At 68.4% G+C, this 57671-nt stretch carries 47 protein-coding genes (2 of these 47 cut by a window edge); 23 read left to right on the top strand and 24 right to left on the bottom strand.

Going from position 1 to position 57671, the window contains the following annotated elements; all coding sequences use genetic code 11:
• The 4 genes from rsfS to BKH28_RS12250 all read right to left on the bottom strand — a co-directional run.
• Positions 1–391, bottom strand: the 5' portion of a protein-coding gene (gene rsfS / locus BKH28_RS12265; protein WP_075419061.1) for a ribosome silencing factor. The gene continues 29 nt to the left of window position 1, outside the view; the window shows 391 of its 420 coding nt (coding positions 1–391); it begins with the start codon at positions 389–391; the stop codon falls past the left edge of the window.
• Between the two features lie 66 nt (positions 392–457).
• Complete coding sequence (locus BKH28_RS12260) at positions 458–2149, bottom strand: hypothetical protein (RefSeq protein WP_075419060.1); 1692 nt, start codon at positions 2147–2149, stop codon at positions 458–460.
• Complete coding sequence (gene nadD / locus BKH28_RS12255; RefSeq protein WP_009405885.1) at positions 2139–2822, bottom strand: nicotinate-nucleotide adenylyltransferase; 684 nt, start codon at positions 2820–2822, stop codon at positions 2139–2141. Before nadD ends, BKH28_RS12260 begins: the two co-directional genes overlap by 11 nt.
• Positions 2823–3000: 178 nt before the next feature.
• Entirely contained in the window at positions 3001–4092 is a 1092-nt protein-coding gene (locus BKH28_RS12250) for an ROK family protein (protein WP_075419059.1), read from the bottom strand.
• A 279-nt stretch (positions 4093–4371) separates the two neighbouring features.
• Here BKH28_RS12250 and BKH28_RS12240 point away from each other — a divergent pair, with 279 nt between their 5' ends.
• The 10 genes from BKH28_RS12240 (at position 4372) to BKH28_RS12195 (ending at position 16727) form a co-directional block, all read left to right on the top strand.
• The gene (locus BKH28_RS12240) at positions 4372–5148 is read left to right on the top strand and encodes a DeoR/GlpR family DNA-binding transcription regulator (protein ID WP_075419058.1); all 777 of its coding nucleotides are present in this window, start codon (positions 4372–4374) and stop codon (positions 5146–5148) included.
• Between the two features lie 115 nt (positions 5149–5263).
• Positions 5264–6556, top strand: coding sequence for a glycosyltransferase family protein (locus BKH28_RS12235; protein WP_075419057.1), 1293 nt, complete (start codon positions 5264–5266; stop codon positions 6554–6556).
• Complete coding sequence (locus BKH28_RS12230) at positions 6553–7839, top strand: glycosyltransferase (protein WP_075419056.1); 1287 nt, start codon at positions 6553–6555, stop codon at positions 7837–7839. Before BKH28_RS12235 ends, BKH28_RS12230 begins: the two co-directional genes overlap by 4 nt.
• Positions 7839–9008 carry a glycosyltransferase family 4 protein gene (locus BKH28_RS12225; RefSeq protein WP_075419055.1) on the top strand — a complete coding sequence of 390 codons (1170 nt, stop codon included), beginning with the start codon at positions 7839–7841 and terminating at the stop codon, positions 9006–9008. The genes BKH28_RS12230 and BKH28_RS12225 overlap by 1 nt, the downstream gene beginning before the upstream one ends.
• A 50-nt stretch (positions 9009–9058) precedes the next feature.
• Positions 9059–10834, top strand: a complete 1776-nt coding sequence (locus BKH28_RS12220; RefSeq protein ID WP_075419071.1) for an ABC transporter ATP-binding protein — start codon at positions 9059–9061, stop codon at positions 10832–10834.
• Complete coding sequence (locus BKH28_RS12215; protein ID WP_075419054.1) at positions 10831–12051, top strand: aminoglycoside phosphotransferase family protein; 1221 nt, start codon at positions 10831–10833, stop codon at positions 12049–12051. The genes BKH28_RS12220 and BKH28_RS12215 overlap by 4 nt, the downstream gene beginning before the upstream one ends.
• 32 nt (positions 12052–12083) lie before the next feature.
• Entirely contained in the window at positions 12084–13145 is a 1062-nt protein-coding gene (locus BKH28_RS12210; RefSeq protein WP_075419053.1) for a phosphotransferase, read from the top strand.
• On the top strand, positions 13142–14467 hold the full coding sequence (locus BKH28_RS12205; protein WP_075419052.1) for a UDP-glucose dehydrogenase family protein: 1326 nt from the start codon (positions 13142–13144) through the stop codon (positions 14465–14467). Before BKH28_RS12210 ends, BKH28_RS12205 begins: the two co-directional genes overlap by 4 nt.
• Before the next feature lie 74 nt (positions 14468–14541).
• Positions 14542–16071 carry a sensor histidine kinase gene (locus BKH28_RS12200; protein WP_075419051.1) on the top strand — a complete coding sequence of 510 codons (1530 nt, stop codon included), beginning with the start codon at positions 14542–14544 and terminating at the stop codon, positions 16069–16071.
• A complete protein-coding gene (locus BKH28_RS12195) occupies positions 16068–16727 on the top strand; it encodes a response regulator transcription factor (RefSeq protein ID WP_075419050.1) in 660 nt (219 codons plus the stop codon). Before BKH28_RS12200 ends, BKH28_RS12195 begins: the two co-directional genes overlap by 4 nt.
• Positions 16728–16796: 69 nt before the next feature.
• Here the strand turns inward: BKH28_RS12195 and BKH28_RS12190 are convergent, their stop codons facing one another.
• From BKH28_RS12190 to BKH28_RS12160, 7 genes are all read right to left on the bottom strand, one after another.
• A complete protein-coding gene (locus BKH28_RS12190) occupies positions 16797–17300 on the bottom strand; it encodes a ubiquitin carboxyl-hydrolase (RefSeq protein ID WP_075419049.1) in 504 nt (167 codons plus the stop codon).
• Between the two features lie 179 nt (positions 17301–17479).
• Positions 17480–18775, bottom strand: a complete 1296-nt coding sequence (locus tag BKH28_RS12185; protein WP_075419048.1) for a glutamate-5-semialdehyde dehydrogenase — start codon at positions 18773–18775, stop codon at positions 17480–17482.
• A gap of 34 nt (positions 18776–18809) precedes the next feature.
• Entirely contained in the window at positions 18810–19904 is a 1095-nt protein-coding gene (proB, locus tag BKH28_RS12180; protein ID WP_075419070.1) for a glutamate 5-kinase, read from the bottom strand.
• 88 nt (positions 19905–19992) lie between these two features.
• Positions 19993–21600 (bottom strand): GTPase ObgE, encoded by a 1608-nt coding sequence (gene obgE / locus BKH28_RS12175; RefSeq protein ID WP_075419047.1) that lies wholly within the window; start codon positions 21598–21600, stop codon positions 19993–19995.
• A gap of 85 nt (positions 21601–21685) precedes the next feature.
• Positions 21686–21943 (bottom strand): 50S ribosomal protein L27, encoded by a 258-nt coding sequence (gene rpmA, locus BKH28_RS12170; protein ID WP_003785909.1) that lies wholly within the window; start codon positions 21941–21943, stop codon positions 21686–21688.
• A 69-nt stretch (positions 21944–22012) separates the two neighbouring features.
• Entirely contained in the window at positions 22013–22333 is a 321-nt protein-coding gene (gene rplU, locus BKH28_RS12165; protein WP_004565174.1) for a 50S ribosomal protein L21, read from the bottom strand.
• A 176-nt stretch (positions 22334–22509) separates the two neighbouring features.
• Positions 22510–25755, bottom strand: coding sequence for an Rne/Rng family ribonuclease (locus BKH28_RS12160; RefSeq protein ID WP_075419046.1), 3246 nt, complete (start codon positions 25753–25755; stop codon positions 22510–22512).
• A gap of 621 nt (positions 25756–26376) precedes the next feature.
• On the opposite strand from BKH28_RS12160, the gene BKH28_RS12155 reads away from it, so the two are divergent.
• The 5 genes from BKH28_RS12155 (at position 26377) to BKH28_RS12135 (ending at position 34911) form a co-directional block, all read left to right on the top strand.
• A complete protein-coding gene (locus BKH28_RS12155; protein WP_075419045.1) occupies positions 26377–27939 on the top strand; it encodes a cytochrome ubiquinol oxidase subunit I in 1563 nt (520 codons plus the stop codon).
• Positions 27940–27960: 21 nt separating this feature from the next.
• Positions 27961–29094 (top strand): cytochrome d ubiquinol oxidase subunit II, encoded by a 1134-nt coding sequence (gene cydB, locus BKH28_RS12150; RefSeq protein WP_075419044.1) that lies wholly within the window; start codon positions 27961–27963, stop codon positions 29092–29094.
• A 65-nt stretch (positions 29095–29159) separates the two neighbouring features.
• Positions 29160–30920: a thiol reductant ABC exporter subunit CydD gene (gene cydD / locus BKH28_RS12145; protein ID WP_178388884.1), complete on the top strand. Its 1761-nt coding sequence runs from the start codon at positions 29160–29162 to the stop codon at positions 30918–30920.
• Positions 30917–32812, top strand: coding sequence for a thiol reductant ABC exporter subunit CydC (cydC, locus tag BKH28_RS12140; protein ID WP_075419043.1), 1896 nt, complete (start codon positions 30917–30919; stop codon positions 32810–32812). The genes cydD and cydC overlap by 4 nt, the downstream gene beginning before the upstream one ends.
• 5 nt (positions 32813–32817) lie before the next feature.
• On the top strand, positions 32818–34911 hold the full coding sequence (locus BKH28_RS12135; protein ID WP_075419042.1) for a GAF domain-containing sensor histidine kinase: 2094 nt from the start codon (positions 32818–32820) through the stop codon (positions 34909–34911).
• A 36-nt stretch (positions 34912–34947) separates the two neighbouring features.
• On the opposite strand, the gene BKH28_RS12130 is transcribed toward BKH28_RS12135, so the two are convergent.
• From BKH28_RS12130 to coaD, 6 genes are all read right to left on the bottom strand, one after another.
• Positions 34948–35607, bottom strand: a complete 660-nt coding sequence (locus BKH28_RS12130) for a response regulator (protein WP_075419041.1) — start codon at positions 35605–35607, stop codon at positions 34948–34950.
• 92 nt (positions 35608–35699) lie between these two features.
• Entirely contained in the window at positions 35700–36737 is a 1038-nt protein-coding gene (mutM, locus tag BKH28_RS12125; RefSeq protein ID WP_075419040.1) for a bifunctional DNA-formamidopyrimidine glycosylase/DNA-(apurinic or apyrimidinic site) lyase, read from the bottom strand.
• Entirely contained in the window at positions 36737–37531 is a 795-nt protein-coding gene (gene rnc / locus BKH28_RS12120; RefSeq protein WP_075419039.1) for a ribonuclease III, read from the bottom strand. Before rnc ends, mutM begins: the two co-directional genes overlap by 1 nt.
• Positions 37531–38121, bottom strand: a complete 591-nt coding sequence (locus tag BKH28_RS12115) for a YceD family protein (protein WP_075419038.1) — start codon at positions 38119–38121, stop codon at positions 37531–37533. The genes rnc and BKH28_RS12115 overlap by 1 nt, the downstream gene beginning before the upstream one ends.
• A 167-nt stretch (positions 38122–38288) precedes the next feature.
• Entirely contained in the window at positions 38289–38840 is a 552-nt protein-coding gene (locus tag BKH28_RS12110; RefSeq protein ID WP_075419037.1) for an ATPase, read from the bottom strand.
• On the bottom strand, positions 38837–39424 hold the full coding sequence (gene coaD, locus BKH28_RS12105) for a pantetheine-phosphate adenylyltransferase (protein ID WP_075419036.1): 588 nt from the start codon (positions 39422–39424) through the stop codon (positions 38837–38839). The genes BKH28_RS12110 and coaD overlap by 4 nt, the downstream gene beginning before the upstream one ends.
• Positions 39425–39557: 133 nt before the next feature.
• Here coaD and BKH28_RS12100 point away from each other — a divergent pair, with 133 nt between their 5' ends.
• The 5 genes from BKH28_RS12100 (at position 39558) to BKH28_RS12080 (ending at position 45269) form a co-directional block, all read left to right on the top strand.
• Positions 39558–40556, top strand: a complete 999-nt coding sequence (locus BKH28_RS12100; protein WP_075419035.1) for a LacI family DNA-binding transcriptional regulator — start codon at positions 39558–39560, stop codon at positions 40554–40556.
• A gap of 387 nt (positions 40557–40943) precedes the next feature.
• The gene (locus tag BKH28_RS12095) at positions 40944–42194 is read left to right on the top strand and encodes an ABC transporter substrate-binding protein (protein ID WP_075419034.1); all 1251 of its coding nucleotides are present in this window, start codon (positions 40944–40946) and stop codon (positions 42192–42194) included.
• A gap of 86 nt (positions 42195–42280) precedes the next feature.
• Positions 42281–43111 carry a carbohydrate ABC transporter permease gene (locus tag BKH28_RS12090; protein WP_003781585.1) on the top strand — a complete coding sequence of 277 codons (831 nt, stop codon included), beginning with the start codon at positions 42281–42283 and terminating at the stop codon, positions 43109–43111.
• Entirely contained in the window at positions 43101–43937 is an 837-nt protein-coding gene (locus tag BKH28_RS12085; protein ID WP_075419033.1) for a carbohydrate ABC transporter permease, read from the top strand. The genes BKH28_RS12090 and BKH28_RS12085 overlap by 11 nt, the downstream gene beginning before the upstream one ends.
• Positions 43938–45269, top strand: coding sequence for an alpha-L-fucosidase (locus BKH28_RS12080; protein ID WP_075419032.1), 1332 nt, complete (start codon positions 43938–43940; stop codon positions 45267–45269).
• Between the two features lie 59 nt (positions 45270–45328).
• Here the strand turns inward: BKH28_RS12080 and fucP are convergent, their stop codons facing one another.
• The 4 genes from fucP to BKH28_RS12060 form a co-directional block, all read right to left on the bottom strand.
• Positions 45329–46657, bottom strand: coding sequence for an L-fucose:H+ symporter permease (gene fucP, locus BKH28_RS12075; RefSeq protein ID WP_075419031.1), 1329 nt, complete (start codon positions 46655–46657; stop codon positions 45329–45331).
• Positions 46657–47085 (bottom strand): RbsD/FucU family protein, encoded by a 429-nt coding sequence (locus tag BKH28_RS12070; protein WP_003781586.1) that lies wholly within the window; start codon positions 47083–47085, stop codon positions 46657–46659. Before BKH28_RS12070 ends, fucP begins: the two co-directional genes overlap by 1 nt.
• Positions 47086–47150: 65 nt before the next feature.
• On the bottom strand, positions 47151–48620 hold the full coding sequence (locus BKH28_RS12065) for a rhamnulokinase (RefSeq protein WP_075419030.1): 1470 nt from the start codon (positions 48618–48620) through the stop codon (positions 47151–47153).
• A 12-nt stretch (positions 48621–48632) separates the two neighbouring features.
• Positions 48633–50408, bottom strand: a complete 1776-nt coding sequence (locus BKH28_RS12060) for an L-fucose isomerase (protein ID WP_075419029.1) — start codon at positions 50406–50408, stop codon at positions 48633–48635.
• A 208-nt stretch (positions 50409–50616) separates the two neighbouring features.
• On the opposite strand from BKH28_RS12060, the gene BKH28_RS12055 reads away from it, so the two are divergent.
• Both BKH28_RS12055 and rsmD read left to right on the top strand, forming a co-directional pair.
• A complete protein-coding gene (locus BKH28_RS12055) occupies positions 50617–51285 on the top strand; it encodes a class II aldolase/adducin family protein (RefSeq protein WP_075419028.1) in 669 nt (222 codons plus the stop codon).
• Positions 51286–51335: 50 nt separating this feature from the next.
• A complete protein-coding gene (gene rsmD / locus BKH28_RS12050) occupies positions 51336–51896 on the top strand; it encodes a 16S rRNA (guanine(966)-N(2))-methyltransferase RsmD (protein WP_075419027.1) in 561 nt (186 codons plus the stop codon).
• Between the two features lie 34 nt (positions 51897–51930).
• On the opposite strand, the gene BKH28_RS12045 is transcribed toward rsmD, so the two are convergent.
• Both BKH28_RS12045 and BKH28_RS12040 read right to left on the bottom strand, forming a co-directional pair.
• On the bottom strand, positions 51931–54189 hold the full coding sequence (locus tag BKH28_RS12045; RefSeq protein ID WP_075419026.1) for an ATP-dependent DNA helicase RecG: 2259 nt from the start codon (positions 54187–54189) through the stop codon (positions 51931–51933).
• 171 nt (positions 54190–54360) lie between these two features.
• Complete coding sequence (locus BKH28_RS12040) at positions 54361–56322, bottom strand: DAK2 domain-containing protein (RefSeq protein ID WP_075419025.1); 1962 nt, start codon at positions 56320–56322, stop codon at positions 54361–54363.
• 517 nt (positions 56323–56839) lie between these two features.
• Here BKH28_RS12040 and rpmB point away from each other — a divergent pair.
• The gene (gene rpmB, locus BKH28_RS12035; RefSeq protein WP_003785965.1) at positions 56840–57031 is read left to right on the top strand and encodes a 50S ribosomal protein L28; all 192 of its coding nucleotides are present in this window, start codon (positions 56840–56842) and stop codon (positions 57029–57031) included.
• Between the two features lie 99 nt (positions 57032–57130).
• Here rpmB and BKH28_RS12030 read toward each other — a convergent pair whose 3' ends face one another.
• Positions 57131–57671 carry the final stretch of a thiamine-phosphate kinase gene (locus BKH28_RS12030; RefSeq protein ID WP_075419024.1) on the bottom strand. The gene runs 569 nt beyond the window's last position, so the window shows 541 of its 1110 coding nt (coding positions 570–1110); the start codon falls outside the window, past its right edge; its stop codon occupies positions 57131–57133.

The following is a 57671-nucleotide window of genomic DNA, read 5'->3' as shown; positions in this document are numbered from 1 at the left end:
CCGTATCACCATCTCGCCTGTTCTCATGCGTCAGGTCCACCGGCAGCTCGATAGCGGGGCAGTCCTTCCACAGTCGTTCGAGCGAGTAGAACTCCCGGTCCTCGTTCTGCAGGACATGGACGACGACGTCGCCGTAGTCCACCAGGACCCAGTGGGCGTCGGCGAAGCCCTCCCGGGTACGGCGCTTGGCGCCGGCATGGTGCATGGCCTCATCGACCGCATCGACGATGGCGTGGACGTGGCGGTCGTTCGCCCCGGAGGCCAGCAGGAAGACATCGGTCAGCCCCAGCCGCTCGGAGACGTCGATGGCGGCGAGGTGCTCGGCCTTCTTATCAGCCGCCGCGCGAGCGGCAGCGATCGCCAGACCAGTGGCGTGTTCAGTGGCGGACACGGATCTCCTTCAGGACGGTCAGTCAGACATCATGCGGCAGCGGCGACTGTACCGTGCACACCCCCGTCAGACGAGCTGACGGATCCACTCCCCCGCACCGATGGTGGCGGCCATCGCGCTCGTGCCGCCGCCGATCTTGCCGCCGCTGATCAGTACCGCCAGGACGACAGCGATGATGATCAGCAGGAGAACGATGATGAGTGCGGCCATGAGGATCTTCCCGATGCGAGAGGAGGAGCTGGGCTGCTCCATCGGCAAGACGTGATCCGGGGTGGGAACCCGCCCGGTCACCTCATTGACGGGAGCCAGGTAGGGCTCCTCGGGCGCCTCAGCAGCCGGTACCGCCACGGAGTCCCACTCGGAGGCCCCGAGCGGACCATTGCCGTTCTCGGCCTCATCGCTGTAGAAGGCGTAGGGACTGACGGCCTCACCGGAGACAACGGAGGTCTCAGCCGTCCCGGCCACGATCGCCTCCTGGAAGTCGTCCGCCTGCGAGGGCTGATGCAGTGACCTCCACTGCGGAGCCCCGGGCGCACCGAACTCGGAGTCCTGCTCCGCCAAAGACGAAGGCGCCGACGTCGGCACCACCATGGTCTGCGCCTCGAGGTCGACCTCGACCGCAGCGTCGTCCTGCACCATCGGCTCCTCAATGGAGGGGACACCGTAGACGTCCTGCGCATCGGCGGCGTCCTGGGCGGATGGCGAGCTGTCCACGGGCTGGACCGAGCTGAGCTCTCCCGTGGAGGCGTTAACGGTGCGCACCCCCTGCGCGGCGGCCGGAATGCGCACGATGGGGCGGCGCACCGAGCCGGCGGAGGATGCTGATCCAGCACTCAGTCCGCTGCGGGCGGACTCAGTGGTCCGCGGGGCCCCGGCCTGCTCGTAGGCGGCGAAGTCAGCAGCGCCGGACACGGTTGTGGAGACGGCAGGAACAGCGGAGGCGGCGCTCACGGCGTTGGCCGACGAGGAGGAGGACTGCGAGGATGCCTCCCCGTCGCCCTGGACTGTCGGTTCAAAACCCTCACGGTAGTCGTAGGGGCTGGTGGAGGGCTCCTCGGTTTCGGCGTCGTCGATCACCTCAACGGCGTTCTGAGGCTCATTGGCCTCCGGGCTCTCCGGCTCGTCCGTCTCGGAGACGGAGCCTCCCTCAAGGCGGTCCTTGAGCGAGAAACGGGTGGGCACCGGTGCCGGCTCGGAGCTGGCGTTCGCAGCCCAGTGAGCGTCGTAGTCGAGGGTGGCCACCGGCAGGTCGACGGCCTCCATCAGTCCCGTCTCGATCTCGGAGATCGCCACGGCCTCGGCCGCCGACAGCGAACGCCAGCTCGGAGCGGAGGCGGCCGGCCCCTCGGGGACGGACAGGTTCAGGGGCGGGTTCTGCCCTCCCTGCTCGAGATAGTCGACCCCGTCCGCGGCGGGAAGCTCGGTCGACTCCCCCAAGCCGAGCTGGGCATCCTCACCCGACGCGGCGGAGGCACGGGAGGTGACCGACGCAGGATCGGCAAGAGGGTCCTGGAGCGCCTGGGCCTGCTCAGGGGTGATCTCGCCCGCCTCGACGGCGGCCCTGAGCGCCTTGGCCTCCTCACGCAGACGCCTCATCTCACGTCGAGTCAGGAGCGGCTGCTGACCGGTCAGGATCGCCTCGCGCTCCGCGGCGCGCTCCGCCTGTCGGATCGCACGACGACTACCGCGTGGAGCGTGCTCATCCTGCGTCGGCTCCTCGGACGTGGGGGCATTGACGCCGGTCTGCTCAGTGCTCACCGTCGTTCTCCTTCCTCAGGGACTGCTCGCGGGCCACTCTCGCCGTCATCGACGTCGCCGACGCCGGCCGCAAGGCCATACGATAAAGCCCGTACTTGCGTATGTACTGCACGACACCGTCAGGAACCAGGTACCACACCGGAGACCCTTCCCCGACCCGCTGACGGCAGTCCGTCGACGAGATCGCCATGGCCGGCACCTCCACCAGCGAAATCCGGTCACGGGGAACCCCGGAGTCACTGAGAACGTGCCCGGGACGCGTGACCCCCACCAGATGAGCCAGATCGAAGATCTCCTCGCTGTCCTTCCAGGTGAGGATCTGCGCCAGCGCATCCGCCCCAGTGATGAAGTACAGTTCCGCGCCCGGGTACTCGGCCGCGATGTCATGAAGGGTGTCGATCGTGTAGGTCGTACCGCCCCGGTCGATATCGACCCGGGAGACTGTGAACCTCGGATTGGAGGCCGTGGCGATCACCGTCATGAGGTAACGGTGCTCGGCCGGGGAGACCTTGCGCTCCTTCTTGAAGGGCTGGGCCCAGGTGGGCACGAAGATAACCTCGTCGAGAGCGAAGACGTTCTGAACCTCGCTGGCCGCAACCAGGTGCCCATGGTGGATCGGATCAAAGGTTCCACCCATGATGCCGATGCGAAGCGGACGAGCAGACAGGGTCACGCGCTGCGCCTCGCTTCTCTCCTGGGGGACACGTTTGGTTCTCCTCAACCGGCTTGGACAACTGCAGTTGGCGAACATACTGCCATGGCCTGCCCCCATTGTGGGTCTCCGCAACGCCATAAGCGAGTTGTCAGCCAACGGCGCAGAGACACAAGACAGTATTCAGGTGACCGTCAGATTACTTCCAGTTAGCCAGTGCGCGTCCTGCCGCCCCCAATACCGGGGCCGACACCCCGAGCCGGGCCGTCACCAGTCGCGGCGCCGGCAGCTCACCCACGAGGTCAGCCACCCGGCGTCGCAGAGGCTCAAGGAATACGGCCTCATCAGCCCGCACGAGCTCCGAGTTGACGACGACGTCGAGCGGGCCGAGCAGACCGACGCTGTGAGCGACGAGCTCTGCCAGAGAGTCCAGACCGGTGTCCCAGACGCGGCGCGCCTCCCGATCCCCCGAAGCCATCGCACTGAGGAGGGACTCCAGACCTGAGGCGCACTGAGCGGATGACCCACCGGAAGCGTCATCGCGGCCGCTCGACGCCTCCGCGGCGGCGCTGGAGCCGGAGTCAAGGGAACCAGCGGAATCATCGAGCATGCCGGCGGAGTGTCGCCTCGCCATCGCGCACACGGAGGCGACGTCCTCCAGGCGGGCCCTCTCCCCGCTCCAGTCCGGATCGGGAACCAGGATCCGACCGACCTGACCGGCCCAGCCCTCACCGAGCACCGGGACACCACCCAGCAGGACGGCGGAGGAGATCCGCTCGCCGACCGCCAGGTAGAGGCAGTCGCTCCCGGCCACGCCCCACCGGCTCTCAGCCCAGGCGCCGCAACCAGCGTCCTGATAGAGCGCCACCTCAAGGCCTCCGGAGAATCCGGACGGCCCACCACTCCGAGACGACAGCGACTGCCTCACAAGACTCGCCAACGGGACGTCCTGCAGACCAAGGGGCTCGCTGCGGCGGACATACCCCTCACCCTCGTCGACGACACCAGGCACACAGATCCCGACAACGAGGGCCGGAGCCCCGGAGGCCTCACCGCCGAGGTCGTCGGCAGCGCCCGCGCACAAGGATTGGATCGCGCTCCCGATCTCCTGAGCCAACCGGTGAGCGTCAGAGCGACACTCCTTGGGCACAGGCCGCTCCAGGGAGGAGACGGCACTCCCCCGACCATCAGCAACAACCGCGGTGATGCCATCGGCACCGACGTCGACCCCGATGGCGACGACACCCTCCTCACGGTGGAGGCGCTCGGCAAGGTCAGCGGGACATCCCATGTTTTCTCTGTTCTCGGGGGCGGGGCGGCGAGCCCGCAGGACCACCGCCCCACGCAACGGCGTGATTGATGTCGACGACAGTAGCAAGGTTTGTATCGCTATGTGTCGCTCTCAGGAGGCAGGTGCGGGCATTACTGAACTATGCTGACGCCAGTACGCCACTACCTGCCGCACGGTCACTAGGATAAGACAAATAGTTGATGCGCAAATCACGTACATGCTCCCCCGCCCGCCCCCTCTTCGTCCCGCACCACCCCCTTGAGCCCCAGGAGGATCGAGATGTCTCGGCATGATCGCCATTCGGCCATCCTCGACATCGTCATGGACGAGGGCAGCGTCCATATCGATGACATCATCACGCGGCTGGGAGTCTCGGCGGCAACCGCACGGCGCGACCTCGACCATCTGGCTGACCAGCAGCTGGTCAGCCGCACCCGTGGTGGCGCCATCGCCAACCCCACCTCCACCGAGCCGCCTCTGCGCTATCGCACCTCCAAGATGGCCGATGAGAAGACCCGTATCGCCAAGGCGGCGGCCGCACTGGTGCACCCGGGTGACTCCGTCGGTCTCAACGGCGGCACCACGACCACCGAGGTGGCTCGCGAGATCGCACTCCTGCCGGACCTGACCGATCCCGACGTGCCGGTCACCCTGGTCACCAATGCCGTCAACATCGCCAACGAGATGGCCGTGCGCCAGTGCGTGCGCGTCGTCGTCACCGGCGGGATCGCGCGCGCCCGCTCCTTCGAGCTCACCGGCCCTCTGGCCGACCTCATCCTGCCCTCGATCAGCCTGGGTACGCTCTTCCTGGGAGTCGAGGGCCTCGATGAGAGAGGCGCCTACGCCCAGCACGACGGCGAGGCCGCCGTCAACGCCGCCCTGGTGGAGTCTGCCCAGCACGTCGTCATCGTGTGCGACAGCTCCAAGCTCGGCAGGACGGCCTTCGCCCTCATCTGCCCCACCGCCAAGATCGACACGGTCATCACCGACGACAGCGCCCCGGCCGACCAGGTTGAGGCCCTGCGTCAAGCCGGAGTCCAGGTGCAGCTGGTCTAGCCTCCGACAAACCTGAGAGCTTTCTCATCCGTCCTTAATCGTCATCTTCTCCTGACCGGTCAGGATCGTTTCAGAACGATCCAGAACCGACACCAAGACAAGAGAAGAGACGATCATGACGACCGTTCCCCTACGTGTGGCCCTCTACAGCCACGACGCCAAGGGGTTGGGCCACTTCCGCCGCAACCTCGCTCTGGCCCATCACCTGGCCCGGGCACTGCCGGGGCTCACCGGTCGTGACGTCACCGGCCTGGTCGTCACCGGCCTGACCCCGGGGCAGGAGTACCGCCTCCCTGACGGATTCGACTGGCTGGTACTGCCGGGGGTCAAGAAGTCCGGGGGCACCTACCTGCCCCAGCGCCTGCGCATCACCCGTGAGGACCTGAGCCTGGTCCGGAGCGCCCTGCTGTCCGGCGCCCTGAGCACCTTCGCCCCGGACCTGTTCATCATCGACCGGCATCCCTACGGGGTGTACCAGGAGCTGCGCGAGCCCCTGGCACACCTGCGCCGAGCCCACCCCGCCGCACGCGTGGTGCTCGGTCTGCGCGAGGTCCTGGACACCCCCGCAACCGTGCAGCGCGAGTGGGATGCGCTCGGCGACACCGGCACGCTGCGCCGGCTCATCGACGAGGTCTGGGTCTATGGGGACGCCGCGGTCCACGACCTGAGCGCTACCGGCGAGGCCCCGGCAGCGTTGGAGGAGCGGATGCGCTACACCGGTTACCTCGCCCACGGTCGCGACATCGCTGAGGCCAGGGACGGCTCCGAGGCGTCAGCCGCACTGGCCGGTAACGCCCTCGATCCGGAGCCCTTCATCCTGACGACCGCCGGTGGCGGCTCCGACGGCATCAACCTGCTGCGTGCCGCCGCGGAGGCACGCGTCCCTGACGGCTACCGGCATGTCGTGGTCACCGGCCCCCAGCTCGATGCCGCCCTGTTCCACCAGGTTGCTCAGGCGGCCGGCCCCCGCACCGTCGTGCGCCGGTCCTGGCCGGGGATGAGTCGCCATATCCAGCAGGCCGCGGCGGTCGTCTCGATGGCCGGGTACAACACGGTCAGCGAGATCCTCGCCTCCGACACCCCGGCTCTCCTCGTCCCGCGCGAGACGCCTCGCCTTGAGCAGTTCATCCGGGCCACCGCCCTGAAGGAGGCGGGCGCCGTCGATCTCCTGAGAGTCACGGATCTGAGTGCCGCGGCACTGGAGAACCGGCTCACGGTGCTGCTGCGTGATCAGAACACCGCCCGTCACCAGCTGATGGGGCGACGTCGTCTGCGCCTGGACGGCCTGACCACCGTCCCTCTGCTCGCCGCCGAGCTCGTCGGCGACCGAAACGACGGCCCCACCACCCGCCTCAGTCATCTCGCCAGCCACGCCACCAGCCTCACCAGGATGGAGATCCCCGCATGAATCCCACACTCGACACCCACCAGGGCGGTCCCCGTATCGGATACGTCCTCAAGGTCTACCCCCGCTTCTCGGAGACCTTCATCGTCACTGAGATCCTGGCTCGCGAGGCCCAGGGCGAGGATCTGAGCATCTATGCGCTGCGCCCCACCACAGACTCACGCTTCCACCCCGAGATCGCCCGGGTCGCCGCCCGGGTCAGCTGGGTGGGCCGCCCGCAGCGGGCCATCGACCTGTGGACCCAGCTCGCCAACGGCCTGACCCGCCAGGACGACCGCGAGCGCTTCGCCGCCATCATGCCGGTGCTGGCCGAGCTCCCCGGCGACGAGGTGGCTCAGGGCGTGGAGCTGGCGCGCCAGGCGCGCAGGGACTCCATCACCCACCTGCACGCGCACTTCGCGTCCCTGGCCGGGCGGGTCACATGGATCGCCTCGGCTCTGACCGGCATCCCCTACACCGTGACCACCCACGCCAAGGACATCTTCCACGAGTCGGTGGACCCGGTCTGGCTGCGCCGGATCTGCGCCGACGCGCAGCGGGTCATCGCCATCAGCCGTTACAACGAGGAGTACCTGGGAACAGTGCTGGCGGGAACCGGGGCCACGGTGTCGCTGCGCTACAACGCCCTCGAACTGGATCGCTTCTCCTACCGCGCCCCGGAGCCGGCGTCCGCCAAGAGGGCCGAACCGCTGCGGGTGTGCGCCGTGGGGCGTCTGGTGCCCAAGAAGGGGTTCGCCGACCTGATCGAGGCGGTCAGGATCCTGGTGAGCTCCGGAGTCGACGTCGAGGTGGAGCTGGCCGGCGACGGCGACGAGCGTGCGCGTCTGTCCGAGCAGATCGACCGCCTGGGTCTGGCCGACAGGATCCGTCTGCTGGGTCCGCTCACGCAGGCGGAGGTGCGCGACCTGCTGGCGCGCTCGGACGTCTTCGCGGCACCCTGCATCGAGGCGGCCGACGGCAACATCGACGGTCTGCCCACGGTGATCCTGGAGGCGATGGCCTGCGGGACGCCGGTCGTGGCCACAGCGGTGTCAGGACTGCCGGAGGTGGTTCGCGACGGCGTCACCGGTCTCCTTCTGCCCCCGGGTGACCCGGCCTCGCTGGCCGTGGCCCTGCGCAGGATCGCGCTGGGCGAGGTGGATACCGTCTCGCTGTCCCGTGGGGCGCGGGCACTGATCGAGGAGCACTTCGACTCCCGTGCCCAGGCCGAGGTCCTGGCCTCCTGGCAGTCGGGCCCCGTCCCCGCTCCCAGCATGTGCCCGGCCGACCAGGAAGGAGCCGCCTGATGCGGATCGCCTACATCTGCTGTGACCCGGGCATCCCGGTGTTCGGGACCAAGGGCGCCTCGGTGCATATCCAGGAGGTCGTTCGCGAGCTGCGGGCCGCCGGCCACGAGGTGGTGCTCTACGCCCTGCGCTCGGGCGAGCACGTGCCCACCGACCTGGCCAACCTCGAGCTGCACCTGGAGGCCGTGGCCGACGTCGAGCCCGCCGAGCGGGAGCAGGCGCAGGTGCACGCCGCGGAGAGGATCGCCTCTCGGGTGATCGCCGACGGCGCCGACCTGGTCTACGAGCGCTACTCCCTGTTCTCCACGGCGCTGGCCGACATCACGGCGGCGACCGGAGTGCCGGGGATCCTGGAGGTCAATGCTCCGCTGATCGACGAGCAGCGTCGTCACCGCTCGCTGGTGGACGCCTCCGGCGCCGAGCAGGCACTGCGCCGTCAGGTCGGGGCCGCTCGGGTCACGGTGTGCGTCTCGGACCCGGTGGCCGACTGGGTTCGTCGTCGCACCGCGGATGTGCCGGATGCGGACGCCGTCGCCGGCAGGATCCACACGGTTCCCAACGGTGTGAGTGTGCGCCGCATCCAGCCTCAGCCGGCGGAACCCGACCGGGTGGTCGTCACCTTCGTGGGGACGCTCAAGCCCTGGCACGGGGTGGCCGACCTCATCACGGCGGCGGCCCTGGCGCGTCAGCACTGGAGCCTGCGGATCATCGGGGACGGCCCTGAGATGGAAACGCTCCGGGCTCAGGCCGAGCGCCTGGGGGTGGAGGCGGACTTCCGTGGGGCGGTCGCGCCTGAGGAGATCCCCGCCCATATGGCGGGTTCGGCGATCGGGGTGGCCCCTTATCCGGATCTGGGAGGTCGCGAGCAGCAGTACTTCTCCCCCATGAAGGTCCTGGAGTACCTGGCCGCGGGGCTGGCGGTCGTGGCCTCCGACGTCGGGCAGATCCCCCAGCTGCTTAAGGAGGGCTCGCAGCTTCACGGAGTGCTCGTGGCGCCCTCGGACCCCACAGCGCTGGCCGCGGCCCTGGATGATCTGGCAGCCTCGCCCCAGCGGCGAGCCCGGATGGGGCGCAGCGGGCGTCTCCTGGCCGAGGAGCGTCACTCCTGGAAGCGGGTCGTCAGCCGGATCCTGGAACTCGCCGGCGTCGCTCAGGGGGGTGGGCGGTGATGGACTCGCTTCCGCGCCGCCACGGACGCAGTCGGATGCGCCACTCCCCCATGCGGCAGACCCTGCGGCTGGTGGGCCCTGATGCCGCGCCGCAGTGGCGTCTCATGGCCGGAGGCACGGCGGTGCTTCTGGCGGAGGTGGTCTTCCGGGTGCTCGAGCCCTGGCCGCTGAAGATCGCCATCGACTCGCTGGTGGCGGCTCTGGGCCGGCATACGGGCAGCGCCCCTGCCACGGTCTCCTCCCTGGTGGGGCTCGGTATCGCCCTGCTGGTGATCGTGGCCGGCCGGGCGGTGTGCAACTACCTGGCCACCGTGGCCTTCGCCCTGGTGGGCTCACGCACGGCGGCCTCGCTGCGCAGCCGGGCCTTCCACCACGTCCAGGGCCTGTCCCAACAGTTCCACGCCCGCAACCGCAGCGCGGACACGGTTCAGCGGCTCATCGCAGACGTCAACCGCATGCAGGAGGTGGCTGTCACCGCCGGCCTGCCGATGGCCGCCAACACCTTGACCCTGCTGGTCATGGTCGTGGTCATGGTGTTCCTGGACCCGTTGCTGGCCATGATCGTGCTTCTGGCGGTGGTGGCCTTCTTGCTCGCGTCCTCAGGCAACTCGCGGCGGATCTCCGCGGCCTCGCTGCGCAGCCGCAAGTCGGAGGGGAACCTGGCCAACACCGCCCAGGAGGCGCTCGGTGCCATCAAGGTGGTCCAGGCCTACGGTCTGGAGCCACTGCTGCATGAGCGTTTCACGGGCGCCAACACGGTGTCGCTCAGTGAGGGGGTGCGCTCGCGCCGTATCGCCGCGCGCTTGGAGCGTTCCACAGACGTCATCGTCGGCCTGGCCACTGCCGTGGTCATGGTCGGTGGAGGCATCCGGGTCCTGAACGGAGCCATGTCTCCTGGAGACCTGGTGCTCTTCACGACTTACCTGCGCACCACCATGAAGCCGCTTCGGGACATGGCCAAGTACACCGGCCGTATCGCCCGTGCGACGGCCTCGGGCGAGCGGGTGGCCGACCTCATGGCGGTCAAGCCCGACATCGTCTCCCCTGATGACGCCACCGTGCTGGACCCGGTCCGCGGCATGGTCCACTTCGACCACGTGCATGCCGCCTACGAAGGACGCCCGGTGCTGCACGGTGTGAGCCTGACGGTGGTTCCCGGTGAGCATGTGGCCCTCGTGGGCCCATCGGGCTCAGGCAAGTCCACTCTGGTGTCCTTGGTGGTGCGGGCCCTGGATCCGTCTTCCGGCACGGTGAGTCTTGACGGGCACAGCCTGGACGAGCTGGATCTGCGGTTCCTGCGCTCGCAGGTCTCGGTCCTGCACCAGGAGGCGGTGCTGCTGACCGGAACGATCAGGGAGAACATCCGGCTGGGGTGGCCCGACGCCTCCGATGAGGAAGTGGAGGCGGCTGCGCGTGCGGCCCACGCCCACGACTTCATCACCCAGATGCCCGACGGCTACGACACGGCCGTGGGTGAGCGGGGCGGCACCCTTTCGGGCGGTCAGCGTCAGCGCATCGCCATCGCTCGGGCACTGCTGCGAGACTCCCCGATCGTCATCCTGGACGAGGCGACCACGGGGCTGGACCCGGCCTCGACGTCGGCGGTGCTTGAGGCGATCGATGAGCTGGTGGCCGGACGCACGACCCTGACCGTCACCCACGACCCACAGGCCGCCATGCGCGCCGATCGAGTGGTGTGGATCCAGGACGGGCGGATCCGCCTGGAGGGCAGCCCTCAGCACCTCATGGACTCCTCGGCCGACTTCCGTCGGTGGGCGAACAGTCACCTGTCCGAGTCCTTCGCCCTGGCGGGGAGCGGATCGTGACTCCTTCGATCATCAGCGCAACGACCACGGCCGATGCCGTCGCCGTGATGCTCGACGCCGATCGGCTCAGTGAGCTCCTCGAGCACCCGGTACGGGCCGACAGGCTGCGCATCAAGCCGGGGGTCTCCGTCCTGGTGTCCTTGACGGAGCAGAGCACCGGGCTCACAGCCGGCTGGGCCCGTCTGCTCTGGCCGGTCTCGCACTCCAAGGCCGCTCAGGCCGAGCGCATGGCCGCCTCTCTGGGGCTGGCGCAGTCCCCCGTCACCCGGTCCCTGGGCGACGGTCTGCTGCTGCAGTGCGGTCCGGTCCTCACCGACCCCAAGCTGGCCGAGCCGCTCGCGCAGGCGACGGGTGTGGGGATACTCAGTACCTGGGACGCCCGGGACGTGCTGCGCTACAACCCCTCACGGCGCCTGGTCCTGCGAGACGGCTCCAAGGTCCTGCGGCTGCGGACCGGAGCCGGGGGGCCGGCCGATGATGTCCACCGCGTCCTGTCCGAGTTCCTCCCGGTCCCCGGTCTCCGCGACTCGCAGGCCGTGGCCAGGTGCGAGGGCCGCGTCAGCGTGCAGCAGTGGTGCGGAGACACGAATCTGGCTGACTTCTACTCCGGGAACGTTGATGGGCCGGCCACCACTCAGAGCCCCGTGGAGGCCACCCGTCGCGTGGGGGCACTGCTGGCCGAGCTGCACTCCTGCGCCGGGCAACTGCCACCGGAGCTCGTCGACCGGCTGCCGCATCAGCATCCCAACGCTCGGGAGCTGGCTGAGGTCCATGCCCGTCAGCTCGACGTCCTGGCCCCCGAGCTGGCGCGCCGGGTGCGGGCGGTGGGCGACATGCTGCCCACCAGACTGCCGGGGTCACCGGTTCTCACCCACGGCGACGCCTCCCCCGACCAGGTGCTGTACGAGTACTCGACCGGTCGGATCTGGCTGACCGACTTCGACCGGGTGCGCCTGGCACCGGCTGCGACGGATCTGGGCTCCTACCTGGCGGTCGCGCCGTCCTCTCAGCGGGGCGCGCTGCTGGATGGTTATGCCGCGCACCGGCCGGTGCCGGGCGGCGAGGATCTGGGGGCGGCGATTGCACTGTCGCGACTGGCGCGACTGGCCGATCCCCTGCGCCGGGCCCAGCCGTCCTGGCGTGAACGCATCGGCACCGAGCTGACCGCCATTGAGCGCATCACTCAGTCGCCTGAGAAAGAGGCCGCCCGGCCATGACGGACGCGATGAGTACGACACGAATGACTGATATGACACAGAAGACGAAGGTGACGGACATGCTGAGCACGCTGCGCGCCATCCCCGGGCTGCGCCGGGCCTGGCCCGGCAGCCGGGACTCGGGCCCCGCGAGCGTGAGCATCGAGTGCGTCGACGGCCAGGGCCGTCTGCGCGCAGGGCACGTCACTGTGGGGGGCGCCCCCGATCTGCTGCCCTATGCCGTCGATCCGGCTCTTCCGGCCCTGTCCACGCAGCTGACCGGGGCTCTCGTCATCCACCGCGCCGGCCGCCGCGCCGTCGTGATGGAGAATTCCCGAGTCCGCAAGATCGTGCGGCCCCACAAGGCCGCCTCCCTGGTGCGGGCCCACACGACCGCTGCCTCGGTGCTGCGGGTCACTGGCCTGCGCACCCCCAGGATCCTGGGCAACGAAGACGATGTCGTCGACCTCGAGCTGCTGCCCGGCCGCAGCCTCGACGAGCTCGGTGACGCGGGCCTGCCCGGGTGGCAGCGGCTCACGGACTCCTGGTCGCGCCTGGGCGATGGCGAGGCGGACCTGCCCCTCCACGGGCCGCGGCAGGAGACCGAGGTGCTGCGGCGTTGGTTCGTCTCCGCCCAACGCTACGACGTCATCGATCAGCAGGGTCCTCTGCATGAGCAGGTGGTGGATACCTGCCTGAGGCTGAGGGAGAGCAGCGAGGTGCACGTCATCACCCACCGCGACCTCCACGACGGCCAGCTCCTGTGGGACGGAACCGACCTGTCCCTGCTCGACCTGGACACCGCGGCCATGGCCGAGGCGTCCCTCGATCTGGGCAATCTCTGGGCCCACGCGGATCTCATGGCGGTTCGCGGCCGGCTCGGCCCTGAGGCTCACGCCCAGGTCCGAGGACTGCTCGATGACCTGGCCCGCACGCTGCCCATGACGGCGCACCGTCTGGAGACCTACTACCGCTCCTCGGCACTGCGGCTCGTCTTCGTCCACGCCTTCCGTCCCGCCGCCCACCAGTGGCTGCCCGTCTGGGTGCGCCACTGCCTGGGACACGCCTCCCCCTTCATGCCTCTGGACCTCACCAACGATTGGAACAACTCATGACCCCTCTCAAGCTCACCGTCATCGGCTGCGGATACCTCGGTGCCGTTCACGCCGCCGCCATGGCCCACCTGGGACACCACGTCCTGGGGATCGACACCCGCCCCGAGCAGGTCGAGGCCCTTGCTCAGGGCCGAGCCCCCTTCTATGAGCCGGGACTGCCCGAGCTGCTGGTCACCGGGGCTCAGCAGGGCGACCTGCGCTTCACCTCAGCGCCGACACCGGCCGAGCTGGCCGAGGCCGATGTCCACTTCATCGCCGTGGGGACCCCGCAGTCCGCCACCGGCGGTGAGGCCGACCTGAGCCAGCTGTGGAGCGTGGTCGACATGCTTCACGACGCCCTGCCCGAGGGCGGGCGCAGCCTGGTGGTGGGCAAGTCGACCGTTCCGGTGGGCACCGCCCAGCAGGTTGCCGAGCGCCTGGCCGGTCGCGCCCTGGTGCTGTGGAACCCCGAGTTCCTGCGCGAGGGCTTCGCCGTAGCCGACACCCTCCACCCCGACCGCATCGTCTACGGGGTCCCCGCCGACCCCAATGACGCCCAGGAGGCACAGGCCGCGCTCGACGCCGTCTACCAGGACCTGCTGGAGGAGGGCATCCCCCGGATCGTCACCGACTACCCCACCGCCGAGCTGGTCAAGACCGCGGCGAACTCCTTCCTGGCGACCAAGATCAGCTTCATCAACGCCATGGCCCACCTGTGCGACACAGCCGGGGCCGACGTCACCGTCCTGGCCGACGCCATCGGCCATGACCCGCGCATCGGCCGGCGCTTCCTCCAGGCCGGCGTCGGTTTCGGCGGAGGCTGCCTTCCCAAGGACATCCGGGCGTTGCAGGCCAGCGCCGACCTTCACGGCGCCGTGCACCTGGCCGACCTGCTGGGCCGGGTCGACTCCATCAACCGTGAGCAGCGCGACCGGATCGTCGAGCTGGCCCGTACCCACGTCGGCGGTGACCTATCCGGTAGGTCGATCACCATCCTGGGGGCGGCCTTCAAGCCCCTGAGCGACGACGTGCGTGACTCCCCCGCTCTGGATGTCGCCTCCCGCCTGGCCGACCTCGGGGCGGAGGTCACTGTCTGCGACCCGCAGGCCCTGCCCGTCGTGGCCCGCTCCCACCCTCACCTCACCTTGGAGGACGACCCCCGAGCCGCGCTCAAGGGAGCCGAGCTCGTCCTGCTACTGACCGAGTGGGCCCAGTTCGTTGCCCTCGACCCCGCTGATGCCGCCGCCGGCGTCGCCGAGCGCGTCATCATTGATGGACGCAATGCCCTGGACCCGGTGGCCTGGCGCGAGGCCGGGTGGACCTACGCGGGAGTAGGACGCTGAGTCGGGCCGCTGCCGGCTCCGCCCGTGCCCGGATCCATCGGGCGGAGCCCAGTGGATCCGGGCACAATGGCGACGTGACCTCACTGCTGCCCACTCGTACCGTCACCATCGGCACCCGTGTCATGTGGGCGATCGTGCTGGTGGCCGGCATCGCTCTGGTCACGTGCGGGGCGATCGTGTGGGCACTGGGGCACTCCAGCGTGTCGGCCGAGGCCACCAACCGGCTCGAGCACAGCCGTGACCGGATCCGCCAGCTGGCCGCCGAGAGGCGAGACCCTTCCAGCGGTCAGCCCCTGGAGGACGTCTCCGAGGTTCTTCGCACTCACATCCAGCGCACGGCCGAAGGGCGCGGCGAGGCCGAGCTCGGCTTCGTGGGCACCAGTGCCGGCACGGAGCTGGCCTGGGTCTCCTCGGACAACGTCTCCTTCCGCCCCGAGGAGGACAAGCAGCTGCTCACACGGGTGACCTCCCAGGCAGCCGCCTCGGAGTCCGTCATCGAGACGGTGCGCACCCCCACATCGAGCTACCGAGTCCTCATCGTCCCGCTGCAGGGCGGCTCCCAGCACGGGGCGCTCGTGCACGTCATCGACCTCAAGGTCGCCGAGTCCCAGCTTCGGCGAACCATGGCCTTCTACGCGGCGGCGGCCGTGTTCACCGTCGCCCTGGTGACGGGTCTGGCCTGGTTCGCCGTCGAGCGGCTCCTTCGCCCCATCGAGCAGCTGCGCCGCGCCACCGAGTCCATCGGCGAGGACGACCTGACCACCCGGGTGCCGGTCAAGGGCCGAGACGACCTGACGGCCCTGGCCGAGGCCGTCAACCGGATGCTCGACCGGGTCCAGACCTCGGTGGAGGCTCAGCGCAACCTGCTCGACGACGTCGGCCACGAGCTGCGCACCCCGGTCGCCGTGGTCCGCGGTCACCTCGAGCTCACCGACCCCTCAGACCCCGAGGACGTGCGCCAGACGCAGCTGCTGGCCATTGACGAGCTCGACCGGATGGGGATGCTCGTGAACGACTTGATCCTGCTGGCCAAGAGCGTCCAGAGCGACTTCGTCACTCCGGTGGACACTGATGTCGCCGAGCTGACCGAGCTGGTCTTCGACAAGTCCCTCGCCCTGGGCGAGCGCCGCTGGAAGATGGAGTCGGCGGCCTTCACCCGGGCCATCATCGACCCCACCCGAATCACCCAGGCCTGGCTCCAGCTGGTGGCCAACGCGGTGAAGTACTCCGAGCACTGCAGCACCGTGTCCCTGGGCTCGGCCGTTCGCGACGGCCACCTGCAGATGTGGGTGCGAGACGAGGGCATCGGGATCGCCCCTGAGGACATCGACCTGGTGCGCCAGCGGTTCAAACGCACCACCGGGGCTCAGGAGCTCGCCTCAGGGACAGGACTGGGGCTCAGCATCGTCGAGACGATCGTCGCAGCACACGGCGGACGACTGGACATACGCTCTGAGGTGGGCCGAGGCTCGGTGTTCACCATGGTGGTCCCTCTGAAGACCTCCACTCCGCTGTCCTCCTCCCGAGGCGGTGCCCTCGCACCTGCCGGGGCCTCAAGCCCTGATCAGCCCCCGACAGCCTCCCAAAGGAGTCACTCACCATGAGCAGCATCCTCATCGTTGAGGACGAGCCCCGCATCGTCGCGTTCCTCACCAAGGGGCTCAAGGCGGCCGGCTTCACCACACACACCACCGCCGCAGGCAGGCAGGCCGTGGCCCTGGCGGTCCAGGAGAGCTTCGACCTCATCATCCTGGATGTGGGCCTGCCCGATATCGATGGCTTCGAGGTGCTCCAGCAGCTGCGCGGCCAAGGCGTGGGAGTGCCGGTCATCATGCTTACAGCGCGTTCCTCAGTGGCCGACCGCGTCGCCGGTCTGGAGGGCGGCGCCGACGACTACATGCCCAAGCCCTTCTCCTTCGAGGAGCTCCTGGCCCGTATTCGGGTGCGGCTGCGCCCGGATACCACCGGCCCCGACCAGATGCAGCTGACCCACCGCGACATGGTCCTGGATCTGCGTACCCGGACCCTGACGTTGGAGGGGCGAACCGTGGAGCTCTCCGCCAGGGAGTTCGCACTGGCCGAGGCCTTCATGCGCCACCCCGGTCAGGTCCTCAGCCGCGAGCAGCTCCTGAGCTCGGTGTGGGGGCTGGACTTCGACCCCGGTTCCAACGTGGTGGAGGTCTACGTCTCCTACCTGCGCAACAAGCTGGGCAGGCAGCGGGTGGAGACCGTGCGCGGCATGGGTTACCGGCTCACCTGATCCGCCACCCCCTGCGACGCCGCGCACTGGCCGGTGACCGCGGCGTCAGCCATCTGGTCAGTCGTCCATTCAGTCATCGATGTCGCGGTCGTCGTCATCGGCTTCTCTCACGCCGTTGTTCGCCGGTTTTCTGTCGTCGTCGTCATCGTCGACCTCGGTGCGGGAGTCATCGGATCGTGCGGTGGCGGCCGGGGCGGCGGGCCCGGCAGGGGCGGCGGGAGCCGGCTGACGGTTGCCATGGTCGACGGCGACAGGTGGGGCGGGGTCGACCGCCTGAGGCGCGTGGCCCTGCGTCGAGGAGTCCGATGAGTCTGCGGCTCCCGCTTCGGCGCTGCCCGGCTCGTGCTGGGTGCTGCTGGCACCGCCGGCACCCCGGCTCGGCCTCGCCGTGGTCGAGGACTGGGATGACGTGACCTGCGGGGTTGCCGTCAGGACGATTCCCGGCTCCTTCGCCGACTCGGCGGGGTGGGAGAACACCATGCGGGTGACCGCGAGCAGGAGGCCCGCTGTCACAACGACGACCGTGGTGGCAACGACGCGGCCACGACCGAAACGACGCAGCAGACTCTCCACTCCAGTCTCCCCCTTCTCCCCCGGTTGTCCTGGACCCGTCCGACTTTTGTCGACCGTAACACGAATGAGATGACAAAGCACTGGAGCACGGCACCGGGAGAATCACAGAACTGATCCGCACGCTTCTCAGAATCAGCACAACTCCAAGGCGTCCCAACGTTGCTCGGAGGTGCGAGAACTCAGGGGCGGATGTGGCCGTCGCCCTCGACGATCCAGGTCGTCGTCGTCAGCTCGCTCACACCCATGGGGCCGCGGGCGTGAAGCTTCTGGGTGGAGATGCCCAGCTCGGCCCCCAGCCCCAGCTGTCCGCCATCGGTGAATCGGGTCGAGGCGTTGACCATGACGGCCGCAGAGTCCATGCCCGCGATGAAGTCGTTGATGACGCCCACGTCCTGGGCGAGGACCGCCTCGGTGTGTCCGGTGGTGTGGGAGCGGATGTGGTCGATGGCCTCCTCCAGGCTCCCGACGACGCGCACGGCCAGGTCCAGTGAGCCGTACTCGGTGTCCCAGTCGGCTTCGGTGGCCTCGGTCAGGAGGGCAACACGCCCATCGGCCGTCGCCGCCTCGCTCAGGATCCGGTGGGCGGTGGGGTCGGTGTGCAGGACGGTGTCCTTGTCCCACAGGGCGCGGGCTGCGGCCGGTAGGTAGGTGGCGGCGACGTCGGCGTGGACCAGGAGCGTCTCGGCGGCATTGCACACGCCGACGCGCTGGGTCTTGGCGTTGACAATGATGTCCACCGCGGTCTTGAGGTCGGCGCTGGCGTCGACGTAGACGTGGCAGTTTCCCGATCCAGTCTCGATGACAGGCACGGTGGACTGCTCGACGACGGTACGGATGAGTCCGGCCCCGCCTCGCGGCACCAGGGCGTCGACCAGACCGTGGGCGCGCATGAGGGCGCGGGCACCGTCCCGACCGGCGGCATCGACGCTCGTCACAAGGTCTGCGGGCAGTCCCTGCGCCTCCAGGGCGCTGCGCAGGGCCGCGACGATGGCGGCGTTGGAGTCCTGGGCGGCACTGCCCCCGCGCAGGATGATGGCGTTGCCGGACTTGACGGCGAGGGCGGCGGTGTCGACGGTGACGTTGGGACGGGCCTCGTAGATCATGCCGACGACGCCCAGTGGCACCCGTACCCGGCGCACTCGCAGCCCGTTGGGCATGACCGAGCCGTCAACGACCTGGCCCACGGGGTCGGGCAGGGCGGCCACCTCGTGCAGGGAGTCGGCGATGGCCGACAGGCGGTCGGAGTCCAGGGCCAGGCGGTCGAGGAGACCGGCCTTCATCCCTGCCCGGCGTTCGCGCTCCAGGTCGGCGGCGTTGGCCGCGAGGATCGCTTCGCCGTGCTCGGTGAGGCTGTGGGCCATGGCCTCCAGGGCGGCGTCCTTGACGGCGCGCGGGGTCCTGGCCAGGCTCCGTTGCGCCGCACGGGCTGAGCGGGCGGTTGCGGTGACGAGCTCGTGGGCGTCGACGTCGTTCATGGGGACACCATAGAAGACGGGGCCGATGGTGTCCTCAGACTCCGGCGATGCGGGGCAGCTCGGCGAGATCGTCGCGGTGGATCACGGGAGCCACGTGATCGGGGGCAGCGGTGCCCTCGGCCCGGGCCGCCAGGACCTCGCGCAGTTCGGCGGCGGCGTAGCGGCATATCCCCCGGGCCAGGACGCCCTCGGGGCCGACAACATCGACCACGGAGCCCGACTCGAAGTCGCCGTCGACGCCGGTCAGGCCTGGCAGCAGAAGCGACTTCTTCCCCACGGTCAGGGCCCTGGCAGCTCCGGCATCGATGAGAACACGTCCTTCGGGCTGGGAGGCGTGGGCCATCCACAGCCGGCGGCTGGGACGATGGGGCCCGGTGGGCTCGAACCAGGTGCCCAGGTCCGTGGGAACCTGTTCCTGGCCCAGGAGCCCGGCGGCGTCGTCGGCCCGGGCGATGAGAGTGGTGGTGCCCGAGGCGCAGGCGATGGTGGCGGCCTGGAGCTTGGTGGTCATGCCTCCGGTTCCCACGAAGGAGCCGCGACCGGAGACGCTGACCCCCTCCAGGTCCGCTGAGGAGCGCACGTGGCGGATGGGCGTGGCGCCGGGGGTCCCGGGGCGCGCGGTCCACAGGCCGTCGACGTCGGTGAGCAGCACAAGGACGTCGGCGGTCACCAGGTGGGCCACAAGGGCGGCCAGGCGGTCGTTGTCGCCGAGGCTGAACTCGCTGGTGGCCACCGCGTCGTTCTCGTTGATGATGGGGACGGCTCCCAGTGAGAGCAGGGAGTCGAAGGTGGCGCGCACCGTGCGGTAGTGGCTGCGGATGGCGACGTCGTGGGCGGTCAGGAGGACCTGGGCGGTGACCAGCCCGTAGGCGCTCATCGCGGCCTCCCAGCGGGCGGCGAGCCGCCCCTGTCCCACGGAGGCGGCCGCCTGCAGGAGACTGAGCTCATCGGGGCGCCGGCTCAGTCCCAGGGGCACCAGGCCTGAGGCGACTGCTCCGGAGGAGACCAGGACGACGTCGTGACCACGCCGTCGCATGCCGGCGATGAGACCGGCGAGGATGTCGATGCGGTTGAGATCGAGCCCGCCGTCGGCGCGCGTCAGGGAGGAGGAGCCGACCTTGACCACCACGCGGGCGCCCTCGGGCAACCGTCCTGGACGTTCCTGCCCGTGGACCGAGCTGGTGCCGATCGCTGCTGGAGTCACTGGGGCCCTCCTGTCAGTCCTCGTCGTCGCCGTGCCAGGAGGCGGCATCGGTCCACAGGCCCTCGGCGGCCTCGTCACGCAGCTGCTGGCGCGCGGCCTCCTTGGCATCCATCATCTCGTGGTACTGGCTGCGCCGTTCCACGTTGGTTCGACGCCGACTGCTCTCCAGGCGCAGGTCGGTGCCCCGGGCACCCAGCAGCTCGGGGCCGGTGGTCATCGAGGGCTCCCAGGTGAAGAGCACTCCCCCGTCGACCTCACCGATGAGGACGGAGTCACCGGCGTGGGCACCGGCCTTGACGAGCTCGTCCTCGACCCCGGCCGCGGCCAGACGGTCGGCGAGGTAGCCCACGGCCTCGTCATTGGAGAAGTCGGTCTGACGCACCCAGCGCTCGGGGCGCTGACCGCGGACCTGGTAGACCTGCCCCTCACTGGGATGGGCCAGCAGACGCACCTGGGCGACGCTCTCCTTCTCTCGACGTCCAACCGCCGCGGGCCGGATGATGGGGCGCGACTCACCGGTCCCGTCGGCTCCACCGGAATCGCCGTCGCGCTGGGGGGCCGCCGGAGCTGTCTCGCGGGCCCGCTCGACCTCGCCGGCCAGGGCGAAGGACAGGGGTCGCAGCCCCGTGTGCGCGACCGCAGAGATAATGTGAACGGGCAGCCCGCGGGCCTCGATGTCGGCGCGCACGAACTCGGCGAGCTCGGCGGCGTCGGTGACGTCCACCTTGTTGAGCACCACGATGCGGGGGCGATCCATGAGCGGGACCCGGCCGGTGAGGGAGGGATCGTCCTCCTGCTCGCCGAGGCGCTCGGAGTAGGCGGCGAGCTCGGCCTCGATGGTGTCCAGATCGGACAGGGGGTCGCGCCCCGGCTCGAGGGTGGCGCAGTCCAGGACGTGGACGATGACGGCGCAGCGCTCGATGTGCCGCAGGAAGTCCAGTCCCAGTCCCTTGCCCTGGGAGGCGCCGGGGATGAGGCCGGGGACGTCGGCGATCGTATAGCGCACATCGCCCGCCTCGACAACCCCGAGGTTGGGCACGAGGGTCGTGAAGGGGTAGTCGGCGATCTTGGGGCGGGCCGCGCTCATGGCGGCGATGAGGGAGGACTTCCCGGCGCTGGGGTAGCCCACCAGGGCCACGTCGGCGATGGTCTTGAGCTCTAAGGTGATGTCCTCGGCCTGACCGGGCTCACCCAGGAGGTGGAAGCCGGGGGCCTTGCGCTTGGAGGAGGCCAGGGAGAAGTTGCCGCGCCCACCGGTGCCGCCCTCGGCGACGACGATACGGGTGCCCTCCCCCACGAGGTCGGCGATGACCTGACCGCGTGAGTCCTTGACCACTGTGCCCTCGGGAACGGGCAGGACGAGGTCCTTGCCGTCGGTACCGCGACGCCAGTCCCCCATGCCGGGAGTACCGTTGCCGGCCCGCTGGTGCGGGGACCGGTGGTAGCTCAGCAGGGTCGTCACCCGCGGGTCAACGGTCAGGACGACATCGCCGCCATGACCACCGTCGCCGCCGTCGGGCCCGGCCAGGGGCTTGAACTTCTCACGGTGCACGGAGGTGCAGCCGTTGCCGCCGTCGCCGCCGGCCACGTGGAGGACCACTCGGTCAATGAAGCTGGGCATGGGGTCTCCTGTGAGTCCGGGATAGCGCGAGAGAGCGGACGGCAGCTGCCGTCCGCCCTCTCGCGACGCGTGATGTGCTCGGGGCTCAGGCCTCGGGGAGCACGACGTTGACGACCCGGCGACCGCGGAAGGTGCCGAACTCGACGTTACCGGCAGCGGTGGCGAACAGGGTGTCGTCGTTGCCGCGGCCGACGTTGCGGCCCGGGTGGAAGTGGGTGCCGCGCTGGCGGACGATGATCTCGCCGGCCTTGACGAACTGGCCGCCGAAGCGCTTGACGCCGAGGCGCTGCGCGTTGGAGTCGCGACCGTTACGGGAGGAACCAAGACCCTTCTTGTGTGCCATGGTTGAAGGCTTCTTTCTTCTCGAGCGTGTGCGTTCAGGATGCCCGCGTACTGGCTGACGCCGGGGCGGTCACTTGATGGCGGTGACCTTGACGGCCGTCAGCTGAGCGCGGTGGCCCTGGCGCTTGCGGAAGCCGGTCTTGTTCTTGAACTTGAGGATGTTGATCTTGGGGCCCTTCTCGTCGCCGATGATCTCGGCGGTGACGGAGGACTTGGCCAGATCGGCGGCAGAGGTGGTCACCTTGTCGCCGTCCACCAGCATGACGGGGGCGAGGGTGACCTCGTCGCCGATCTCACCAGCAAGCTTGTCGACAACCACGACGTCGCCGACGGAGACCTTCTCCTGACGGCCGCCGGCCTTGACGATCGCGTAGACCACTTGAATGCTCATCTCTGTAGATTCTTCGAAAGGCTCTCACACGCTGCGAGACCTTGATCGGCCTCGCAGGGAGGGCCCTGTCTGGGCAATGGCGCAAGACGCACCGGCAGATAACTCTAGGCGATCATGTCGCCAGCACCAACCTCCGGTCCGCCCCACCCCCTGTGTTCTTGGGCACGGAGACCTCGTCAGGCCGACGCCTCCGGGATGTCTGAAGAATTCTCCGGCGAGGGCGCAGTGCTCGTCGCCGTGGCCCGCCTCCTTGTTCTCCTCACGGGCTTCTCATCCGCCGGACCCTGAGGCGCCTCGCCGGACTGCTGCTCAGCAGGTTCCTCAGAGTTCTTGGCGGCCTTCTTCCCAGGCTTCCTACCGGCCTTCTTCCCAGGCTTCTTATCGGCCTTGTCTCCGCTCTTCTCACCGGCCTTCTTGGACGACTTCTTATCAGTCGCCTTCCTTGACCGGGTCTTGACCGGCTCGTCCTCGACCGGGGGGACCTGAGCGTCCTGGCCGCTGGCAGGTCCCTCAGTCTCCACCACGTCATTGACACTGCCGCTCGCGCCCGTGGCCGAGCCCTCAGCGTCCCCCTGCCGCTCATGGGAGTCCTGCCCCTCGAGCTGGGCGTCCTTGTGCGCCTGCTCGGCAGCGGCCGCGATCTGGGCCAGGGCGCCACGCACCGCCGCCCGGGCCTCATCATCGGCCCCGGACTCGGGTGATCCGGTGACGTCGCGCTCCACGGTTCCCTTGCCGCGACCGGACTTGGCGCTCTTGGAGCCCTTGGTCTCCTGGGAGTCCTTCTTGGCCTCCTTCTTACCGCCACCTGCGGCAGCCTGCTCCTCACGGTTCTTGCGTCCACGCGAGCGCCCGCCACCGCGTGAGGCGGAGGCCGACATATCGACCTGCTGGTTCTCCACGGGCTCATCGTGAACGATGAAGCCCCGGCCCTTGCAGTGCTCACAGGTGGTGGAGAAGGCCTCGACCAGGCCCTGCCCCACCCGCTTGCGGGTCATCTGGACCAGGCCGAGCGAGGTGACCTCGGTGACCTGGTGGCGCGTACGATCGCGTCCCAGGCACTCCACGAGCCGGCGCAGGACGAGGTCCCGGTTGGACTCCAGGACCATGTCGACGAAGTCGATGACGACCATGCCGCCGATGTCACGCAGGCGCAGCTGGCGGACGATCTCCTCGGCGGCCTCGAGGTTGTTGCGGGTGACGGTCTCCTCCAGGGTGCCTCCCGCACCGGTGAAGCGCCCGGTGTTGACGTCGATGACGGTCATCGCCTCGGTACGGTCGATGACCAGGGTGCCGCCACTGGGAAGCCAGACCTTGCGGTCGAAGCCCTTGGCGAGCTGCTCGTCGACGCGATGGGCGGTGAAGACGTCCTCGGGGCCGATCCAGTGCTCGAGGCGCTCGGACAGATCCGGACTGACGTCGTCGATGTACTGGGAGATCGTGGACCAGGTGTTGTCGCCGGAGACGATGAGCTTGCGGAAGTCCTCGTTGAAGACGTCGCGGATGACTCTCACGGCGAGCTCCGGCTCCCCCTTGAGCAGGACTGGGGCCTTGCCACTGCCCTTCATGACGGAGGACGCCTTCTTGTCGATGGCCTCCCACTGGGCCACAAGCCGCTCGACGTCAGCGGTCAGCTGCTCCTGAGTGGCCCCCTCCGCGGCGGTGCGCACGATGACTCCGGCCGAGTCGGGCACGATCCGCTTGAGGATCTTCTTCAGGCGGCTGCGCTCGGTGTCCGGAAGCTTGCGCGAGATCCCCGTCATGGTGCCTCCGGGGACCAGGACCAGGTAACGGCCCGCCAAGGTGATCTGGCTGGTGAGGCGAGCGCCCTTGTGGCCGATGGGATCCTTGGTGACCTGGACCAGGACGGTGTCACCGCTGAAGAGGGCGTCCTCAATGCGGCGGGGCCTGCCCTCCAGACCGGCGGCGTCCCAGTTGACCTCTCCGGCGTAGAGCACGGCGTTGCGCCCCTTACCCAGGTCCACGAAGGCGGCCTCCATGGAGGGCAGGACGTTCTGAACCCGACCGACGTAGACGTTACCGACCATGGAGGTCTGCGTGTGCCGGGAGACGTAGTGCTCCACGAGGAGCCCGTCCTCCAGGACGGCGATCTGATTGAGGCCATCGGACTCGCGCACGATCATCTGCCGGTCCACGGACTCGCGACGAGCCAGGAACTCGGCCTCGGTGACGATGGGACGACGACGCCCGGCCGCCCTTCCCTCGCGGCGACGCTGGCGCTTGGCCTCCAAGCGGGTGGACCCCTTGAGGGCGGTCACCTCATCACGCAGGTCGCCACTGTCCGAGCGGGTACGGGACCGACGCCGCCGACGGCGCGATCCGGACACAGTGCTCGTGGCGGTCTCAGCGGAGGCCTCGGCGGAGGGCTCGCGCGAGGGCGCCGCATCGGCTCCGTCCTCCTCCACGGCCTGCGACTCATCGTCGGAGTCGTTGCGCGCCGAGTCGTCGCCTCGCGAACGCGAGCGACGACCGCGTCCGCCACGGCGGCGCTTGCGGCGAGCCCCGCCCTCGCGGGCGTCCTCCGACGAATCGGCCCGGATCTCGTCGGCCCCGTCGGCACCGTCGGTCTCTGAGACCTCGGCATTCTCGGCATCGGGCGAGGAGTCCTCGCGGGCCTCCTGCGGAGCTCCGGTGTCGGCGACCGCTCGCCGGCGACGGCGGCCGCGGCCACCGCTTCGGTCGGCTCGGGGCGACTCGGCCTCATCATCTTCTTGCAGCCTGTCGGCGCCAGCCCGAGCGCCGACGCCCTCCCCCTCATCCGCCCAGTCCTTGGCGCCCTGGTGACGCGAGGCGGTCGGTGCCGCCTCGGGGGCGGCGGTCGCCGCGGTGACCCGCCGGCGGCGACGGGCCCGACTGGGATCGGGGGCCTGGAACAGGAGTGAGGCGGCGGGAAGGCGGGGGGCCTCGAGGTCCCCCTCATCCGACTCCGCCCCGGTGAGCTCGTCCTCCTCCTGCCGCGTGTCGGGCTCCTCGCCGTCGGTCTCGTCGGCCTCGATCTGCTCCTCGGCATCCTCCTGTGTGGCATCAATGCTCGGCCCGTCATCCTTCGAGCGCGGCTCGTCGGACTCGCCCACCTCGGCGGTGGCGACACGGGGCTCAGCGACAGGAGCCGCCTCGGGGGCGGCGGAGGCCGCGACGGCCTTCCGGCGACGACGCGGCGGGGCCGACTCAGCAGCCGGGGCCTGCGGGATCTGCTGCGCGCCGGACTCTTCGGGCCCGGAGACGGTGATGGCATCCGAGACACCCACCGAAGCGGGCTGCTCGGCGACAGGAGCCTGGGCGGGGGCGGCCGCGGCCGCGGTGACCCTGCGGCGGCGGCGCGGAGCCGGGGTGCTCACGGCATCGCCGTCACCGCGCTCCTGCTCGTACGATTCTGTTGATTCTGATGTGGTGCGACGTGCCATGGGGCTTGCACTCTCCGAGGCCGACGCCGTCGTCGTACCCTCGACGCGCCAGCGCGGTTGTGCTCCCCAGCGGGAGCAGCGAAAAAGTCTTGAACGCGCCCGCTAGGGCGCACGCCTTGCCTCTCGTCCACACAGACCGGGCTCGCAGCGGCGCAGCTCAGGCGGCGCAAGGTCCTCGGACAGGGTCGGTCGGAAGGCGCGGCTCCAGGTACTGGTACGAGGCACCTGACGCCGGCTCGAAGTATCCCACACAAACGCCGATAAGCGCTTGTGCGACTCATGGTGTCCCCGATCTCTTCGCACGTTGCCCTCATCACCCACCCAGCGACCGCCCGCCCCTCGGCCAGACATGCGACAGCCCCACTCATTCTGTCACGGACTTTCGTCCCCATTCAGCGACAATCACGTCTTCAACATCTGCTCGACGAAGTGCCGCGACAACACCTCTCCGGCGATGTGCCCACAAGAAGAAAACCGGTCGGGTCGCGGGCCGCAACACCTTCGAATCCCATACGTTTCACGACATCGTGTCACAGATGCTCTATAATATCCTTATTGACCTGTAGGACGCTCTACAGAACCTCTTATCGATCTCATCGTCATCTCCGAAAGGTGGCACGGATGGCCATCTCTCCTATGGCGCTGGACTCTCTGGATCTGGCGCGCTGGCAGTTCGGTATCACCACCGTCTACCACTTCATTCTGGTTCCGCTGACCATCGGGCTGTCCCCGCTGGTGGCTCTCATGGAGACGCTGTGGCGCAGGACCGGCAACAAGCAGTGGCTGGTGGCCACCAAGTTCTTCGGCAAGATTCTGCTGATCAACTTCGCGCTGGGCGTGGCCACCGGCATCGTTCAGGAGTTCCAGTTCGGCATGAACTGGTCGGAGTACTCGAGGTTCGTCGGCAACATCTTCGGCGCCCCCCTCGCCTTCGAGGCCCTGCTGGCCTTCTTCATGGAGTCCGTCTTCCTGGGCCTGTGGATCTTCGGATGGGACCGTCTGTCCCCCAGACTGCACAACCTGTGCATGTGGGCCGTGGCCGCCGGCACGAACTTCTCCGCCTTCTTCATCCTCACCGCCAACTCCTGGATGCAGCACCCGGTGGGCGCCGTCGTCAACCCCAAGACGGGGCGCGCCGAGCTCGACGGCGTGAGCGGTTTCCTCAAGCTCCTGTCCAATGAGCTGGTGTGGGCCACCGTGCTGCACGTCATTTCCTCAGCCCTGCTGGTGGCCGCCGCCGTCGTCATGGGCGTCTCCGTGTGGTGGATGGTCAAGGCCGCCCGTGCGAAGCAGGACTTCGAGGCCCGTGAGCTGTGGCGGCGGGTCGCCCGCTTCGGCGCCATCACCATGGTGGCCGCGGGCCTGGTCACCGCCGGTACCGGCCACATGCAGGGTCAGCTGGTCGCCGAGTACCAGCCGGCCAAGATGGCCGCCGCCGAGGGCCTGTGCCACACCGAGGCCGGAGCCCCCTTCACCGTGGCCGCCTTCGGGGACTGCAAGAATGAGGACGGCATGGTCCGATTCATCTCGGTTCCCGGTGTCTACTCCTTCATGGCCACCAATGACTTCAACGCCGAGCTCACCGGACTCAAGGAGTCCGGCGACACCTACGCGAAGCACTACGGCACCACCGATGCACGCGGCAACTCCGTCGACTACAGCCCCAACGTCATGGTCAACTTCTGGTCCTTCCGCCTCATGATCGGACTGGGCATGGCCTCGATGGGACTGGGGGTCCTGGCCCTGTGGCTGACCCGCTCCGACAGGCTCATCTCCCGTCCGATTCTGGGCAAGGCGGCGCTGGCCACCATGTGGCTGCCGTTCATCGCCTGCTCCTTCGGCTGGATCTTCCGTGAGATGGGCCGTCAGCCCTGGGTCATCGTCCCCAACCTGTCCGATCCGGTCTCCCAGGTCTACATGCTCACGGCCGACGGCGTCTCCTCCGTGGTCTCCTCGGGCACGGTGCTGGCCTCAATGGTCATCTTCACCCTGCTGTACGCCGCGCTCGGAGTGGTCTGGTTCGTACTGCTGCGCCGGTACATCCGTGAAGGGGTGCGCACCCCGGTGCCGGACAAGGCCGGGACGTCCAAGCAGACGGACCAGGACAGCAAGGACACGGACGCCGGCGACGACGACTCCGTTGACTCCTCCGAGGCCGCCCCGGCCCTGTCCTTCGCCTACTGAACCGAGGAAGGTAGAAAACCCATGACACTGAGCATCCTCTGGTTCATCCTCATCGCCGTCCTGTGGATCGGCTACCTCACCCTGGAGGGATTCGACTTCGGCGTCGGCATGATCCTGAAGATCCTGGGCCGCGATGAGCGCGAACGGCGTGCGACGCTGGCCACCATCGGCCCCCACTGGGACGGTAACGAGGTGTGGCTGCTGACCGCCGGCGGGGCGACCTTCGCCGCCTTCCCCGAGTGGTACTCCACTCTGTTCTCCGGGGCCTACATCGTCCTGTTCATCATTCTGCTGTGCCTCATCGTACGTGTCTGCGCCATCGAGTGGCGTCCCAAGGTCAACTGCCAGACCTGGCGCGACCGCTGGGACTGGGTCCACACGATCAGCGCCTGGCTGCCCTCCATCCTGTGGGGCGTGGCCTTCGCGAACCTGGTTCAGGGCATGCACATCGAGGTCGTCCAGATCTCCAACGGCGCCGCCGTCCCGGCCGACCAGGTACCGGCCGACTCCCTGGTGGCCGGCGCCGCCCACCAGATCACCGGAGGCCTGCTCACCATGGTGACTCCCTTCACCCTGCTGGGTGGTGCCGTCACCTGCCTGCTCTTCCTCAACCACGGCGCACTCTTCGTAGCCCTCAAGACCACTGGTGATCTGTCGCAACGAGCGCTGCAGATGTCGCGCCGGCTCGCTCCCGCGGCCACTGCGGTCACCGCCGCCTGGGCCCTGTGGGCACAGCTGGCCTACTCCAACAGCGCCCTGTCCTGGATTCCGTTGGTCATCGCCGCTGCCGGGCTCATCGGCTCCCTGCTCATGGGACGCACCGGGAGCGAAGGACGGGCCTTCGCCCTGCACTTCGTGGGAATCGCCTTCGCCGTCGTCTTCATCTTCGCCGCGATGGCCCCCAATGTCATGCGCTCGTCAGTGGACCCGGCCTACTCGCTGACGATCCAGCAGGCCGCGAGCGCCGACACGACCCTGCTCATCATGACCGTCGCCGCGGCCGTGTTCGTGCCCGGGGTCCTGGCCTACACGATCTGGAGCTACAAGGTCTTCGCCTCACGCATCAGCGTCGAGAGCATCGACCCCGACCAGGGCGGCCTGCACCCCACGCTGGTGCGCGACTCCGCCCAGCCCGAGGCGCACTTCGGGTACTGACCGACGGCTCGACGCATCGGCCGGGGGTTCCAGGCCCTTGGACCTACTCCCTTATCCTTGAGCAGGTGAAGCCCCTCGATCCCCGGCTGATGCGTTACGCCCGCTCCGCCCGCCGATACATCGCCGCCACCGCTGTCACCGGAATGGTGACCGCCGTGCTGGTAGTGGTTCAGGCCTTCCTCATCTCGAGTGCGGTCTCATCGGTCATCTCCGAGGGGACAGGGCCGTCGGCCGTCAGGGCGCTCGTGGTGGCTCTGGGCGGGGTCATGGCGGCCAGGGCACTGGTGGTCCTGCTCCAGGAGATTCATGCCCACCGGTCCGCCACGGAGACGATCGTTGAGCTGCGTCGGTTGGTTCTGGAGCACGCTTCCCGGTTGGGCCCCCGGTGGCAGGCGCTTCACGGGACACAGACCGCCACTCTTCTGACTCGCGCGCTGGACGACCTCGAGCCCTACTTCACCCGCTACCTGCCCCAGCTGGTGCTGGCCTCCACGGTGACACCGGCCACAGCGCTGGTTCTCCTCACTCAGGACTGGTCGGCCGCAGTGGCCGTGGCGTGCACCCTGCCCCTCATCCCGATCTTCATGATTCTCATCGGGAGAATGACCCAGTCCGTGTCCCAGGAGCGTCTCAAGACCATGCAGATCCTGGGTGATCAGGTGCTTGATCTCATCTCGGGGCTGCCCACCCTCAAGGCGCTCGGGCGCGAGCAGGGGCCGGCTGAGCAGGTGCGTTCCCTGAGTCGCTCCTACCGGCGCACCACCATGTCGACCTTGCGGGTCGCCTTCCTGTCGGGAGCGGTCCTGGAGTTCATCACGACGTTGTCGGTGGCGATCATCGCCGTCCAGATCGGGTTCCGGCTCGTGGCAGGACGCATGGATCTGTTCACCGGTCTGCTCGTCCTCATGGTGGCCCCTGAGGTCTATCAGCCGCTGCGGCAGGTGGGTTTCCAGTTCCATGCCTCGGCCAACGGGGTGGCGGCGGCGAACGCGGTCTTCGAGGTTCTTCAGACCCCGGTGCCCGAGCACGGCGACCTGCCGGCCCCCGACCTGCGTTCATCGACGATCGAGCTCGATGCGGTGTCGGTCGCCTCCCGGGGTGCGTGGGCCCCCGCCGGCCTCAGTGCCACGATCCCTCCCGGCAGCCTGGTGGCGCTGACCGGTCCGTCGGGTGCGGGTAAGACCACGACGACTCTGGTCCTCCTCGGTCTGCTGCCCCCCGACCGGGGGCGGGTGAGGGTCGTGCCCGACGGCGGTGATCCCGGCGGCGCCGTCGACCTCGCCGAGATCGATCCGGCCACCTGGTGGGAGCAGATCGCCTGGGTGCCCCAGCGCCCCACCATCACCCCGGGCACAGTGCTGGACAACGTCCTGGATCGTGCCGAGCCGGACGCCTCCACAGCAGGGCCCGTGCCCGACGTGCTGGTCGAGGCAGCCCGGGCCACCGGCTTCGATGAGGTGGTGGAGGGCCTGCCACAGGGGTGGCAGACCAGGGTGGGCAGCGCTGGAGTCGGATTGTCCGTGGGGCAGCGTCAGCGTCTTGCCCTGACCAGGGCCCTGTGCTCAACGGCACCTCTGGTGGTCATGGACGAGCCGACGGCGCACCTCGACGCCGCCAGTGAGGCCCATGTCCTCGCCGGAGTCCGTGCGCTGCACGCCTCGGGGCGCACGGTGGTGGTCATCGCGCATCGCCCCGCGCTCATGGCCCTGGCCGAGCAGACCATTGCCGTGACGAGCGAACCGGTGGCACCGACGTCACCAGCAGGTGCCTCACCTGACCGGGCACCCATCCGTGAGGCAGCGGCGTCGCAGAAGGAGGCCTTGTGAGTGCTGCGAACCAGGTGAGCCCCACGAGCCCGACGACGTCTGCCCTCTCCCCCGCACTGTCCGCCGATGAGCGACGCTCCCTGCGTCGGGCGGTGGGTCTGCTGAACCTGGACCGATCACGCTTCGCCCTGGCCGTACTCGCCGGCACCGCGGCCATGGCCTCGGCCGTGGCCCTGTCGGGGGTGGCGGCCTGGCTCATCGCACGGGCCTCCCAGATGCCCGACGTCGTCGCGCTGGGGGTGGCGCCGGTGGCGGTGCGGCTCTTCGGCATCTCGCGCTCCGTGCTGCGCTACTGCGAGCGGCTCGTCTCCCACGACACCGCTTTGAGGGGCATGGGTGCTCTGCGTACCCGCCTCTACGTGTCTCTGGCCTCGGCCCGCACGGACACGGTTGCGGGACTTCGCCGCGGCGATGTCCTGGCCCGAGTGGGTAGCGACATCGACGCGGTCGGGGACCTCATCGTGCGCGCCTACCTGCCTGCGGCGGTCGCAGCCGTCCTGGGGGCGGTCACCTGTCTCGGCGTCGCCATGGTCTACTGGCCGGCGGGCCTCATCCTGCTGGCCTGCCTGCTGCTGTCGGGACTGGTGGCCCCGCTGGCCACTATCCGCTCCGCAAGAATCGCCGAGCAGGCCCGCCAGAGGCAGGCCACCGAGCTGTCCGCGGAGGTCCTGGCGGTCCTGGAGGGGGCGCCTGAGCTGACCGTCAGCGGGCGTCTGGCCGGCTCGATGCGCCAGGTCGCCTCCCGGGAGGAGAGCCTGAGCCGTCTGCGGGACCGGGCCGCGGTGCCGGCCGCGATCGCGGCGGCCGTGGACGCGGCAGCCATGGGGATCGCGGTCGTGGGCAACCTGGTCGTCGGGGTGAGCGCCGTGTCCGCCGGGCGGCTGGCCCCCGTCTGGTTGGCAGTCATCGTCCTGGTTCCGCTGGCGGCCTTCGAGGCTGTCTCCGCGCTCGGCCCGGCCAGCGTGCAGCTGGTGAGATCGGCCGGTGCCGCCTGCCGCATCGTGGAGCTCATCGAGGCGGCTGAGGCCAGTACCGGCACCGGTGACACGCCGTCCTGTGCGCCTCGGGAACTGCCCGAGCCCTGCGCCCAGGGCCCGTGTCTCAGGGCGAGGGGCCTGGCGGTGGGCTGGCCGGGCGGTCCGGTTGTGGCCGAGGGCATCGACCTGGATCTGAGGGTCGGTCACCGGGTGGCGATCGTGGGGCCGTCGGGGATCGGCAAGTCGACGCTGCTGGCCACGCTGGCGGGACTGCTGGAGCCTCGGGGCGGCACGCTGACGCTCGACGGCGTCCCCCCGTGGCAGGCCGCGCGCTCCGAGGTGGCAGCCAGGGTGTGCCTGACCGCGGAGGACGCGCACGTCTTCCACACTAGCGTCCTGGAGAACCTGCGCGTGGCGCGGGGGGACATCACCCCCTCCGAGGCCGGCGAGCTGCTGAGGCGGGCCGGCCTCGGGGACTGGCTCGAGGCCCTTCCTGAGGGGGTTGAGACCGTCATCGGCACGGATGCCACGACGCTGTCGGGTGGGGAGCGGCGTCGGCTCCTTCTGGCCCGGGCCCTGGCGGCTCCGGCCCCTCTGATGCTGCTGGACGAGCCCGGTGAGCATCTTGATGCCGCCACTGCGGACCGGCTCGTGACCGACCTGCTGACAGCGGGTGACCGGGGCCGCGGCACTCTCCTGGTCACTCATCGCCTCAGCGCCCTGGGGCACGCCGACGAGGTCCTCGTCATGGGACACCGGCCGCAGGCCTCCGGCGAGCAGGTGCCGGCGACTATCCTGCACCGAGGCAGCCACCGTGAGCTCCAGGACGTCTCCGAGACCTACCGGTGGTCGCTCTCCCAGGAGGATCAGGACAGGCAGCAGGACCACGTATCCGGTATGAGCTGGACGAGCTGAGCACGATGACGACACACGACCCGCAGTACGCAGCAGATGCCTTCCCCGACGGCCTTGGGTTTCCCGGTATGCCCGAGGACGCGTCGGAGGAGCTCGACGCTTCCGCACCGAGGAGTGAGGAGGCGGTGGCGCCTCCTTCGGAGGAGACCGCCGCAGCGGGGCGTCTGGCCTACGCCGTCCACGCCGACCAGCTCGTCTCCACCCGTGGCCGCCAGGCGTCGGCCCTTCAACCGAGCCTGGACGAGGCGACTGTCGCCCTCATCCAGGCGGCCCTGAGACTCACCAGCTCCCTGCGGGTCCCCGACGCGCTGCGCCGTCTGGTGGAGTCGGCCTGTTCCATCACGGGCGCCTCCTGGGGCACCATCGCCGTGCTCAACCACGCGGACATGGACGTTGATCCGACCGGGGCGCTCTCGCCCGATCACTCCCGCGCGGGCTCGGGCACGGGGCTGTGCAGCGGAGTGCCCACGGCGACCCTCGATGAGCTCGCCCAGATGGCCCGCGCCCCCGATACCACCACCGCTTCGCACGCCCGCACCGAGGCCTTGCTCAGCGGGCTCGAGGGCACCGGACTGCTGATCGACAACGACCTGGGCAGGACCTCAGCCTTCACGGGGGCCATTGAGGGTGAGGAGACCGGCAGCCTGCTATCGGCCCCGCTGCGCCTTCACGGCCAGGTCTACGGGCATCTTTACCTGTGCGACAAGCCCGGGGGCTTCACCCGGTCGGATGCCGACGCCGTGCTGACCCTGGCCCAGGCCGCAGCCGTCGCCGTGGAGAACGCCCGTTTGTACCGCGAGGCCCGCGACCGCGAGCAATGGATGGTCGTCTCCCAGGAGCTGACGACGCTGCTGCTCTCCGGCGCCGAGGAGGACGACGCGTTGACGCTCATCGCTCACCGCGTCCGCCAGGTTGCTCACGCCGACACGGCCGCCCTCATCCTGCCCAGCATCGGGAAGCGCTGGATCTGCGAGATCGCCGACGGCGAGCACGCCAAGGAGCTGATCGGCACCTTCTTCCCACCCGAGGGTCGAGCCCTGACCACCCTGGCCCATCAGACCGGTCTGGTCGTGGACTCCCTCGAGGACGCCTGGAGCGACGGCGATCTTCTGGTCCCCCAGCTGGCCCAGTTCGGCCCGGCCCTCTACGCCCCCATGATCCACCGGGGGCGGGGCGTGGGTGTCATGCTGCTGCTGCGCTCCCCGGGGGCGGCGCCGTTCACTGCCCAGGACCTGGAGATCGCCGAGCTCGTGGCGGGGCAGGCCACGATGGCCTTCGAGCTGGCCGACGCCCAGCATGCTGAGGAGATGGCCACCCTGCTCGATGAGCGGGCCAGGATCGGCCGGGATCTGCACGACCTGGCCATCCAGCAGCTCTTCGCCACCGGCATGCAGATCTCCGCGGCCCGGGAGCGGCTGGCCTCCAGCACACAGGCGGATCTGGAGACGGTGTGCTCCGTCCTGAGCACCGCTCTGGAGGCGGTGGACGACTCCGTGGGCCAGATCCGTTCCATCGTGCGCTCCCTGCGCGATCGCGACGAGGAGGTCGGTGTGGTGGAGCGGCTGCGGCGCGAGGCCTCCCTGGCCCGTAACGCCCTGGGCTACGCCCCCTCGCTGCTGCTGAGCGTCGACGGCCGGGGCCTGGCCCAGGTGGACCGCGACGAGGAGGACCGACTCATCGCCTCGGTCGACGCCGTCGTAGAACCGGATATCGCCGACGACATGGTGGCCGTCGTGCGTGAGGGACTGAGTAACGTGGCCCGTCACGCCCACGCCTCCTCGGTAACGGTCGACGTCAAGATCGAGGGGGTGCAGCCGGGCTCGGAGCGCTGCTGCGGTCCGGGGGACGATGAGGGCCACGCATCGGGAGACGCCGAGCCCTTCCGGGGCAGCCCGGTGGTGGAGATCGTCTGCCGTGACGACGGTGTCGGGGTGAATCCCTCGGTGACGCGACGCTCGGGCACGGCCAACATGGCCGAACGGGCCCGTCGCCACGGTGGCAGCTTCGCCATCGGCCCGAGGGCCCGCTCCGACGGTGAGCGACGAGGCACCTGCTTCACCTGGCGGGTGCCGTTGAACGAGGACGGTCGGGGGCGCTGAGCCCGCTGCGGCGGGTTCCCGCGTCAGGAGTGTCCGTCAGCTGTTGCGCCAACCCGAGGCGCGCTGGCCGGCGACCCAGGCGGCGACCTGGGTGCGTCGCTGTAGACCCATCTTTGCCAGCAGGGAGGTGATGTGGTTCTTGACCGTCTTCTCTGCGACTCCGAGCCGCTCACCGATCTCCCGGTTGGACAGGCCGTCACCGATGAGGTCGAGCACCTTGCGCTCGGCGTTGGTCAGGTCGGCGGTGGGGTCGTCGTGGTCCGCCCGGCGGCGCGTCACGGTGCGCTCGTCGAGCAGGATGCGCCCGGAGGCGACGGCCCGCACGACGTCGCTGATCTCGGCGCCGTGGACCGTCTTGAGCAGATAGGCCCGAGCACCTGCCGCCAGGGCCTCGGCCAGGGCCTCGTCGTCATCGAAGGAGGTCAGCACGATCGGCAGGGCCTGGGGCACGGAGTCTCGCAGCTCCTGCATGAGCTCGATGCCGGTGCCGTCGGGCAGCTGGAGGTCCACGAGGATGACGTCGGGGCGGACCAGCTCGGCCCGGCGCACTGCCTCGGCCCGAGAGCCCGCCTCGGCGACGACGTCGAGCCCATCGGCGCGGTCAATGATCTCGGCGATACCGCGACGGACGATCTCGTGGTCGTCCACGATCATGACGCGGACGATCTCCGAGGAGGGGGTGTGTGCCATAGTCATGACATTACCAGGGGCTGGAAACCTACGTCACACTCCTGGCGACGCTATGGCGTTGCTGTTGTGGAGGCTCCCTGGTGCGCACCGGCGGCTACCTACCGGCGCCGGCGCGGACGGGGCTGGCAGCGGGGGCAGTAGGTGTGTGAACGCCCTCCCAGAGCCTCACGCTGCATGGTGGCTCCGCAGCGGCGGCATCCCAGGCCCTGACGCCCGTAGGCGCCGAGCTCTCGGGCGAAGAATCCGGCGGCGCCCTCGACATCGACGTAGAGGGCGTCGAAGCTCGTACCGCCAACCTCCAGTGCTCGCCGCATGACCTCTGCGGTGGACTCAAGAATCCTGGCCACCACCCGTGGACCGAGCCCCGTTCCCGGGCGCAGGCCGTGCACCCCGGCCTCCCACAGGCCCTCATCCGCGTAGATGTTGCCGATGCCCGAGACGAGCCCCTGGTCGAGCAGCAGGGTCTTGATGGCGCGCCTCGAGGAGCGTGCCCGGGCGACGACGCCGGTGGGGCCGCTCAGTTCCAGGGCCGGGTCGAGCAGGTCGCGGGCGATATGGGTGGCGTCGGCGGGCAGCAGCGGTTGCGGGTCTCCCACCCCGCCGGGAGCGCCGTCGGAGGTGGGGGTCAGGTCGACGACGTGCAGGCCGCCGAGCATGCGCTGGTCGACCAGGTCGAGCACCGCCCCACCGGTGCCGGCGCTCAGATGGAGACGGACTCGCAGGTGGCGGGCAGAGGTGGAGATGTCCCGCACATAGCGGGGCTGCTCGGTGGCGCTCAGGTCCACCGGACGCCCGCCGGGGCGGGTGTCCGTGTCGGCCAGGAAGGCCGCGGCACTGGCCGGCTCCGGGGCGGCGTCACGAGCGGTCGGGGTGGTGCCGCGCACGAGCAGCTGTCCGCTCATGCCCAGGTGGGCGGACAGGGCGCGTCCGTCGTCCAGGGTCAGCCACAGGAACTTCCCCCGGCGGACAGCCGCGGTGAGGGTGCGCCCGGTGAGCTGGTCGACGAAGGCCTGGGCACCACCGTCCTGGCGACGCAGAGGACGAGGATCGAGGACCTCGACGCGGGTCACGGTGCGTCCGGTCACGTGCCGGGCGAGGCCGGCGCGCACCACCTCGACCTCGGGAAGCTCGGGCATCAGCTCTTCTGGGAGGCCTGCCGCGTAAGCAGGTCAGCGCGCAGGGCCTCGTTGACACCGGGCAGGTCCAGCCCGCCGTCACCCCGGGCGGCGAGGATGGCTGCGTAGGCGGCCTCGGCGGCGTCGTGCTCGGCAACCTTCTTCGAGCTTCCCGTCCCCTGTCCCAGCACCTCGCCGTCGACGATGGCGTTGGCGGTGAAGACCCGCTGGTGGTCGGGGCCGGTACCGGCCACCTCGTAGGCGGGGTTGCCGAGCTGGTGGGCTGCGGTGAGCTCCTGGAGGCTCGTCTTCCAGTCCAGACCCGCACCGCGGGTTCGGGCCGAGTCCAGGAAGCGTGAGACGAGACGGGTGACGACTGTGCGGGTCTCCTCCAGCCCGTCAGTGAGGTAGGTGGCACCGATGAGGGCCTCGACCGTGTCGGACAGGATGGAGTCCTTGTCCCGTCCACCCGAGAGCGCCTCACCCTTGCCGAGCTTGATGAACTCCCCCAGTCCCAGGTCACGAGCGACGGCGGCCAGTGCCGGCTCGGAGACGGTGGCGGCGCGCATCTTGGCGAGCTGACCCTCGGGGACCTCCGGGTGGGTGCGGTAGAGGTACTCGGTGACGATGATCCCCAGGACGGAGTCACCCAGGAACTCCAGACGCTCGTTGGTGGGCAGGCCGCCGTTCTCGTGGGCGTAGGAGCGGTGGGTCAGAGCCAGGTCGAGGAGCTCACCGTCAATGCTGGGACCCCAGCGGTAGACGAGGGCCTCGGTGTCAGTGCGCGCGGGTGGGGCGCTGCGGCGCTTGGCCATCAGGCCCGCTCCTGCCCACTCGTGGGTGCGTCCGGGTCGCTCTCCTGCCCGGTCCCGGCATCCAGTAGGCCGGCCAGCGCCGACCAACGCGGATCGAGGACCTCATGGTGGTGGTCGGCGGGCAGGTCCTCGAGCCGCTTCCCGCAGTCGGGGCACAGCCCGGGGCAGTCGGGACGGCACAGGGGCTGGAAGGGCAGCGTGGGCACCAGGGCGTCGCGCAGCGCCGGTTCGAGATCCAGGGTGGTCTCCCCCACGGCCAGGAGGTCCTCGGCCTCTTCATCGCCTTCGGCCCGCTGGGCCTGGATGACCTCCGGGAAGAGATAGAGCTCGTCGATCCTCACGCTGCGGTCCTCGTCGAGGTCGCGCAGGCAGCGTACGCACTCGCCGTGGACGTGCAGGTCGGCGTCGGCGTGTGCCAGGACGCCGTCGTCCATGGAGGTCAGGGTGACGTCGAGGGCGAGGTCGCTTCCCTCGGGCACACCGATGACCTCGGTCCCCAGGTCGGCGGGGGCGGGGGTACGGATCTGCAGGTTCTTGACCGAGCCGGCGGCTCGGGGCAGGTCGACGATATCGACGACGAGTCCTGACATGGGTTCCTCCACAGCGGGTTGACCGCGCCGCATCCAGCGATGACCGAGGGCCCGAGCGGTATCACGTGATGTCCACGTGATGTCCACGGTGCTGGGTGACTGGTGGGCGAGGTGATGGACGAGGTGTCTGGCGTGAGCGTACCCGGTGGGGCTGCGACGCCAATGGTTCAGTGGGCGGAGGGGTCCACGGACCAGGCCGAGCGGCGGCGGACGGGCTCCTGGATCTCCACCGATTGGCCCGCGCCGTCTCCCAGACGACCGGCCAGGACCTCCCGACCGGCGCGGATCTGCTCGGCGACCTTGGCGACCTCGGCCTCCAGGGAGGCCAGGGCCCGGTCGGAGTACTCATCGGCCCCGTGACGCAGCGAGGCGGCCTTGTCCTCCGCTGCGGCCACGATGCTGTCGGCCCGGTCGTTGGCCATGCGCACGATGTTCTCCCCCGCCACGAGGCGCTCGGACTCCTCCTGGGCGTACTGGACGAGCCGTTCGGACTCGGCCCGTCCCTCAGCCAGGACGGCATCGGCATCGGCGACGATCTTCTCAGCGCGGCGGACGGCGGTCGGGACCGCGTCACGAGCCCGATCGATGAGGTGCTGTGCGGCCTCCCGGTTGACGATTGCGGAGGCGCTCATCGGCATGGAGCGGGCATGAGTGATGAGGTCGTCGAGCTCATCGAGGATGCGCAGCAGGTCGTCTCCGGCATCGCGGCTGGTCGTCACGGTAGGTCCTCTCGAGTGTGGTCGGCGCCGACGAAGCGGCTTGGCGGGGTCCCGGGTGGGACGAGTCCTGGGTCGACGCCGTCGCGGGCCGCTGACCTGGGGGCCTCGGTCAGCCGGGCCTCCAGGGCGCGGGCGACGGCGGGCGGGACGAGGGCGGAGACGTCCCGGCCGTAGCCGGCGACGTCCTTGACGAGGGAGGAGGAGATGTGCGCGTGTACGGCAGAAGCCGGCAGGAAGACCGTCTCGGGCGCCCCCAGGTCGCGGTTGAGCAGCGCCATGGGCAATTCGGCGTCCAGGTCACTGCCGTTGCGCAGGCCCTTGATGATGGCGTTCGCGCCGCGCCGGCTGCAGTAGTCGGCCAGGAGCCCGGGAACGATGTCCACCTCGATGCCGGGCAGGTGGGAGGTGGCCTCCTTGGTCAGGCGGAGGCGTTCGTGGACGTCGAGCAGGTGGCGCCCGGCCTTGGCGGCGTTGTGGGCGATCCCGATGACGACGACGTCGAAGAGCGTGGTCGCGCGGACGGCGATGTCGACGTGCCCCAGGGTGAGGGGATCGAAGCTTCCGGGGTAAACGGCCAGGCTCATACGGTCACGCTACTGGCTGGGCCTGCCGCTGTGCGGGACGCGCGCCGCACCTCCGGCGGCAGCAGGCCGTCGCAGCGCCCCGCTGTGCGCCTGGCGTCCCGGATCCCTGTGGTGGCGCTGGTATATTTCCCTTGTGTCCACACGCGTGACCCTTAGTGACGTGGCCGAGGCAGTCGGAGTCTCGGCTCAGACCGTCTCCCGCGTGCTCAACAACCACCCGTCGGTTCGTCCCGAGACGCGTCAGAAGGTTCTGGCGGCCGTCCAGGCACTGGGTTACGAGCCGAACCTCGCCGCCCGCTCATTGGCCTCGGGCTCCTCCGGGGGCGTGGGAATTCTGCTGACCGCCGGACTGTCGCACGGGATGGCCTCCATCTTCTCCGCGATCGCCAGGGCGGTGCGCGAGCGGGGGGACACATTCGTCCTGGCCACCGCTGACGGCCACGCGCCGGAGTCGGTCAAGGAGGCACTCGCCCACCTGCACGGCCACCGCGTCACGACCGTCGTGGTCCTCGCCCAACGCGCCGACGTCCTGGCCGTCCTCTCGTCTCAACGCGACCGCGGTCCGGTCGTGGCCATCATCTCGGGTCAGCACGAGTTCTCCGAGCTGTCCACCGTCTCCATCGACCAGGCCCTGGGAGCCAGGCTGGCAACGGAGCACCTTCTGGCTCAGGGACGCAGCCGCCTGCTGCATGTCACCGGAGACCTCTCCTGGCAGGATGCCTCGGAGCGCCTAGCCGCCTACGAGTCGGTCTGCGCGCAGGCCGGAGTTCCCGGCCGCTGGGTGGGCACGGACGCCTGGACAGGAGAAGCAGGGGCCAAGGTCGCCAGACGTCTGCTCGATAGCGGCCTGCCCGACGCCGTCTTCGCCGCCAACGATGACATCGCCCTGGGGCTGTGCCACGAGCTTCTCGCCGCCGGCGTGAGGATACCCGACGACGTCGCCGTCGTCGGCTTCGACGACATTCCCCTGGCGCGTTGGGCGACCCCGTCGCTGTCGAGCGTGATTCAGGACTTCGACGCCCTGGGGCAGGCCTCACTGAGGCTGTCCGACGAGCTCGTCGAGGGCGCCCCTGCCCACAGCATCTGCCTGAAGCCTCAGCTCGTCGTCAGGGCATCAACGACCAAGGCCTAGCACCCGCGACCACCTCTCCGGGTGAGCGGTTCTCGACGACCGCCCCACCTGGAGGACGACTGTCGTCCCCCGAGCACCCGACACTGCCCCCACCCAGTGCACGCCCCAACCAGCAGCAGTCTCCAGCAAAGGGCAACGGCAACCTACATGTCAGCGCTCACTCAATCCTCCTCAACCCACAGACCACTCCTCCGCGACCCGCACCTCCCGACACCTCGACACACCCACTATTTCGCTTCATTTCAGGGCATTCAGCAAGTCACAACGGTTGACACCCTTTTGTGACCAAGTTAATGTTACCGCCATCATCCGCTGCTTCCGACATCGCCGTCGGACCCCAGCGGCTGCAACGAGGCACCCCTACGCACTCACTGAAGAGAGAAGACCATGACCCCACCTTCATTTCCCCGCCGCACCTTCATCTCGGCATCGCTCTTGAGTGGGACGGCAGCAGCACTGCTGTCAGCATGCTCGTCAGGGAAGAGCAAGAACAATAACGCCCCGACCCAGATGTTCACGTGGGTGTCCAGCGAGTCGGACCGCGCCCAGTGGCAGGCCTTCGTCGACGCAGTCAAAGAAACTGACTCCAGCTTCAAGCTCGACTTCTCAGGTCCCAGTTACAACGACTACTACACCAAGGCCAAAACCCGAATGACGGCAGCTGATGCTCCAGGGATCCTGACCACACAGGCAGCCCGAACCAAGGAGCTCGTCGGCATCATGGAACCGCTGAACGATCTCATCAAGAAGCACGGGGTCGACACGTCAGTCTTCAACAAGGCCATGATTGAAGGCATGACGGTGGACGGAAAAATCTACGCACTGCCGTACGACGCAGAGCCCTGCGTCATGTTCTACAACCGGCAATCCTTCAAGGCAGCGGGGTTGAAGGAGCCGACAACCAAGTACACCTACGCACAGTTCCTGTCGGACATGAAGGCCCTGACTACTGGTGGGAAGGTCGGCATGGCCATCAAACCAAATCTTATGGACAACGCTCCTGGAGCATTCGCATACGCCAATGGCGCCACTGCCCTCGACGACAAGGGAAATCTTTCGTTGACCTCTAGCGCCTTCGTCTCATCCGTGCAGAAGGCGTTTGACCTTGCCGCAGTCAACGGCTACGCCAAGGCTCCTTCCGCTTCAGACGGCGACGAGGTCGCACAAAGCGCATTCACCTCTGGTCAGGCTGCCGCCATCATTGACGGCCCGTGGATGTACGCGACCTTCGCCGAGCAGCTCAACGACAACCTGGGTGTGTGCGTCATCCCCAGTGACTCCGGACAGGCCATCGGAGTCATTCAGGGATCGGGCTTCGGAATCGGCAAAAACTGTCCGGACAAGGATGCCGCGTTTAAAAACATCATGAAGCTGGTCAGCCCTGAGGTCATCGGCAAGGTGGCACGCACCCGCGGGACGGTACCATCCATCGGCTCCCAAATCGACGGATGGGCAGAAGGTAAACCGACCGGAAATGTTGAAGCCATCAAATTCCTCCTGGATCACGGGACCGCTCTGGTAACCCCAGCAAACTGGAATCAGATCGTGACGTCCTTCACCCAGTACTGCCCAGAAGGCTACCGGGGCTCACGTACCGCGGCAGACATCCTCAAGGACCTGCAAGAGAGTGCAGGATGATGGGAGCCGCAACCACCGCTGAGAGTCGAAGGCGCCACCGAGCTCCCCGAGACACACTACGCATCATCGCTTACCTGACACCCGGCATGACAGGGTTTCTGGTTTTTATCATCATCCCCCTGATCGCGTCACTGATCATCTCGTTGTTTTCATGGTCGCTTCTGGGAACATCAGAGTTCGTCGGCCTTGACAACTATCGACGAATGATTTCCGGGGAGGACCCAGCGTTCTACACCATCCTTAAGAACACCGTGGTGTTCGCCCTTCTGTACACAGGTGCCAACCTCATCATCTCCACTGGTATCTCATACTGGCTGCAGCACCTCCCCAACAGGTTCTCTCGAGTGCTGCGAATCATCTTCTTCATCCCCGTCGTCACCCCAATGGCAGGGAATGCGTTGATCTGGCGCCTCCTCCTCAATGACGAAGGGGTGGTGAACTCTGCCCTCAACAGCATAGGGCTCCCCTCGCTGCCCTGGCTGAACAACCCCAGCCTTGCCATGGGGTCGCTCGTCATCATGAGCTTATGGCAGGGTCTTGGCTACAACATCGTGGTCCTTACTGCCGGTCTCAACGGCATCAACCCGTCCATACTGGAGGCCAGCGAGCTCGACGGCGCAACTGGATTCAGACGATTCTTCCAGGTCGTCTTCCCCATCCTGTCTCCGACTTTCTTCTTCTGCACCGTCATGACCGTCATCGGAGCATTCAAGGTGTTCGCACAACCATTCTTTCTCACAAAAGGAGGACCAGGTGAGTCGACAAACACCATTGTGCTCGCACTGTACCGCAACGGCTTCTCCTTCGACAAGCTGGGCTACGCCTCCGCCCTGGCCTGGATACTATTCGTCATCGTTATGCTGCTGACGGCCCTTCAATTCAGCCAGCAGAAGAGGTGGGTGAACTATGACTCTTGAACATCGATCCAAAATTGGCAAATTTCTCTCCTACTCGCTACTCACACTGATAGCGATAGCATTCCTCTTCCCATTCGCCTGGATGCTGGCTTCTTCCCTCAAGCCGACATCTGAGGTGTTTTCCTCAGGAGCCTCACTCACAGGCACCCGTCTTGCATGGGACAACTACACCGAGGCGACTCAGCAGATTCCTCTGGGGCGCATCATCTTGAACTCTATTCTTGTCTCGACCTGCGGAGCAGCCCTGACCATGGCAGTCTCACTGCTGAGCCCCTACGCCTTCGCCAGACTTCGATTCCGATTCCGAGACCACTTGTTCATGTTGTTTCTGGGAACTCTGGTGCTTCCCCAGGAGGTGCTTGTCATCCCTCTATATATCGGATTCCAGTACCTCGGACTGGTCAACAGCTACACGGCCCTCATTCTTCCCTTTGCCTTCGGAGCCTTCGGGGCGTTCCTCATCCGACAGTTCATCCTGAGCCTGCCCCTTGAGTTCGAGGAGGCGGCCAGAATCGATGGGGCCGGCGACCTCAAGATCCTCTGGCACATCCTCATCCCACTGCTCAAGGCTCCGATACTCGTCGTTGGCGTCTTCTCCTTCATCGATTATTGGTCAACATTCCTGTGGCCTCTGATCGTCGTCAATGATGCGGACCTGGCCACAATCTCGCTGGGACTTCAGATGTTCTCAGGAGAGAGAGGTACGGACTGGGGACCCATGATGGCCGCCGTGTCCATGTCGGTCATCCCTTCCTTTTTCATCGTCGCCTTCTTGCAGAGTCAGCTGGAGAAGGGTGTCACTCTCGGCGCCTTTGGAGGTCGCTGAGTGATGAATCGACCACCTGTATCGCAGCACCGAGATCGCCTGGGAACCCATCAGCCTGAGTGGCTGGACCACGCCCCCCTTGGGATCTTCATTCACTGGGGAGTGTATTCGGTACCAAGTTGGGCAGAACCTCACGGAGAGCTCGGCACCGAACCCGATGAGAGGACGTGGTTTACTCATAACTCCTACGCAGAGTGGTACTTCAATACCATACGAATTCCGGGTAGCCGCGCCTCCCAGTATCACCACGAGACCTACGGCTCCTTGCCGTATGACGGTTTTCTGGACATGTGGCATGCTGAAAAATTCGACCCTGACGACTGGGCAGCGCTGTTCAAAGAAGCCGGAGCAGGACTGGTTGTCCTAACGACCAAGCACCACGACGGCATCACCCTATGGGAGGCCCCCGAGACCTATGGTCGCAACACGGTTCAACGCGGCCCCCGACAAGACCTCGTCGAAAAAATCTCACGGGCAACACGTCGGGCAGGATTACGTTTCGGCGCATACTATTCGGGCGGAGTGGACTGGCATTACAGACCTTTTCCTGTCATCCTGAGCGAAGAGGATCTTGAACGGCTCGCCAGATCTGTGGACCCTGAGTACGGGCGCTACATCTTCAATCACTGTCTTGACCTGTTTCAGAGGTATCGCCCCGATATTTTCTGGAACGACATCGAATGGCCGGATTGCGCGAAGAATTTCGATGCCCACGGACTGGGAACACTGCTTGAGCACTACTACAAATTGTGTCCGGAGGGCGTCGTCAATGACCGCTTCGGTGGGTTCCACTCCGATTACGAGACTAGCGAATATCAGGCAATGCGCGACTCGGAGGCTGCGGACCGGTGGGAGAACTGTCGCGGCATCGGATTATCCTTCGGCTACAACCGGATGGAGGGCGATGAGCAGTATCTCACCGGCCCGTCCGCAGCTCGACACCTGGTCGACGTCGTCTCACGGGGAGGACGTCTCCTGCTCAACGTCGGCCCGCACGCCGACGGAACCATTCCTGATCCTCAACGCGCCTGCCTGAGGGGACTAGGCGCGTGGATGCGAGCAGCGAGATCGGAACTGTCTCACCCCTCTGCGGAGCTACTGGAGCAGGCTTGTTCACTACCGGGTGCGCGACTCATGTCTCACGGAGACCATGCGGTTCTCTTTGCCCTGGAGAATGTCGCGGTCCCGTTTGACCGCCTGCCTGCGGAGTTCGACTGGAGATCGTCGAGGCCGGGAGATGGACAGACACAGGTGAGTCATGACCATGGAGTCCTCACGACCGCTCCCACTCAACTGGGACCTGGAATCATCCTTGCCAAGCGGATCCACTGAGCATTCTCTCCGCCCACTCGGTACGACGTGGGCGGAGAGAATGGTGTGAGTGCCTTCCGTCAGGCCGCACTGATGGGCCTGGGCGTGCGCAGTGTGTAGACCCCGTAGGCGGCCACCACCAGGAAGCACCCGGCAACCGTGACGTAGGACACCGCAGGAGACGTGTAGTCCATGATGGCGCTCTGCACCAGGGGCATGGTGGCTCCACCGATGATGGCCATGACCAGGCCGGCGGCCCCGTACTTGGTGTCCTCCCCCAGCCCCATCAGGGCCTCGCCGTAGATGGTGGGGAACAGCAGGGAGATGCAGGCGGACAGGGAGATGATGGCCAGCACCCCCAGAATGTTCACGCTCACCATGGCGAACAGGGACAGAGCGACCCCGAGGGAGCACATGAACAGAAGCAGCTTGCGTGCGTCAAACCGTCCCATGAGCCCCACCATGAGGAAACGGAAGACCAGGAAGACGATGAGACTCGCCTGCAACCAGTATCCGGCGACCTTGTCCGACACTCCCAAGGCACTCGTGACGTAGTGCAGGGTGTAGGTCCAGATGCAGGTCTGAGCAGACACGTTGAAGTACTGCGCCACCACCCCGAAGCTGTAGCGCTTATTCCGCAGCAGGCGCATGAGCCTGCCCGGCCCGCCACTGTCACCCGCAGCGGCTTCCATCTGCCGCTCCACGACCTTGACCCGACCGATCATGAAGGCCAGCAGGAGGTAGAGGAGCCCGAGGGCAACATAGGGGCCCATGACCGCCTTGAGCTCCTCGCTCTGGGTGGCCAGCAGCGTCTCCTGGCTCATGGCCGCACGCTGCTCGGCAGTGGCCGGGTTCACCTTAGGCAGGATCAGCAGGGCGGCCAGCAGCACCCCGAGATTGGAACCGATGGGATTGAAGGCCTGCGCGAAGTTGAGGCGCCGCGTGGCGTTGTGCTCCGGCCCCATGGACATGACGAAGGGGTTGGCACTGGTCTCCAGAATGGACAGGCCGGCGGCCAGGGTGAACAGGGCGGTCAGGAACACCGAGTAGGTCATGACGTAGGCCGCGGGGATGAACAGCAGCCCGCCGGTTCCCGCCAGCACCAGCCCGATGAGGACACCGCCCTTGTAGCCCAGGCGGCTGTTGATGAAGGCCGCCGGGATCGCCAGGCAGAAGTAGGCCCCGTAGTAGGCCGACTGCACCAGCGAGGACTGCAGGTTCGTCATAGAGAACACGGAGCGGAAGACCTTGACCAAGGGATCCGTCATGTTTCCGGCCAGGCCCCAGGCGGCGAAGCAGGAGACCAGCAGACAGAAGGGCAGCACCATGCCGGGATACAGGAAGCCCCGCTTGGCCGTCCCCTCCTGGACGGGGGCCTCCTCAGTCACGGAGTCGCGGATCGCAGTCATCACAGGACGCCCTTCTTGAGGATGAGGTTGCCGTACAGGGCGGTCTCGCCAGTGAGGACGACGGCGTAGACGCTGGGGGTGTAGTCGTAGAAGGCCATGCGCTCAATCGTCTTGACGCTCACCGGTCCGGCATCCTTCTCGGCCTCGTTCCAGATCTGCTCGTAGACGTCCCACACCGGAGGCCGAGGGTCGTCGCCAACCGTTTCCATGAGGGCCACCTGGTAGCTGCTGTAGCGGTCCAGGGGCATGAGCGTGAGGATAGACCTCAGCAGGTCGGGGATCCCCAGGCCGTCGGCCCGCACCGTGGTGGGGTGGAGGTGGTGCCCGGGGAAGTTCGCGTCGGCCAGGAGAATCTCATCCCCATGGCCCATCTCGAGCAGGATCTTGACGAGTTCGGGTGACAGGTTGGCGGGAATGTTGCGGAGCATCGTTGCTCCTTTCATGTGGTGGGTGTTGAGTTGAATGTCGTGATTGTGGTCGATGTGGCTGATGGTCAGTCGGCGGTGGCGTTGTCCAGCCGTTCCCGCATGGCGTCGAAGACACCGGGATCGGCAATGGCCCCGGAGGCGTCGACCTCCACGGAGCGGATGCTGCGGCGCAGCACCTCGCCGCGAGCGCTGGGGTCGAGGACGTCGGCGGCCTCGAGCTGGGCAAGGATGTTGCCCAGGGCACTGGCCTCCGGCGTGCCCACGATGACCCGACGGTGACAGGCCGCCGCCGTCATGGCCGGCAGGAGGCTGTTGCGCGCCCCGCCTCCCACCAGGTGTATCGGTGCCGCCGGGTCCAGCTGGTCACCGACGACGTCCTGCAGACCCTGGGCGTAGGCGGCATGGGCGCAGGCGAGCGACTCGAGGATGAGCCGGACCGTCTGCGCCGGTCCCTCGGGAGCCACCTTGTAGTGGAGGCGGCACCAGTCGGCGATCTTGTCCGGCATGTCGCCAGGACTGGCGAAGAGCTCGTCGTCGGGATCGATGACGACCCCGAGGGAGGCGCACTCCCCCGCCGCCTCGACCAGCGCGCCGGTATCGGGCTCGTTCCAGGAGCGCTGGCACTCCTGGAGCAGCCAGAAGCCGGTGAGGTTGCGCAGCAGCCGGATACCTCCGTCGGTACGGACCTCGTTGGTCAGTCCGGCCCGCAGCGCCGCTCCGTCCAGGATGGGGCTGGGAACGGCGGCACCGATGAGGCTCCAGGATCCTGAGGAGATGAACAGGCGCACCTCGTCACCGGCCAGACCGAGTGCATGGACGGCGCAGGCGGTGTCGTGCCCGCCGGGACGCATGATGCTGATCCCCTCCGCCGTCGTCCCGGCCACTGTGGCGTCGTCGACGAGCGGGGGCGTCCATCCCTCGGGGATCCCAGCGGCCTGAAGCACATGTGCCGACCAGTCGCGCGCCCCGGGGGAGGCGAGTCCGGTGGTCGAGGCGATCGCGCGCCCTGACTGTGCGGGGGCCCCGAGCAGGTGGGCCACGAGGTCGGGCAGGGGCAGGAAGCGATCCACCCGCTCGATGAGGTCGGGCTCCTGCCTCAGGTCCGCGTAGAGCTGGTAGACCGTGTTGATCTGCTGGGGCAGGATGCCGGTCTCCTGCCAGGCCGTCTCCGCAGGGAGGGCCCGGTCCAGGTCCGCGGCCCAGCGGGCCATGCGCCGGTCCCGGTAGGCGCGCGGGGCGCGCAGCAACTCTCCTTGGGCGTCGAGCAGGCCGTAGTCGACTCCCCAGGTGTCGATGCCGATGGAGTCGGGGGCCCATCCCAGGCGCTGCGTCGCTATGGCGATGCTCCGACGAACACCATCCATGATGCGCTCGAGGTCCCAGGTGAGGGTGCCGTGGTCGTCCACCGCCTGGTGGTGGAGGCGGAAGACCTCCTCGGTGCTGATGACCCCCTGCCGGTAGATTCCCAGGACCGCTCGCACGGAGCTGGAGCCGAGGTCGAGGGCAAGGGCGTGGTGCTCGTCGGTGCTCGTCATGGCGGCGACCCGTCAGCGGTAGAGAGGACCGAAGGTGGCGCAGGCCCTGAAGTCGGCGCTCTCGGGCTCGGCGGTACCGAAGGGCACCCAGGCCTTGGGACGCAGGATCCTCTCGCGCTCGACGTTGTGCATGTAGACGGGGATGCGCAGCATCGAGGCCAGGGTGATGAGGTCGGCGCCGAAGTGTCCGTATCCGGTGGCCGTGTGGTTGGCTCCCCAGTTGGCCATCCAGTCGTAGACGGAGGTGAAGGCGCCCTGGCCGGTCAGGCGCGGGACGAAGAAGGTCGTCGGCCACGTCGGGTCGGTACGGTAGACGATCTGGTCGCGCACGTCGTCGGGCAGCTCCACGGTCCAACCCTCGGAGATCTGGAGGACTGGTCCCTGGCCGGCCACGAAGTTCAGGCGGGTCGCGGTGACGGGCATCCCGCCGGCGGTGGTGAAGTGTGTGGAGAAGCCGCCTCCGGGGAAGTACTCGCGGGTGGCGGCATGGAAGGTGGAGGCCTTCAGATCCGCCTCGATGTCCGCCTCGGTGATCTCCCACCAGTGCTTGATGATGGGGTTGCCCTCGGCGTCCTTCTCCTCGCCGGTGGCGTTGAGGGTGGTGGCCCCAGAGTTGCGCAGGTCGATGAAACCGTTCTCCGCGCGCCCCTCGAGCTTGTAGCCGGTGACCCGCTCAACGGCCTCGGGGCTCCAGTAGGTGCGCACGTCGCTGAAGAGCTGGGGACGGTGGGTCAGGACGGAGTTGAAGAGCATGGCGACGGCGTTGCCGGCGTCGCCCTCCGTGGCGAAGACCTTCTCGGGCCGCTTGCCGTTCCAGTCGAAGGTGGTGTTGAGGAAGGTCTCAAGGATATCGCCGTTGGGCTTGTAGTCCGTCCACTGACGCTGTCCCTGGAAGCCCGCCGCGATGGCGTCGTGGCCCTCGGCCTCCTCGACGAAGCCCAGCTCGGCCAGAGCGGGGTTGCCCTCCATGAGGTCGCGGCCGATGAGGAGCATCTTGATGCAGTAGTCGAACTGCTCGTCGTACTCCTCCTGGGTGAAGCGGTTGGCCTCGGGGTTGCGGTTCTCCCCGATGGTGAGGTTCTCCCGGGCCCAGGCCAGGGCGATCTCGTACTCCTTGTGGTCGTAGATGCCGTGGGCGATGCGGCGGTCGATCTCGATCATGTCGATGTACTCGGCCCGCATGCCCAGGTAGTCGACGAAGAACTGCTCGGGAACGCGGCAGCCGGCGATTCCCATGGAGACCGTCCCGATCGAGAGGTAGCTGCGCCCCTTCATGAGGCCGACACCCAGGGCGGCGCGCACGTAACGCAGGATGTTGTCAACGACGTCGTCGGTCAGACCCGAGTCATCGGCGTCCTGCACGTCGTGGCCATAGATGCCGAAGCAGGGGATGCCCAGCATGTTGTAGGCGGCGGCCGCGGCGGCCAGGGTCACGGCCCCCGGTCGCTCGGTGCCGTTGAAGCCCCAGATGGCGTGCGGGATCGAGGGGTCGAGGTCGAGGACCTCGGTGATGTAGTTCCAGGAGGCGGTGACGGTCAGGTCGGCGCACACGTTCTCGGTGCGGAACTGCTCCTTGCAGCGGTTGGCCTCGGCCACGCCTCCGATCGCGGTCTCAGCGACGACGCAGCGCACCGGGCTCCCGTCGGGGTAGGTCAGGCGGGAGGAGATGAGCTCGGCGACATCCTTGGCCAGCTGAGCGGTCTTGTCCTCGAGGGACTCCCTCACACCACGACGGCGTCCGTCAATGAGGGGGCGGATTCCGATGGCGGGATAGGACGCGGTGGGCATGACAGGTTTCCTTTCACTGGGCGACGATGACCAGGACCCACATCAATGTGAGCGCAAACATAGGATGACCCCAACCGAACGGTCATGTCAAGTATGAAAACAAAAGGGCGCAACGATGGACATGAGAGCGCCAACATGAGACGATGCCTCGGTACCACTTCTGACGCAACGGGGCGCGCAGCGGTACGCCCCGGGGAAAGAGCCCACCATGCTTCTCAACGATGCTCGACAGCAGATCGCCGATGCCTGCTCCCACCTGTCCGACGACGGCCTGGTCGTCGGAACCGCGGGCAACCTGTCCGTTCGGGAGGGGGACCTGGTCGCCATCACCCCCTCAGGTCTGCCCTACCAGGAGATGCGCCCCGACCTGGTCGCCGTGGTCGAGTACGCCACCGGCAAGCAGGTCGAGGGCCCGCTCAAGCCCGCCAGCGAGCTGGACCTGCACCTGACCGCGCTGCGGGCGACCGGACAGATGGCGGTCGTGCACACCCACTCCTACGCGGCCACCGCCGTGGCCAGCCTCGAGGGCGTGAGCGCGCTCCCGGCCGTGCACTACTACATCTGCATGTTCGGCGGCAGCGACGTGCGAGTGGCCGACTACGCCATCTACGGCTCCCCCGAGCTGGCCGCCAATGTCGCCAAGGCCCTTGAGGGGCGTACCGCGGCCCTCATGAGCAACCACGGATCCGTGGTGACCGGCCCGGACCTGGCCGCCACCTACGTCCTGGCCCAGGAGCTGGAGTGGGTCTGCGAGCTCTACCTGCGCACCCTCGCCGTCGGCAGCCCCAAGATCCTCTCCGATGAGCAGATCGCGGCGGTCGCACGCAAGATCCGGGACACCGGCTACGGTCAGCACGCCCCGGCCGAGGAGGGCTGAGCTCCGCGCCCACAGGAGACGCGGACTGCGGGCCGGGTAGGGTCTGCCCCATGACGAGGATCGTGGCCGGAACCGTGGGCGGACGCAGGATCGAGGTGCCCCGGTCCGGGACGCGCCCCACCTCTGAGCGCGTCCGCGAGGCTCTTTTCGCCCGCCTGGACCACTACGGGGTGCTCGACGGCGCCCGGGTGCTGGACCTGTGCGCAGGCTCCGGGGCCCTGGGGCTGGAGGCCGCGAGCCGAGGAGCCCGTGACGTCACGCTCGTGGACTCCTCGCACGGTGCGTCGCAGACCTGCCGTCGCAACATCCGGGCGCTGGGCCTGGGCGGGGTATCGGCGGTGACCGCGAAGGCGGCCGCCTTCCTGGCCGGCCCGGCAGGTGCCCCGGCGGACCTGGTGCTGATCGACCCTCCCTACGAGCTGAGCGAGGAGGAGCTCACGGCGATCCTCACCCCCCTGGCCCGCAGCGAGGACCCGTGGCTGGCGCCGCGCGCCGTCGTCGTCGTCGAGCGTTCGACGCGCTCACCGGAACCGACCTGGCCGGCGGGGCTGGAGCACTTCGCGGACAAGCGGTACGGCGAGACCACGATCTGGTTCGCCGAGCCGGCCTGAGCCGGGGACGCTCCTCGGCCCGCGCCCTGATGCTTCACGCTCTTTCGAGGAAGGCCTGGGACTCCTCATCGAGGCGCTCGACGATCGCCGCGGCCAGGGCCCGGTGCTCGCTCAGCTGCGGATCGGCGGCCACGATCCGCTCGGCCTGACGCCTCGCGGTGGCGATGAGGTGGGCATCGCGGGTCACGCGCAGCAGGTCCAGCCCGGAGGTACGACCCGACTGGGAGGCCCCCAGGACGTCACCTTCGCTGCGCAGCTCGAGGTCGGCCTCGGCCAGCGCGAATCCGTCCGTGGTGGAGGCGAAGGCCTTGAGCCGGTGGAAGGCGGTGGAGCCGACCTCTGCTCCGGTGACCGCCACGCAGAGGGACGGTCTGCTGCCGCGCCCGACCCGCCCGCGCAGCTGGTGGAGCTGGGACAGGCCGAAACGGTCGGCGTCCAGGATGACCATCATGGAGGCCTCAGGCACGTCCACCCCCACCTCGATAACGGTGGTGGACACCAGGACCGGAGTGGCACCCGAGGCGAAGTCCGCCATGGAGGCGGCCTTGTCCTCGCTGCTCATGCGTCCGGTGAGGACTCCGACGCCGATGCCCTCCAGAGCGGGCTCGTCGCCCAGTCGCCGTCTCCACTCCTCGACGGCGGCCAGCGGGCGGTCGGGCTGCGAACCGTCCCCTTCACCCGTCAGCGGCTCCGGTGCCCGCTCGTCATCGGTCTCGAAAGCCGGCGTGCCCTCCACCTGCGTCTGTCGGGGCTCGTCGTCGACCGCGATCCGTGGGCAAACGACGTAGACCCGCCCTCCGGCGGCGACCTCCTTGGCTGCGCGCCGCCAGATGCCCTCCACCCAGGAGGTGCGCGACCACGGAACGAGGTGGGTGGGAACGGCGCTGCGTCCGGCGGGCAGCTCGTCGAGGACGGAGGTGGCCAGGTCGCCGAAGACCGTCATGGCAATGGTGCGCGGAATCGGGGTGGCGGTCATGACCAGCAGGTGGGGCGTGCGGCTCTGGCCGGTGACCGGGTCGGTGAGACCGCCGCGCTCACGCAGGGCGTCACGCTGGGCGACACCGAAGCGGTGCTGCTCGTCGACAACGACCAGGCCGAGGAAGGGGATCTGCACCGTGTCGGACAACAGGGCGTGGGTACCCACGACGATCGCCGGCTCGCCGGCGGCCAGGTCGGCGAGGATCTGACGGCGCTGAGCGGTGGGGGTGGAGCCGGTCAGCAGGTGGACGCGAGTGGCGCGTTCAGCGCCACCGAGCATCCCGAGTCGGGCCATGGGGCCGAGAACCGCTTCCAGCGAGGAGTGGTGCTGGGCGGCGAGGACCTCGGTGGGGGCCAGGAGGGCGGCCTGCCCTCCCCCTCCGATCACCTGGAGCATGGCGCGCAGAGCCACGAGGGTCTTGCCGCTTCCCACGTCGCCCTGAAGAAGCCGCTGCATGGGAACCGTGCGGGCCAGGTCGGCGGAGATCTCCTGACCGACCCGCTCCTGGCCGGCGGTGAGTTCGTAGGGCAGGCGGGCGTCGAGATCCGCCCTCAGGGAACCCTCTGTCTCCGGTACAGGCCAGGCAACCGCGGTGCGGGTCGCCTCATGATGGGCTCGGCGCTGAGCCAGGGCGACCTGCAGGATGAGGGCCTCCTCGTGGCGCAGTCGGCTTCGGGCGGCCTTCCACTGGCGGGAGTCCTCGGGCCGGTGCACCCAGCGGTAGGCGGTGTAGGCGTCGACCAGCCCCGCCTCACGCCGTAGCTCCTCGGGGAGGGGGTCGGCGACGTCGCCCGGCTCCAGCTGGTCCAGGACGATCCGCACCGCCTTGGCCACCAGCCAGGACGGGAGGGCCTCCGTGCCCGGGTAGATGGGCATGGGGCGGGACAGCAGAGCCTCGCGCTCGGCCTCATCGAGCTCGTCGAGGACGTACAGGCGAGGGTTGGACAGCTGCTTGCGTCCGCGGTGGAGTCCCACCTTGCCGCTCAGCAGGACGGTGGTTCCGGGGACCAGCTGGGTGGCACGGGCACGCATCTGGCCCGCCGCACCGAACTGGACGAGGTCCATGGTGGAGGCGCCGTCGGTGACGGTGGCCTCCATGAGGGCGGGGACCCGGCCGGAGCGGGTGCGCCGGGAGGATGCCCGCACGACTTGGGCCTGGATGGTGGCCTGCTCGCCCTCGCCGAGGGTGCGCATGTCGGTCAGATCCCCCCAGGTGTCGTAGCGCCGGGGCAGCAGGCGCAGCAGGTCCGCCCCGGTCTCCACCCCCTGCTTGGCGAGCTGGACGGCCGTGCGCTTGCCCACGAGCCGGGTCACAGGACGCTCGAGCAGGCCGACGCTGCCGGGGCGGGGCGTACGGGTTGAGCGATCAGACGAGCCGGGCACGGCCCCACCCTATGACGAAGGGGCCTCGGAGCCGTTCATGACCCAAGGCGCTTGCAGACGCCGTGATCCGACCGTGTGGCCACTCACCGGGCCTGGAGACGGCTACTCGATGGCAATGAGGACGTCAGGGTGCTCCTGGCCGCCCGCATGGACGGCGACCTCCACGTCCTCACCGACCACGTGCCCTCGGGCTCCTACCGCCGCACTGGCGGCCAGGGCACCGACATCGCGGCCGGCATTGCGGCCGGTGATGACGGTGAGCAGCTCATCGGAGGGTCGCAGCGCCGAGGCCACGGCGCGAGCCACGGCCTCGGCATCGGCCTGGGCCCCGTTGAGGGCGATGGTGCGCAGCCCCGCGGCGGCACTCCAGGCTCGGCGGGCCAGCTCGGCCAGCTCGGTCTCCTCGCCCCTGCCGGCCAGGGCGACTGCGGCTGCCAGGACCCGGGCCTCGTCGTCGGTATCGCACACGAGGAGCTGAATGCCCTCGGCCGCGTAACGCTCCGACTGGCCCCCTGTCTGCACCCCGGCGCGGGCGGTCTCGCGAGCGACTCCCGCCTTCCGGGTCCCTGCCGGCGGGCGGACGGTGGAGACGGCAGAGCGAGCCGCCAAGAAGCGCGCGGCGTCGTGGGCGGCCTCGGTGCAGGCGGCGTCGCAGGGCAGCACGATGACCTGGGAGGCCCCCAGATCCGCGGCGGCGCGGGCGATGCCCTCCCGGTCGGGATTGAGGACAACGGCGGCGTCGGAGCGCGCGAGCTGCTCGATGAGCCCGGGAGCGCGGGTGCAGGCAATGACACCGACACCGGACTGTCGCGAACGCACGGCCAGGCGTGGGGCCTCCGCCGGTGCGGGGTGGGGCACGGCCGCCTGGGAGGGGTGCATGCGCACCGACTTCGCCTTGCGCTCGGCCCGGCGTGCGGCCAGGCGCTCGAAGGAGACCACATGCCCCGTGGGGTCGGAGTCGAGCGCCCCCCACGGGGACGGAGGCTCGTCTGTGGAGCTCACCAGGGCGGTGGGGTGGAGATGGTGGATGCAGATCTGCCGGGCGCGACCCGCGTGCGGCAGGGCGGCACGCGGCGTGTCGGTATGGACGTGAACCTGGTAGAGCCCCACCCCCAGGGCGTCCGGGGTGCCGACGACACCCACGGAGTCACCGACGAGCTCCAGGTCTCGGCGCAGCTGACCCGCCTGGACCGCGGTCGCCTCCAGCAGGTACATCACCTCGAACTCACCGGTGGACATGCCCAGGGGCTCGGGACCGACGCTGTGCGGCACCCCGCCCGCAGCCAGATCGGTGAGCATCTGCCGGGCGACGGCGGTGTAGGGGGCGTGCTCGTCGGCGTCCTGGTGGCCCTGGCGCAGCTCTGGAGCCTCAGCCGTCCCGCCGCCGGCGTCCTGAATCGCGTCGATGGTGTCCGACAGGCAGGTCAGTAGCAACATGAAAGCCGCTCCCCCGGCATCCACCGGACCGTGCCCGAGGCCCGCTGTCTCCACAACGGACTCCTGGGCACCGAAGGCGGCAGCAGCGGCGATGAGACTCAGGGTCGCGGGTGAGCTCGCCGTCGCCTCCTCCAGCGCGGAGCGGGCGGCCGTGGCCGCGTCCCGAGCCACCGACAGCAGGGTCCCGGAGACTGGACGGGAGACCGCGGCCCAGGTGGTGTCCGCCATGGCCTCATAGACGTGCACGAGCTCAACGGGGCGCAGGCCGGTGGGATCAGGGGCCTCGGAGCAGACATCGGCGAAGGCCGCCAGCGCCTGGGAGACCAGAAGACCCGAGTTCCCCCGGGCGCCTCGAACGGCGCCATCGGCTGCGGCACGGGCCACCTGGGCGACATCAGCGGCCCGCCCCAGACGGTGGAGGGCGTCGGAGGCCGAGCGCAGAGTGAGCAGGACGTTGGTTCCGGTATCCGCATCCGGCACGGGGAACACGTTGAGGACATCCACGAGGTCCCGGGTCTGATCGGCGACGATCTCCGCCAGCGCGATCCAGCGCCGCACTGCGGCCCCCTGCAGCACATGAATCCCTGAGACAGGGGTAACGGGGCGGTGTCCTTGCGACTGCGCCATCTTCGCCTCCCCTGGGTCCTGGCTACGACCGGCACACCATGTGTTTCACGCTGCGAACACCTTCTGTTCCATTGCATGATCTGCATATGTGCAGGCGTTCAGCGAGCCTGGTTCATGGCTGGGCCGAGCCTTTGGATTGATATGTGGTTTCAGGGTACCTGCCCGGGCACATTCCTCCCACCGGAGCGGGATGCCCGCACACGGACCCCGCTCATCGCACTGGAGAACCGATGGGTATCCGGGACACCAGCACGCTGGTCAGACCGCTACCACCGCACCAACCTGGAGCACACGCCCTTCAGGTAGTGAGATACAACACACCACCAACCCTATCCACACCCCTCCCCCAGGCTTCACGCAGGACGGCATGTGCCCGAACGCACGCCACCGCGGCTTGGGGGGCCACACAGAGGTCCGCTATTGTGTTCGGGTTGCCCAGCGCCCCACGCCTGGGCGGTAAGACCTGACGCCGGGCATCGGCCTGAGCGTTGAAGCATTGAAGATCAGGAGTGAGACCGTGGCTGCTGTGTGCGACGTTTGCGGCAAGGGCCCCATCTTCGGCAAGAGCGTCTCGCACTCCCACGTGCGGACCAACCGCCGGTGGAACCCCAACATCCAGCGTGTGCGTGCTCTCGTCAACGGCGCCCCCAAGCGCCTCAACGTGTGCACGTCCTGCCTCAAGGCCGGGAAGGTGACGCGCAACATCTGAGCGCATCATCTCGAGTCCTTCGAGCACGAGGCCGCCGCTGCGCAAAGCAGTCGGCGGCCTTTGTCGTGCCCCGTTTCTCTTCAACCGGGTACAGGCCCGTCAGGCGTGAGAGAAGTGGTCCCAGCCGGTGTGCTCCTGCGCGAATTCTCCTGCGAGGAGGACGCCCGGCCGGTGCCCCAGCACTCGGGCGGGTGAGGACTGCGGGCTCAGGACCCGGCCGATCACTCTGGCCCCGGCGGGTAGCCGCTCGAGGGCGTCTGCCGGGACGGTGGCGAGCAGTCCGTGATCCTCTCCCCCGGTGAGCAGCCAGCTGCGGGCCAGAGCGCGAGCCGTTGATTCGTCGTGGCCGCTCACGAGCGCTGCCACCGGCTCGAGGAAGGATACGTCCGGCAGGTCTGCTGGATCGTCGAGATCGATGACGACGCCGCTGGCTCGGGCGATCCGACCGGCGTCGCGCAGCAGCCCGTCCGAGACATCCAGCATGGAGGTGGCGCCGGCCAGCGCCAGCTCGCGGCCTGCTGCCAGGGGCGGGGTGGGGGCCCGGAAGACCTCGATGCAGGCCTGGGCCCGAGCCTGCTCCTGGCCGCCGAAGACGGAGGCGTGCGAACCCGACGCATAGTCAGTGCCGGCGCCGAGTAGG

The organism is Actinomyces oris, assembly GCF_001937665.1.
Classification (GTDB): Bacteria; Actinomycetota; Actinomycetes; order Actinomycetales; family Actinomycetaceae; genus Actinomyces; species Actinomyces stomatis.
This window is presented reverse-complemented; position numbering and strand designations above follow the sequence as displayed.

What these genes read in the sequence shown, in the direction of transcription:
- mutM (WP_075419040.1), bottom strand. Translation starts at nt 36,737, where the DNA reads ATGCCCGAGCTTCCCGAGGTCGAGGTGGTGCGCGCCGGCCTCGCCCGG.
- BKH28_RS12185 (WP_075419048.1), bottom strand. Translation starts at nt 18,775, where the DNA reads ATGAACGACGTCGACGCCCACGAGCTCGTCACCGCAACCGCCCGCTCA.
- BKH28_RS12155 (WP_075419045.1), top strand. Translation starts at nt 26,377, where the DNA reads ATGGCCATCTCTCCTATGGCGCTGGACTCTCTGGATCTGGCGCGCTGG.
- BKH28_RS12240 (WP_075419058.1), top strand. Translation starts at nt 4,372, where the DNA reads ATGTCTCGGCATGATCGCCATTCGGCCATCCTCGACATCGTCATGGAC.
- rpmA (WP_003785909.1), bottom strand. Translation starts at nt 21,943, where the DNA reads ATGGCACACAAGAAGGGTCTTGGTTCCTCCCGTAACGGTCGCGACTCC.
- rsmD (WP_075419027.1), top strand. Translation starts at nt 51,336, where the DNA reads ATGACGAGGATCGTGGCCGGAACCGTGGGCGGACGCAGGATCGAGGTG.
- BKH28_RS12090 (WP_003781585.1), top strand. Translation starts at nt 42,281, where the DNA reads ATGACAGGGTTTCTGGTTTTTATCATCATCCCCCTGATCGCGTCACTG.
- BKH28_RS12235 (WP_075419057.1), top strand. Translation starts at nt 5,264, where the DNA reads ATGACGACCGTTCCCCTACGTGTGGCCCTCTACAGCCACGACGCCAAG.
- BKH28_RS12115 (WP_075419038.1), bottom strand. Translation starts at nt 38,121, where the DNA reads ATGTCAGGACTCGTCGTCGATATCGTCGACCTGCCCCGAGCCGCCGGC.
- BKH28_RS12055 (WP_075419028.1), top strand. Translation starts at nt 50,617, where the DNA reads ATGCTTCTCAACGATGCTCGACAGCAGATCGCCGATGCCTGCTCCCAC.
- BKH28_RS12205 (WP_075419052.1), top strand. Translation starts at nt 13,142, where the DNA reads ATGACCCCTCTCAAGCTCACCGTCATCGGCTGCGGATACCTCGGTGCC.
- cydB (WP_075419044.1), top strand. Translation starts at nt 27,961, where the DNA reads ATGACACTGAGCATCCTCTGGTTCATCCTCATCGCCGTCCTGTGGATC.
- BKH28_RS12135 (WP_075419042.1), top strand. Translation starts at nt 32,818, where the DNA reads ATGACGACACACGACCCGCAGTACGCAGCAGATGCCTTCCCCGACGGC.
- coaD (WP_075419036.1), bottom strand. Translation starts at nt 39,424, where the DNA reads ATGAGCCTGGCCGTTTACCCCGGAAGCTTCGATCCCCTCACCCTGGGG.
- fucP (WP_075419031.1), bottom strand. Translation starts at nt 46,657, where the DNA reads ATGACTGCGATCCGCGACTCCGTGACTGAGGAGGCCCCCGTCCAGGAG.
- BKH28_RS12095 (WP_075419034.1), top strand. Translation starts at nt 40,944, where the DNA reads ATGACCCCACCTTCATTTCCCCGCCGCACCTTCATCTCGGCATCGCTC.
- BKH28_RS12230 (WP_075419056.1), top strand. Translation starts at nt 6,553, where the DNA reads ATGAATCCCACACTCGACACCCACCAGGGCGGTCCCCGTATCGGATAC.
- BKH28_RS12160 (WP_075419046.1), bottom strand. Translation starts at nt 25,755, where the DNA reads ATGGCACGTCGCACCACATCAGAATCAACAGAATCGTACGAGCAGGAG.
- BKH28_RS12085 (WP_075419033.1), top strand. Translation starts at nt 43,101, where the DNA reads ATGACTCTTGAACATCGATCCAAAATTGGCAAATTTCTCTCCTACTCG.
- rnc (WP_075419039.1), bottom strand. Translation starts at nt 37,531, where the DNA reads ATGGCCAAGCGCCGCAGCGCCCCACCCGCGCGCACTGACACCGAGGCC.
- BKH28_RS12210 (WP_075419053.1), top strand. Translation starts at nt 12,084, where the DNA reads ATGACACAGAAGACGAAGGTGACGGACATGCTGAGCACGCTGCGCGCC.
- BKH28_RS12130 (WP_075419041.1), bottom strand. Translation starts at nt 35,607, where the DNA reads ATGACTATGGCACACACCCCCTCCTCGGAGATCGTCCGCGTCATGATC.
- BKH28_RS12250 (WP_075419059.1), bottom strand. Translation starts at nt 4,092, where the DNA reads ATGGGATGTCCCGCTGACCTTGCCGAGCGCCTCCACCGTGAGGAGGGT.
- BKH28_RS12060 (WP_075419029.1), bottom strand. Translation starts at nt 50,408, where the DNA reads ATGCCCACCGCGTCCTATCCCGCCATCGGAATCCGCCCCCTCATTGAC.
- BKH28_RS12225 (WP_075419055.1), top strand. Translation starts at nt 7,839, where the DNA reads ATGCGGATCGCCTACATCTGCTGTGACCCGGGCATCCCGGTGTTCGGG.
- BKH28_RS12220 (WP_075419071.1), top strand. Translation starts at nt 9,059, where the DNA reads ATGCGGCAGACCCTGCGGCTGGTGGGCCCTGATGCCGCGCCGCAGTGG.
- BKH28_RS12070 (WP_003781586.1), bottom strand. Translation starts at nt 47,085, where the DNA reads ATGCTCCGCAACATTCCCGCCAACCTGTCACCCGAACTCGTCAAGATC.
- BKH28_RS12065 (WP_075419030.1), bottom strand. Translation starts at nt 48,620, where the DNA reads ATGACGAGCACCGACGAGCACCACGCCCTTGCCCTCGACCTCGGCTCC.
- rplU (WP_004565174.1), bottom strand. Translation starts at nt 22,333, where the DNA reads ATGAGCATTCAAGTGGTCTACGCGATCGTCAAGGCCGGCGGCCGTCAG.
- BKH28_RS12195 (WP_075419050.1), top strand. Translation starts at nt 16,068, where the DNA reads ATGAGCAGCATCCTCATCGTTGAGGACGAGCCCCGCATCGTCGCGTTC.
- obgE (WP_075419047.1), bottom strand. Translation starts at nt 21,600, where the DNA reads ATGCCCAGCTTCATTGACCGAGTGGTCCTCCACGTGGCCGGCGGCGAC.
- BKH28_RS12040 (WP_075419025.1), bottom strand. Translation starts at nt 56,322, where the DNA reads ATGGCGCAGTCGCAAGGACACCGCCCCGTTACCCCTGTCTCAGGGATT.